52 protein-coding genes, 2 pseudogenes and 1 riboswitch (1 of these 55 cut by a window edge) are annotated in these 55845 nt (G+C 73.7%); of the genes and pseudogenes, 26 read left to right on the top strand and 28 right to left on the bottom strand.

Features of this window, described 5'->3' with window-relative positions; genetic code table 11:
* The 5 genes and pseudogenes from ACH5HR_RS01015 to ACH5HR_RS01035 all read right to left on the bottom strand — a co-directional run.
* Positions 1 to 1272, bottom strand: a pseudogene (locus tag ACH5HR_RS01015) (multicopper oxidase domain-containing protein); the annotation flags it as partial.
* Positions 1269 to 2390: a DUF8744 domain-containing protein gene (locus ACH5HR_RS01020; protein ID WP_416475754.1), complete on the bottom strand. Its 1122-nt coding sequence runs from the start codon at positions 2388 to 2390 to the stop codon at positions 1269 to 1271. The pseudogene ACH5HR_RS01015 and the gene ACH5HR_RS01020, both read right to left, overlap by 4 nt.
* 111 nt (positions 2391 to 2501) lie before the next feature.
* Complete coding sequence (surE, locus tag ACH5HR_RS01025; RefSeq protein ID WP_402371929.1) at positions 2502 to 3260, bottom strand: 5'/3'-nucleotidase SurE; 759 nt, start codon at positions 3258 to 3260, stop codon at positions 2502 to 2504.
* Between the two features lie 11 nt (positions 3261 to 3271).
* Positions 3272 to 4213 carry a PfkB family carbohydrate kinase gene (locus ACH5HR_RS01030; protein WP_416475755.1) on the bottom strand — a complete coding sequence of 314 codons (942 nt, stop codon included), beginning with the start codon at positions 4211 to 4213 and terminating at the stop codon, positions 3272 to 3274.
* A 185-nt stretch (positions 4214 to 4398) separates the two neighbouring features.
* Positions 4399 to 5715 carry an APC family permease gene (locus ACH5HR_RS01035; RefSeq protein WP_416475757.1) on the bottom strand — a complete coding sequence of 439 codons (1317 nt, stop codon included), beginning with the start codon at positions 5713 to 5715 and terminating at the stop codon, positions 4399 to 4401.
* A gap of 116 nt (positions 5716 to 5831) precedes the next feature.
* Between ACH5HR_RS01035 and ACH5HR_RS01040 the strand changes: the two genes are divergently transcribed.
* On the top strand, positions 5832 to 6194 hold the full coding sequence (locus ACH5HR_RS01040; protein ID WP_416475758.1) for a DUF2200 domain-containing protein: 363 nt from the start codon (positions 5832 to 5834) through the stop codon (positions 6192 to 6194).
* Positions 6195 to 6210: 16 nt separating this feature from the next.
* Here ACH5HR_RS01040 and ACH5HR_RS01045 read toward each other — a convergent pair whose 3' ends face one another.
* The 6 genes and pseudogenes from ACH5HR_RS01045 to ACH5HR_RS01070 form a co-directional block, all read right to left on the bottom strand.
* A complete protein-coding gene (locus ACH5HR_RS01045; protein WP_402371925.1) occupies positions 6211 to 6630 on the bottom strand; it encodes a ScoMcrA-related endonuclease in 420 nt (139 codons plus the stop codon).
* A 58-nt stretch (positions 6631 to 6688) separates the two neighbouring features.
* The gene (locus tag ACH5HR_RS01050; RefSeq protein WP_416475759.1) at positions 6689 to 7213 is read right to left on the bottom strand and encodes an NAD(P)-dependent oxidoreductase; all 525 of its coding nucleotides are present in this window, start codon (positions 7211 to 7213) and stop codon (positions 6689 to 6691) included.
* Between the two features lie 20 nt (positions 7214 to 7233).
* Positions 7234 to 7965: pseudogene (locus ACH5HR_RS01055) on the bottom strand (alcohol dehydrogenase catalytic domain-containing protein); the annotation flags it as partial.
* A 126-nt stretch (positions 7966 to 8091) separates the two neighbouring features.
* Positions 8092 to 8592: an ANTAR domain-containing protein gene (locus ACH5HR_RS01060; RefSeq protein WP_416475761.1), complete on the bottom strand. Its 501-nt coding sequence runs from the start codon at positions 8590 to 8592 to the stop codon at positions 8092 to 8094.
* Positions 8589 to 9206, bottom strand: a complete 618-nt coding sequence (locus ACH5HR_RS01065) for a GAF and ANTAR domain-containing protein (RefSeq protein WP_416475762.1) — start codon at positions 9204 to 9206, stop codon at positions 8589 to 8591. The genes ACH5HR_RS01060 and ACH5HR_RS01065 overlap by 4 nt, the downstream gene beginning before the upstream one ends.
* A 194-nt stretch (positions 9207 to 9400) precedes the next feature.
* Positions 9401 to 10078: an ANTAR domain-containing protein gene (locus ACH5HR_RS01070; protein ID WP_416475764.1), complete on the bottom strand. Its 678-nt coding sequence runs from the start codon at positions 10076 to 10078 to the stop codon at positions 9401 to 9403.
* A 139-nt stretch (positions 10079 to 10217) separates the two neighbouring features.
* Between ACH5HR_RS01070 and ACH5HR_RS01075 the strand changes: the two genes are divergently transcribed.
* On the top strand, positions 10218 to 12005 hold the full coding sequence (locus ACH5HR_RS01075; RefSeq protein ID WP_416475766.1) for an ABC transporter ATP-binding protein: 1788 nt from the start codon (positions 10218 to 10220) through the stop codon (positions 12003 to 12005).
* Between the two features lie 34 nt (positions 12006 to 12039).
* On the opposite strand, the gene ACH5HR_RS01080 is transcribed toward ACH5HR_RS01075, so the two are convergent.
* Positions 12040 to 12309 carry an acylphosphatase gene (locus tag ACH5HR_RS01080; protein ID WP_402371905.1) on the bottom strand — a complete coding sequence of 90 codons (270 nt, stop codon included), beginning with the start codon at positions 12307 to 12309 and terminating at the stop codon, positions 12040 to 12042.
* Positions 12310 to 12375: 66 nt separating this feature from the next.
* Here ACH5HR_RS01080 and ACH5HR_RS01085 point away from each other — a divergent pair, with 66 nt between their 5' ends.
* From ACH5HR_RS01085 to ACH5HR_RS01095, 3 genes are all read left to right on the top strand, one after another.
* Positions 12376 to 14805 carry a beta-glucosidase gene (locus ACH5HR_RS01085; RefSeq protein WP_402372089.1) on the top strand — a complete coding sequence of 810 codons (2430 nt, stop codon included), beginning with the start codon at positions 12376 to 12378 and terminating at the stop codon, positions 14803 to 14805.
* A gap of 124 nt (positions 14806 to 14929) precedes the next feature.
* Complete coding sequence (locus ACH5HR_RS01090; RefSeq protein WP_416475768.1) at positions 14930 to 16309, top strand: hemolysin family protein; 1380 nt, start codon at positions 14930 to 14932, stop codon at positions 16307 to 16309.
* Entirely contained in the window at positions 16309 to 17337 is a 1029-nt protein-coding gene (locus ACH5HR_RS01095; protein WP_416475769.1) for a CNNM domain-containing protein, read from the top strand. Before ACH5HR_RS01090 ends, ACH5HR_RS01095 begins: the two co-directional genes overlap by 1 nt.
* On the opposite strand, the gene ACH5HR_RS01100 is transcribed toward ACH5HR_RS01095, so the two are convergent.
* The 3 genes from ACH5HR_RS01100 to ACH5HR_RS01110 form a co-directional block, all read right to left on the bottom strand.
* Positions 17328 to 18113, bottom strand: coding sequence for a PucR family transcriptional regulator (locus tag ACH5HR_RS01100; protein WP_416475771.1), 786 nt, complete (start codon positions 18111 to 18113; stop codon positions 17328 to 17330). The two genes, ACH5HR_RS01095 and ACH5HR_RS01100, sit on opposite strands and share 10 nt — an antisense overlap.
* Positions 18114 to 18183: 70 nt before the next feature.
* Positions 18184 to 19626 carry a LuxR C-terminal-related transcriptional regulator gene (locus tag ACH5HR_RS01105; RefSeq protein WP_416475773.1) on the bottom strand — a complete coding sequence of 481 codons (1443 nt, stop codon included), beginning with the start codon at positions 19624 to 19626 and terminating at the stop codon, positions 18184 to 18186.
* A gap of 167 nt (positions 19627 to 19793) precedes the next feature.
* Positions 19794 to 20690, bottom strand: coding sequence for an alpha/beta hydrolase family protein (locus ACH5HR_RS01110; protein ID WP_416475775.1), 897 nt, complete (start codon positions 20688 to 20690; stop codon positions 19794 to 19796).
* A gap of 159 nt (positions 20691 to 20849) precedes the next feature.
* Positions 20850 to 20944: riboswitch (TPP riboswitch) on the top strand.
* On the opposite strand from ACH5HR_RS01110, the gene thiD reads away from it, so the two are divergent.
* Positions 20936 to 21811, top strand: a complete 876-nt coding sequence (gene thiD, locus ACH5HR_RS01115; RefSeq protein WP_416475777.1) for a bifunctional hydroxymethylpyrimidine kinase/phosphomethylpyrimidine kinase — start codon at positions 20936 to 20938, stop codon at positions 21809 to 21811. It overlaps the preceding riboswitch by 9 nt.
* Positions 21812 to 21886: 75 nt before the next feature.
* Here the strand turns inward: thiD and ACH5HR_RS01120 are convergent, their stop codons facing one another.
* Positions 21887 to 23272: a hypothetical protein gene (locus ACH5HR_RS01120; RefSeq protein ID WP_416475779.1), complete on the bottom strand. Its 1386-nt coding sequence runs from the start codon at positions 23270 to 23272 to the stop codon at positions 21887 to 21889.
* A 54-nt stretch (positions 23273 to 23326) separates the two neighbouring features.
* The gene (locus tag ACH5HR_RS01125; RefSeq protein ID WP_416475781.1) at positions 23327 to 23941 is read right to left on the bottom strand and encodes a class I SAM-dependent methyltransferase; all 615 of its coding nucleotides are present in this window, start codon (positions 23939 to 23941) and stop codon (positions 23327 to 23329) included.
* A gap of 54 nt (positions 23942 to 23995) precedes the next feature.
* On the opposite strand from ACH5HR_RS01125, the gene ACH5HR_RS01130 reads away from it, so the two are divergent.
* From ACH5HR_RS01130 to ACH5HR_RS01140, 3 genes are all read left to right on the top strand, one after another.
* A complete protein-coding gene (locus ACH5HR_RS01130; RefSeq protein WP_416475783.1) occupies positions 23996 to 25840 on the top strand; it encodes an ABC transporter ATP-binding protein in 1845 nt (614 codons plus the stop codon).
* On the top strand, positions 25837 to 27675 hold the full coding sequence (locus ACH5HR_RS01135; RefSeq protein ID WP_416475785.1) for an ABC transporter ATP-binding protein: 1839 nt from the start codon (positions 25837 to 25839) through the stop codon (positions 27673 to 27675). Before ACH5HR_RS01130 ends, ACH5HR_RS01135 begins: the two co-directional genes overlap by 4 nt.
* A gap of 64 nt (positions 27676 to 27739) precedes the next feature.
* Complete coding sequence (locus ACH5HR_RS01140) at positions 27740 to 28342, top strand: QsdR family transcriptional regulator (protein ID WP_416475787.1); 603 nt, start codon at positions 27740 to 27742, stop codon at positions 28340 to 28342.
* A gap of 36 nt (positions 28343 to 28378) precedes the next feature.
* Here the strand turns inward: ACH5HR_RS01140 and ACH5HR_RS01145 are convergent, their stop codons facing one another.
* Positions 28379 to 29317 (bottom strand): LysR family transcriptional regulator, encoded by a 939-nt coding sequence (locus ACH5HR_RS01145; protein ID WP_416475789.1) that lies wholly within the window; start codon positions 29315 to 29317, stop codon positions 28379 to 28381.
* Positions 29318 to 29412: 95 nt separating this feature from the next.
* Here ACH5HR_RS01145 and ACH5HR_RS01150 point away from each other — a divergent pair, with 95 nt between their 5' ends.
* From ACH5HR_RS01150 to ACH5HR_RS01160, 3 genes are all read left to right on the top strand, one after another.
* On the top strand, positions 29413 to 30396 hold the full coding sequence (locus ACH5HR_RS01150; protein WP_416475791.1) for a threonine ammonia-lyase: 984 nt from the start codon (positions 29413 to 29415) through the stop codon (positions 30394 to 30396).
* A 37-nt stretch (positions 30397 to 30433) separates the two neighbouring features.
* Positions 30434 to 31054: an L-threonylcarbamoyladenylate synthase gene (locus ACH5HR_RS01155; protein ID WP_402371884.1), complete on the top strand. Its 621-nt coding sequence runs from the start codon at positions 30434 to 30436 to the stop codon at positions 31052 to 31054.
* A gap of 72 nt (positions 31055 to 31126) precedes the next feature.
* On the top strand, positions 31127 to 32533 hold the full coding sequence (locus ACH5HR_RS01160; RefSeq protein WP_416475792.1) for a UTP--glucose-1-phosphate uridylyltransferase: 1407 nt from the start codon (positions 31127 to 31129) through the stop codon (positions 32531 to 32533).
* A gap of 3 nt (positions 32534 to 32536) precedes the next feature.
* Here the strand turns inward: ACH5HR_RS01160 and ACH5HR_RS01165 are convergent, their stop codons facing one another.
* The gene (locus ACH5HR_RS01165; protein WP_416475794.1) at positions 32537 to 33190 is read right to left on the bottom strand and encodes an IMPACT family protein; all 654 of its coding nucleotides are present in this window, start codon (positions 33188 to 33190) and stop codon (positions 32537 to 32539) included.
* A 74-nt stretch (positions 33191 to 33264) separates the two neighbouring features.
* On the opposite strand from ACH5HR_RS01165, the gene ACH5HR_RS01170 reads away from it, so the two are divergent.
* Complete coding sequence (locus tag ACH5HR_RS01170; protein WP_416475796.1) at positions 33265 to 33939, top strand: site-specific integrase; 675 nt, start codon at positions 33265 to 33267, stop codon at positions 33937 to 33939.
* 69 nt (positions 33940 to 34008) lie between these two features.
* Here ACH5HR_RS01170 and ACH5HR_RS01175 read toward each other — a convergent pair whose 3' ends face one another.
* The 7 genes from ACH5HR_RS01175 to ACH5HR_RS01205 all read right to left on the bottom strand — a co-directional run bounded on the left by ACH5HR_RS01175 (position 34009) and on the right by ACH5HR_RS01205 (position 40086).
* Positions 34009 to 34677 carry a GNAT family N-acetyltransferase gene (locus ACH5HR_RS01175; protein ID WP_416475798.1) on the bottom strand — a complete coding sequence of 223 codons (669 nt, stop codon included), beginning with the start codon at positions 34675 to 34677 and terminating at the stop codon, positions 34009 to 34011.
* Positions 34678 to 34681: 4 nt separating this feature from the next.
* Positions 34682 to 35239 carry a hypothetical protein gene (locus ACH5HR_RS01180; RefSeq protein ID WP_416475800.1) on the bottom strand — a complete coding sequence of 186 codons (558 nt, stop codon included), beginning with the start codon at positions 35237 to 35239 and terminating at the stop codon, positions 34682 to 34684.
* A gap of 108 nt (positions 35240 to 35347) precedes the next feature.
* Entirely contained in the window at positions 35348 to 36727 is a 1380-nt protein-coding gene (locus tag ACH5HR_RS01185) for a DUF58 domain-containing protein (protein WP_416475802.1), read from the bottom strand.
* A complete protein-coding gene (locus ACH5HR_RS01190; protein WP_402371876.1) occupies positions 36724 to 37707 on the bottom strand; it encodes an AAA family ATPase in 984 nt (327 codons plus the stop codon). The genes ACH5HR_RS01185 and ACH5HR_RS01190 overlap by 4 nt, the downstream gene beginning before the upstream one ends.
* Positions 37704 to 38183: a hypothetical protein gene (locus ACH5HR_RS01195; protein WP_402371874.1), complete on the bottom strand. Its 480-nt coding sequence runs from the start codon at positions 38181 to 38183 to the stop codon at positions 37704 to 37706. The genes ACH5HR_RS01190 and ACH5HR_RS01195 overlap by 4 nt, the downstream gene beginning before the upstream one ends.
* Positions 38180 to 38893: a DUF4129 domain-containing protein gene (locus ACH5HR_RS01200; protein WP_416475804.1), complete on the bottom strand. Its 714-nt coding sequence runs from the start codon at positions 38891 to 38893 to the stop codon at positions 38180 to 38182. The genes ACH5HR_RS01195 and ACH5HR_RS01200 overlap by 4 nt, the downstream gene beginning before the upstream one ends.
* Positions 38890 to 40086: a DUF3866 family protein gene (locus ACH5HR_RS01205; RefSeq protein ID WP_416475806.1), complete on the bottom strand. Its 1197-nt coding sequence runs from the start codon at positions 40084 to 40086 to the stop codon at positions 38890 to 38892. The genes ACH5HR_RS01200 and ACH5HR_RS01205 overlap by 4 nt, the downstream gene beginning before the upstream one ends.
* Before the next feature lie 35 nt (positions 40087 to 40121).
* On the opposite strand from ACH5HR_RS01205, the gene ACH5HR_RS01210 reads away from it, so the two are divergent.
* The 10 genes from ACH5HR_RS01210 to ACH5HR_RS01255 all read left to right on the top strand — a co-directional run bounded on the left by ACH5HR_RS01210 (position 40122) and on the right by ACH5HR_RS01255 (position 51856).
* On the top strand, positions 40122 to 41177 hold the full coding sequence (locus ACH5HR_RS01210; RefSeq protein ID WP_416475808.1) for a helix-turn-helix transcriptional regulator: 1056 nt from the start codon (positions 40122 to 40124) through the stop codon (positions 41175 to 41177).
* On the top strand, positions 41170 to 42156 hold the full coding sequence (locus ACH5HR_RS01215; protein ID WP_416475810.1) for a helix-turn-helix transcriptional regulator: 987 nt from the start codon (positions 41170 to 41172) through the stop codon (positions 42154 to 42156). Before ACH5HR_RS01210 ends, ACH5HR_RS01215 begins: the two co-directional genes overlap by 8 nt.
* A gap of 4 nt (positions 42157 to 42160) precedes the next feature.
* Positions 42161 to 42535, top strand: a complete 375-nt coding sequence (locus ACH5HR_RS01220; RefSeq protein ID WP_402371867.1) for a hypothetical protein — start codon at positions 42161 to 42163, stop codon at positions 42533 to 42535.
* Between the two features lie 46 nt (positions 42536 to 42581).
* Positions 42582 to 42875 (top strand): twin-arginine translocase TatA/TatE family subunit, encoded by a 294-nt coding sequence (locus tag ACH5HR_RS01225; RefSeq protein ID WP_416475812.1) that lies wholly within the window; start codon positions 42582 to 42584, stop codon positions 42873 to 42875.
* A gap of 10 nt (positions 42876 to 42885) precedes the next feature.
* Positions 42886 to 43659 (top strand): twin-arginine translocase subunit TatC, encoded by a 774-nt coding sequence (tatC, locus tag ACH5HR_RS01230; protein WP_416475814.1) that lies wholly within the window; start codon positions 42886 to 42888, stop codon positions 43657 to 43659.
* Entirely contained in the window at positions 43656 to 44684 is a 1029-nt protein-coding gene (locus tag ACH5HR_RS01235; protein WP_416475816.1) for a diacylglycerol/lipid kinase family protein, read from the top strand. The genes tatC and ACH5HR_RS01235 overlap by 4 nt, the downstream gene beginning before the upstream one ends.
* A 73-nt stretch (positions 44685 to 44757) precedes the next feature.
* Entirely contained in the window at positions 44758 to 47619 is a 2862-nt protein-coding gene (locus tag ACH5HR_RS01240) for a DEAD/DEAH box helicase (RefSeq protein WP_416475818.1), read from the top strand.
* A gap of 64 nt (positions 47620 to 47683) precedes the next feature.
* Entirely contained in the window at positions 47684 to 49351 is a 1668-nt protein-coding gene (locus tag ACH5HR_RS01245) for an amidohydrolase (protein ID WP_416475819.1), read from the top strand.
* Positions 49352 to 49358: 7 nt separating this feature from the next.
* Positions 49359 to 51113, top strand: a complete 1755-nt coding sequence (lnt, locus tag ACH5HR_RS01250) for an apolipoprotein N-acyltransferase (protein WP_416475821.1) — start codon at positions 49359 to 49361, stop codon at positions 51111 to 51113.
* Positions 51113 to 51856, top strand: coding sequence for a polyprenol monophosphomannose synthase (locus ACH5HR_RS01255; RefSeq protein WP_402371856.1), 744 nt, complete (start codon positions 51113 to 51115; stop codon positions 51854 to 51856). The genes lnt and ACH5HR_RS01255 overlap by 1 nt, the downstream gene beginning before the upstream one ends.
* Positions 51857 to 51951: 95 nt before the next feature.
* Here ACH5HR_RS01255 and ACH5HR_RS01260 read toward each other — a convergent pair whose 3' ends face one another.
* Positions 51952 to 52296 (bottom strand): RNA polymerase-binding protein RbpA, encoded by a 345-nt coding sequence (locus tag ACH5HR_RS01260; protein ID WP_402371854.1) that lies wholly within the window; start codon positions 52294 to 52296, stop codon positions 51952 to 51954.
* A gap of 314 nt (positions 52297 to 52610) precedes the next feature.
* Between ACH5HR_RS01260 and ACH5HR_RS01265 the strand changes: the two genes are divergently transcribed.
* The 3 genes from ACH5HR_RS01265 (at position 52611) to ACH5HR_RS01275 (ending at position 55439) form a co-directional block, all read left to right on the top strand.
* Positions 52611 to 53807 (top strand): LLM class flavin-dependent oxidoreductase, encoded by a 1197-nt coding sequence (locus tag ACH5HR_RS01265; protein ID WP_416475823.1) that lies wholly within the window; start codon positions 52611 to 52613, stop codon positions 53805 to 53807.
* Positions 53804 to 54436 (top strand): FMN reductase, encoded by a 633-nt coding sequence (locus ACH5HR_RS01270; RefSeq protein ID WP_416475825.1) that lies wholly within the window; start codon positions 53804 to 53806, stop codon positions 54434 to 54436. Before ACH5HR_RS01265 ends, ACH5HR_RS01270 begins: the two co-directional genes overlap by 4 nt.
* A 157-nt stretch (positions 54437 to 54593) precedes the next feature.
* A complete protein-coding gene (locus ACH5HR_RS01275; protein WP_416475827.1) occupies positions 54594 to 55439 on the top strand; it encodes an RCC1 domain-containing protein in 846 nt (281 codons plus the stop codon).
* 150 nt (positions 55440 to 55589) lie between these two features.
* Here ACH5HR_RS01275 and ACH5HR_RS01280 read toward each other — a convergent pair whose 3' ends face one another.
* A protein-coding gene (locus ACH5HR_RS01280; protein WP_416475829.1) for an ATP-grasp domain-containing protein crosses the window boundary here: on the bottom strand, positions 55590 to 55845 show its final stretch. 998 nt of this gene lie beyond the right edge of the window; the window shows 256 of its 1254 coding nt (coding positions 999-1254); its start codon lies beyond the right edge, outside the window; its stop codon occupies positions 55590 to 55592.

Consider the following 55845-nt stretch of genomic DNA (forward strand, 5'->3'; position numbering starts at 1 on the left):
GGGGGGGGGGGCGGCGGGGGGGGGGGGGGGCGGGGCGGGCGGGGGGGGGGGGGGGGGGGGGGGGGGGGGGGGGGGGGGGGCGCCCCCCCCCCCCGCCAGGAGTGCCCGGGTGACGAGCCACAGGAACGACACGAAGACGGTGAAGACGACGAGCGACACGAGGACCCGCACGAGGCTCGGCACGGGGAGCACGTAGAGCACACCACCCGCGTTGACGACCGTGACCCGGAAGACGGCGGCGCGGTCGAGCTCGGCGATGGTGTGTCGGCTCGTCCGGGGTCCACCGCCGATGACCACGGGCAGCAGGTAGCTGAGCGCGCCGACGACGATCTGTGCGGCGAACCCTCCGGCGAACGGGGCGACCAGCCCTGAGAGGGCGACCGCGGCGTCCGCCGCCGTGTCGGCGGTCGAGAGGATGACGCCGAAGGCGACCGTGCATCCGGCGAACCACGCGACGGCGGCCGCGATGCTGAGGGCGGCAAAGCTCGTGGGCCGGGCCTGGCGCGCCTGCTTGGCGCCTTCGACGACGACGAGCACGAGTCCGGCGAGGTAGACGAGCACTCCGAGCGCGACGAGCGGTCCGGTGTCCGCCACGCACGCCGCCGCGACGACGAGCAAGCCCACGACGAGCAACCACAGCGAGCGCCGCGCCGTACGCTCGGCGGTGTCGGTGATGCGCGTGCGAAGGACGGTGGGCCACAGGAGCACGATGGTGCCGACGACCGTGAACCCGATCCAGCCGAGAAGGTTGAACGCGAGATGTGCGGGGTAGATGCGGTCGTACCAGCCCGGGGGCAGGTCGACGCGCGCCAGGAGCACTCCCGCACCGACGCCGATGACGAGCGCCAGCGCGGCAGCGATGTAGTAGTGCACGAGGCGTGCGAAGCGGGCAGGCAGCGCGCGGCGTGCCTGGAGCGTGACGAGCGCGACGTGGGCGAGGGCGACGACGGCGAGAACGACGCCGCCGAAGAGCACGAGGGTCCAGGTGTCGGCGACGATGCCGGTGACGACGAGCGCGGCACCGAGCGTGTGTCCGACGAGCCGGGCGCCGTGCGACACCCTCCCGCCCGGTGCCGGCCGGCGCAGGATGGCGTCGGCGAAGTGCTGGCTCCACACGAGGATCGCGGCGCTCACCGTACCGAGGAGGACGAGGTGCACCATGAGCCATCCGCCGGCGGGGAAGAAGCGGTGCACCGAGATGACGAGGACCGCGGCGACGGCCCACAGCCCCACGAAGCTGTTCATGAGGAGGTACCACGCGCGGCGGGTCATGTCGGGAGTCCCGGTCGCGCGTCGGCTTCCTCCGGGCGTCTCGCAGGTGGCCCGAGCACGGCGGTCGCGACGGCGAGAACCACGAAGAGGAGAAGAGCGACGAGGTTGCCGAGGCCACCCCACCGCACGAGGTCGAGCATCTCGCGTGCGTCACCGGCGACACGCACCGCGAGGGCGACGTGCAGCAGCACGACAGGGAGGTAGAGGAATGGGCGGTACGGCAGGGTGATGCGCAGCACGGCGGGCAGGATGTGGGGCGCGTGCGCCATGATCATCGACATCACGAAGCCGAGGAACACGGCGTGGACGACGGCGTCGTACATCCATCCCTGCGGTTCGCCGACCGCGAGCCAGATCGCACCCGCGACGACGAGCCACACGTAGCCCGCGAGGAGGCACCACGCCATGTAGCGGGGCTGAGCAGCCGCTCGCACGAGTCGGGTGGCGACGTCGAAGCGGACGGCCCACGCGACGAGTAGGAGCAGTGCGGCTCCGAGCACCGGGTAGCCGACGACCGGCAACGTCGGGGCGGCGACGACGCAGGCGGTGAGCGTGATCGCGAGCGCGGTTCCGGCGGCTTCGACGCGCTTCGTGACGGTCGGGGAGATGCGGCCGAGCTCGAGGCGCTCACCGGAGATGGTGAGGATGAGGAAGACGCTCATGCCCGGGAGGATCTCGGGTACACCGAGCCCTCCGAGCCACAGGATGGCGGCGGCGAGCCCTGAGACGGCCCCGAGGGTCTGGACGGCGGTGGCGGTGGCGGGCTGTCGCTGCCAGATGACGGTGTAGAGGGCGACGAGGAGAGCGAAGCCGACGGCGACGGTCGACCGGCCCACGGCATCCGGGACGGGGAGCAGGAGACTCAGGGAGCCGAGCCCGAGCGCGCTGGGCGCGCCGTATCCCCACCAGCGGCGTGCGGCGACGGCGCGTTCGAGGGCGATGAGGGTACCGACGAACCCGAAGACGAGCAGCGGCGCGTGGAGCTCGCCGAGTCGATCGACGCGGAGAGGGCTGTCGAGGCCGAGGAGCTCGAGCGCCGCGGCGAGCCCGAGGAGCAGGGCGGCACCGCCGGGAACGAGGAAGAGCAGCCGCGGGCTCACGCGGCCCGGGCGGCTCACGTGGCCCGGGCGGCCGGACGGCGTGTCACGTGCGAGGTCGGCGCCTGGCGTTCGGCGGGGTGCTGCGGGGCTGCCATGCTCCCAGCGTACTCAGGCGGGTCGCGGCCGTCGTCAGTCGCCCGCCGCCCCGGCGAGGCCGGGGACCCGGACGGACTCGTCCGAGTACGGGGCGAGCAGCAGCGACGCCGTCGCCCACCCCTGGGCGAGCAGGCCGGCGTCGGACTCCGGCTCGGTCGAGCGTTCGGTGCCCTCGTAGCGCACCACCAGTGCTGCGTCGTCGTCGTGCTGCGCCACCCGGGCGTGGACGGCGCCGAACGTGGCGAGAGGTGCCTGGCGCAGCCCGCGCAGCTCGGCGCGCGGCAGGTCGGGCACGTTGACGTTGAGCGTGCGCCGGGACGGGGGACCGGTGAGCAGCCAGTCGAGGGCGTGCGCCGCCACCCACTCCGCGGTCTCCCAGTGCTGCGGGTCGCCGGCGTCCAGCGACACGGCCAGCGACCGCATGCCGAACGTCGCCCCGGACAGCGCGGCGCCCACCGTGCCGGAGTGCAGGACGGCGTTGCCGACGTTCGGGCCCCGGTTCACGCCCGAGAGCAGGACGTCGGGGACGGCCCCGAACGCGCCGTAGGCCGAGACGAAGGCGATGAGTGCAGGATCGGCGGCGACGGCGAGGGATCGCACACCGTCCGGCACGCCCGGCGCGCGGTGGTCCTCGACCATCAGACGGCCGTCCTCCTCGGCGCCGTGCAGCGCCGCCGAGGCGCCCGACGACTCCTCGTGCGGCGCGGCGACCAGCACGTCGAGGCCGGCTGCCTGCGCGCACCGCGCCAGCACCCCGAGGCCGGGGGACGCGATCCCGTCGTCGTTCGTCACCAGTGCCAGCATCATGACCTCCCGAGCTCGTCGACGGACACCTGGGCGGCGAAGGCCTCGATCTCGCCACGGCGACCCGTGCCGAGGCCGTGCCGTGCCACGTTGAGGGCGCCGGCAGCAGCGCCGAGCCGCGCCGCCTCCACCAGCGGCAGTTCGCGGGCGAGGCCCACAGCGATGCCGGCCGTCATGGAGTCGCCCGCACCGCGGTGGTCGACGGTGGACACCGACGGTGTCGTGAGCGTCCATCCGCCGTCCGCCGTCACGACGATCGTCGGCTCCTCCGCCCGGGAGACGACGATGGCGGCCAGGCCCTCGGCCACCCACGCCTCGGCCGCCTGTCGCAGCCCCGCCACGGAGTCGTCGTCGGCCGCGCCGGACTCGACCATCTCCTGGTCGCTCATCTTCAGCACCGCGATCGCCTCGTGCCCGACGGCGATGGCGAGCTCGCCGCTCAGGTCGGCGACGACGGGGGTGCCCGACGACGCGACGTCGCGCGCGAGCCGCGCCAGATGGTCCGGCGGGATCCCGACGTCGTGCTGGTTGCCCGTCAGCACGCAGACGTCGGACTCCAGCGCGCCGACGAGGGCGATGCCGTAGAAGTCGTCGATCGCGTGCCGGTCGAGGGGGATGGGAGGCATCGTGAGGAGCCGGGGGTCTCCGCCGCCGCGCCGGTCGCGCAGGAGCGTCCCACCGCCGCCCTGCGCGGGTGAGCGCACCTCGAGGCCGCGCGACCGCGCCAGGTGGGCGCTGATCTCGCCAGTCTCGCCCCCGAACGGGCCGCAGACGACGACCTCCGCGTCAAGCGAGCGGGCCATGGTCGCCACCCACAGTCCTTGTCCGCCCGGGTGCAGATGGATCTCGGGGACGTCGCGGGCGCGGTCCGTCTCGATCTCGATCGTCAGCAGCGGCTCCGGCGCCACGACGCAGACGGTGGTGGGACGATCGGCAGCCATGTCAGGGACCCTAGACAGGATCGCGTCATCCCGCCGGGTGGCACGGTGGCGGCCGCGGTTGCGAGGCGACGCGAGCCTGACACGGTGGCTGTGACGCCCACGCGGGCAAGGAGGACATCGCCGCCCGGCGTCCGGACGCGGATCGGTGCGCCCCGGCCGTTGCCGTGACGGCGCGCCGGTCACGCCTACGAGCGCTGGTCGGCCCGCGACAGCCGCCGGACGAGGGCGTGCACGCCCGCGCCGATCACGAGCAGGATCCCGGCGAGCACCCAGTGCCGAAGCTCCTGCTGGGTGAGCAGGAGCAGGCAGGAGGCGATCGCGAGGACAGGCATCACCGTGGGCGAGCGGAAGTGGTCGTGCTCGACGGGGTCGCGGCGCAGCACCAGCACGGCGACGTTGGTCGAGAGGAACACGAAGAGCAGGAGCAGGACGACGGTGGCGGCCAGGTCGACGAGCTCGTTGGTGGCGGCGAGCGCGATGGCGAGGGCCGTGGTCACGAGGATCGCGACGCCCGGGGTGCGGCGGCGCGGGAGCACCCGGGCGAGCGGTGACGGCAGCAGCCCCTGCCGTGCCATGCCGTACGTCAGGCGGCTCGCCATGATCATGGTCAGCAGGGCTCCGTTGGCGATCGCGACGAGGGCGATCACGGCGAAGAGCACCGGTGGCACCGCACCGGCGACCCGGACGACCTCGAGCAGGGGGCCGGAGGACGCCGCGAGCTCCGACGGCTCGACGACCGCCGGAGCGACGAAGCCCAGCAGCACGTAGACGGCGCCCGCCGTCGCGAGCGAGCCGAACAGTGCGCGCGGGTAGACGCGGGAGACGTCACGGATCTCCTCGGCGAGGTTCGCGGAGGTCTCGAACCCGACGAAGGAGTAGAACGCCACCAGGGCGCTGCCCAGGACGGCGAGCCAGACGGAGGAGTCCTCCGGCGGGCTGAAGGCGCCGCCGAGGTCGGCGTCGCCGCGCCCGATGACCCAGGCGCCCAGGATCGTGACCAGCACCAACCCGGCCGACTCGATGACGGTCATCACGACGTTCGCCTGCAGGGACTCCTTGATGCCCCACGCGTTGACGAGCGCCACCACCAGCAGGAAGACCACCGCGGCGGGCACCTGGGGGACGTCGAGGAACGCGGTGAGGTACTCGCCGGTGAAGGCCAGGGAGAGCCCGGCGGCGCTGACCACCCCGGCGGCGAGCATGCAGTACCCGACGAGGAACGCGACCAACGGGCTGCGGTACGCCTTCTCGGCGTAGACGGCCGAGCCGCCCGCGCGCGGGTACTTGGTGACGAGCTCGGCGTACGAGAAGGCCGTCAGCAGGGCGAGGCAGAGCGCGACCCCAAACGACAACCACACGAGGCCGCCCGCGTCGCCGGCCATCTCGCCGATGAGGGCGTAGACGCCGGCGCCGAGCACGTCGCCGAGGATGAACAGGAAGAGCAGGGGGCCGGTCACCGCACGGCGGAGGCCGGTCGGGCTGGAGGTTCCGGTGCCAGGCATGTGGCGATTGGGCGGGGAAAGGCCGCTTGACGCGCGACGTGATCGCGACCGGGTGCGCCGGCGTGCCACGATGGCGCCGTCCGACCGGTTGGTGAGCGCCCACGAGGAGACAGACCATGGCGGGACACCGCATCTTCAGCATGAGCTTTGCGAGCATCTACCCGCTCTACGTCGCCAAGGCGGAGCGCAAGGGTCGCACCCGGGCCGAGGTGGACCACGTCGTGCGCTGGCTCACCGGCTACGACGAGGAAGGCCTGCGGCGCGCCCTCGACGACGAGGTCGACATGGAAGAGTTCTTCGCGCGGGCACCACAGATGAACCCGAACGCCTCCCTCATCACCGGAGTCATCTGCGGGCACCGGGTGGAGGAGATCACCGACCCCCTGATGCAGAAGATCCGCTACCTGGACAAGCTGGTCGACGAGGTGGCGCGCGGCAAGAAGATGTCCTCGATCCTGCGGGGTTCCCCGGCGACCTGATGGGCCGGCCGGGCGGTCACCCGCAGCTGTCGCAGACGCCCGTGCCCGGCAGGGTCATGAAGCACGTCGGGCACACCGGCGCGGGCTTCTCGGGCTCCTGCGCCTTGGCCCGCGTGGTCCGCGTGGTGCGTCGGGGGGCGCGGGACGTCGGCGCTCCGCCGCTGCCGTCGACCTCGAAGCCGTGCTTGCGCAGGAGGGTACCGACCGCGACCTTTCCACCCTCCATCTCCTCGGGCAGCGCGGCCCGTCCGGTCGCGTACCGGTGCGCGACGGCGAGGATCGCCATCGCGTCGTAGGTCGTGCCACCGAACTGGAGGGTGGTGCCCGGCGTCGGGCTGAACCCGTAGAGCTTGAGGAACGCCACGGGCCCGCGGTCGTCGTGCTCGGCGATGGCCGAGAGGACGTGCGGACGCGTGACGGAGGAGAAGGTGGCCATACCTCGAGGGTAGGTCACCGACCGGGGCGCTCCGTCCGCCCGCGGCCCGGTACCCGGGTCAGTATCCCGCCACGGGGTCGACGACGCCGGTCAGGTCGTCCCCGGCGACGAACCGTCGCAGGTTCTCGGTGACACGTCGCCGCAGGAGCGGGTCGACCATCTCCGGGGTGTCCGGGGTGTGCGGGGTGACGAGAGCGGTCGGCAGGTCCCACAGCGGGTGCCCGTCCGGCAGCGGCTCCGGGTCGGTGACGTCGAGCGCCGCCGCGCCGAGGTGCCCCGAGGCGAGGGCGGCCACCAGGGCATCGGTGTCCACCAGCGCGCCGCGGGCGATGTTGACCAGCACGGCGCCGCGCTTCGTCGCGGCCAGCTCCGTGGCACCGATCAGCGCCCGGGTGCTGCCCGTCAGCGCGGCCGCCAGCACGACGACGTCGGCCCGCGCCAGCTCTGCGCGCAGGTGCTCGGCCGTCACGACCCGTCCGGCGCCCGGCACCGGGGCGGGACGGCGGCGCACGACGACCGTCCGTGCGCGGAACGGTGCGAGCAGCTCGAGGAACGTCCGCGCGATGCCGCCGGCGCCCACCACGAGGACCTGCGCCTCGTACAGGTGAGGTCGCGGACGGCGGACGCGAGCGCGCCGCCGGTTCCCGGGTCGAGCGTGGTGACGCCGTGCCGCTCGGCCATGGCCCGGCGCTCGGGGACCGGTTCGATGCCGATGACGGTGCCCGCTCCCTGGTGGAGCGCCACCCGGGCCGCCATCTGGCCGACCGGCCCCAGCCCGACGACCACGACGCTGCCGCCCTCCGGCACGTCCGCGTACCGCACGGCCTGCCAGGCGGTGGGCAGCACGTCCGACAGGTAGAGGTAGCGCTCGTCCGGGGTGCCGTCGTCGGGCACCTTGACCGGGCCGTAGTGCGCCTGGGGGACCCGCAGGTACTGGGCCTGCCCGCCCGGCACCTGCCCGTACAGGCGGGTGTAGCCGAAGAGTGCGGCGCCCTTGTCCTGGGAGCGGACCTGCGTCGTCTCGCACTGGCTCTGCAGCCCGCGTGTGCACATCCAGCAGCGGCCGCACGAGATGGTGAACGGCACCACGACCCGGTCGCCGACTTGGAGGTCACCGGCGGCGGAGCCGACCTCCTCCACGACGCCCATGGCCTCGTGCCCCAGGACGTCGCCCGCGTCGATGAACATGCCCAGCACGCTGTAGAGGTGCAGGTCGGAGCCGCAGACGGCGATCGACGTGACGCGGACGACCGCGTCGGTGGGTTGTTCGATCCGGGGGTCGGGGACCTCCTCGACGGAGAGCGACTCCCGTCCTTGCCAGGTCAGTGCGCGCATCTGTCCACCTCGTGTTCTCCAGCAGCTCGTCTGTGCCGCGCTTCTCGAGCACACGACCCACCCTGGGGCCGGAGGCCGGACGTTGCCACCCGGACACCCGGCGGGCGCTGGCCGGTCGACGGGGCGTCAGGCCTCCTGCGCCTCGCGCAGCACGTCGAGCGCCGACCTCGTCAGGGCGGAGCCGTCCCGCAGAGCGCGTGCCAGCAGCGCGTCGTAGGCGTCGGCCATGTCGAGGTCGAGACGTTGGGCGAGCACACCCTTGGCCTGCTCGACGACGACCCGCCCTGCGAGCGCATGGTCGACACGACGACCGAGCTCGTCCTCGTCCGACGTGCCGGGCTGGGCCACCACGATCGTCAGCATGTCCGCGAACCCCTGGGCCGTCCGCAGGTCCTCGGGCGCGGCGTCCAGCTCGGCCCGCGCGAAGACGTTCAGCCCGCCCACCACGGTGCCGCGCCACGACAGCGGGAAGGCGTGCGCGCTGTGCAGCCCGGCGTCGACGATGGCCCGCCCGACGGTGGGCCAACGGTCGAGGATCTCCGAGCGGCCGACGGCGGTCACGACCGCCCCGCGGCGGCGAGGACCTCCAGGTCGCTCGACCCTGCGGACGGAATCCTGCAGCGTCATGGCTCCTCGCTTCCTTCGTCGTCGTCCGCAGACAGGTGGTCGCGGTCGTGAGAGAAGTTCATCCTCCGGGTCAGCACGTCCTCGGCGACGGTCTCCAGGTCCGTGGACCGGGCGAAGGCGTGGGCCCGGAGGACGGCCAGCGCGTCACCGGGCGGGATCTTGAGCTGCGCGGTCACCATGCCGGTGGCCTGGTGGATGCGCGCCTTGCGCGACCAGTCGAGGGAGTCGATGTCGTTCATCAGGGATGTGCCGACCGCGTCGGCGAGGAACTGGATGTCCTCCGCGCCGCGGGACAGCCGGCCGTCGGTGAGGTAGAGGCTGAGCACGCCGACGGTCTGCAGGCCTGCGTGCATCGGCACGGCGTAGACGGTCAGGGGGCCGCCGAACGCCTTGACGGCCTCCTGGGCGAACACCGGGAAGCGGTTGGGCGAGTCCTCCACCCGTGCCACGACCAGGCTGTCGTCGTGCATGGCCTGCTGCACCGGACCTTCGCCGAGCATCTCCTGCAGTGCGTCGATCTCGGCGTAAGTGCCTGACGTGCTGACCATCAGCCGGTCACCGGGCACGGACGCGAGGGTGAGCGTGCCGCCCTGCCCGTCGAGGATCTTGACCACGGCTCGGCACAGCCGAACGGCCAGCGGCTCCTCTGCGTCGGCCGATGCCAAAGTCTGTGCGAGCAGACCCAACAGCTCTGTAGGGCTCAACCGACCGTCACCTCGTTCCCTCGTCGGGTCCAGTGTTCCACCGAGGGCCCGGGCACACGCGACCGGGCTGGTGGGCGTGGTGACGACCGTCGCCGCACCGGTCGTCACAGGCCGGGGAGACGGTCGTCGACGATGTCCCCCGTCCCCACCGCGACCAACGATCGCAGCACCGTCGTGGCGACCTCGCGCTCGGTGACCTCGCGACGCCGGGCGGCGGACCGCAGGAGCTCTCGGGCGGCCGCCTCCGGGCAGCCGTTCGTCTCCATCACGGCACCGACGGCCTGGTCGACGATCGTGGCGTCCGACGTGTCGCGCAGGAGCGCCCCGGCGGCGTCGTCGACGTCGGCGAACTCGAGCTGCAGCCGCACCGCCGCGGCGATGAGCCGGGAGTAGGCCTCGGCGGCGCCGACCAGCCGGCTCTCCCACCGGCCCCCGGCACGGGAGTAGAGGTTGAGGGCGACGGAGACCCCGGGGGCGACCTCGGACGGGACGGCGAGCGCCCGGACGAAACCCTCCTCGAGGGTCTGGGCACGCCAGGCGTGCCACCGCACCTCGGCCCGGACGGACGCCACGTCCACCTTGGCTCCCGTCGCCATCGCGTCGACGCAGGGGCCTTCGTCGACCATCGCCTCGGCCTGGTCGCACCGCTCCGCCGCCCGGCTGCTGCTGCCGGCGTGGAGGGTGAGCCCGTGCTGTCGCAACGTCACGCTGGCGTCCAGGTCGTCACCGAGGACTCCGGCCGACCGGGAGGCGCACTCCTGCAGGTACCCCGAGAGGGTCATCGCTGCCTTCCTGTGACGGGCTGCGCCACTCAAGTCGGCGTCCGCGCGTGCCCGGCCGTCTGCTCCCACCGTACGCCTGCCGGCCCGGCGAGCAGGACGCCGACGGCGCTCGCGGGTTTGAATCGATACGATCGTCTGCATGCGCAGGAAAGCCCTTACCTACACCGGTGACCTCGACCGGGTCGACGGTGCCCGTCCGGTCCGGTCCGTCCTGCGCCTGCTCGGGACGCAGCCGCGCCGGCTCGTCGTCGCCCTGTCCGCGTTCACCGTCAAGGAGATCCCCCTGTGGTTCCTGCCAGTCATCACCGGCGCCTTGATCGACATCGTCGCCGAGGACGGCGCCGTCGGCACGGTCCTGCTGTGGTTCGCCCTCGCCACCGTGCTGCTCGCGCAGAACTACCCCCACCACATCGTCTACACGCGCAACTTCATGACCGTCGTGCGGGGGACCGGCGCCCGGCTGCGCAACGCGCTCGTCGAGCATCTGCAGGGTCTGTCGATCGGTTACTACGCCCGCTCGAGCGCCGCGCTGGTGCAGTCCAAGGTGGTGCGAGACGTCGAGAACGTCGAGCTGATGCTCCAGCAGGTCACCCACCCGCTGCTCTCCGCGGTCATGGTGCTCGCCGGGGCTGTGACGATGACCGCGATCAAGGTGCCGGAGTTTCTGCCGGTCTACGCGCTCGCGATCCCGACGGCGCTCGTCATCCGCCGCACCATGGCCAAGCGCTCGAGGTTCCGCAACGAGCTGTTCCGTCGCGAGATGGAGACCTTCGCGACCCAGGTGGGCGAGATGGCCTCGCTCATCCCCGTCACCCGCGCCCACGGGCTCGAGCGCACAGCGACCTCGCGGGTCGCGTCCGGTGCCGACGAGGTGCGTCGCGCGGCCTTCTCGCTCGACATGCTCAACGGCCGGGTCGCCTCCGTCTCGTGGGTGGCGATGCAGTTCCTCGGCGTGTGCTGCCTGGTGCTCGCCGCCGTCGTGGCCCTGACGGGAATCATCGCGATCACCCCGGGCGAGGTGGTCCTGCTGTCCACGTACTTCGGCCTCCTGACGCAGGGACTCACCCAGGTGCTCAACCTGGTGCCGGTCACCGCGCGCGGCCTGGAGTCCATGCGGTCGATCGCCGAGGTCCTGGCCGAACCGGACCTCGAGGCCAACGAGGGCAAGCGGGTCGTGGGCGACGTCGAGGGTTACCTGCAGATCGAGCACGTCAGCCATCGCTACCCCGAGGCGGACGAGGACGCGCTGCGCGACGTCGACCTCGAGGTGCGGGCGGGCGAGACCGTGGCCTTCGTCGGCTCCTCGGGATCGGGCAAGTCGACCCTGCTCAACCTCGTCCTCGGGTTCGTCCGTCCCAGCAGCGGGCGCATCCTGCTGGACGGGCAGGACATGGCCGAGCTGGACCTGCGCACCGTGCGGCGCTCGGTGTCCGTCGTGCCGCAGGAGTCGGTGCTCTTCGAGGGCACGATCCGCGACAACGTGGCGTACGGGCTCGACGTGGCGTCCGATCAGCGCGTCGTCGCCGCCCTGCGGGACGCGAACGCCTGGGAGTTCGTCAGCGCGCTGCCCGAGGGGTGGGACACCGTCGTCGGGCAGCGCGGCGCGCGGCTGTCCGGCGGCCAGCGCCAGCGTCTCGCCATCGCCCGTGCGCTCGTGCGGGACCCGCGCATGCTGTTCCTCGACGAGGCCACCAGCGCCCTCGACCCGGAGGCGGAGGCCACCGTCCGGGACGCGCTGAACCGGCTCATGCGGGGGCGGACCACCCTGGTCGTGGCCCACCGGTTGTCGACCATCCGTCAGGCGGACCGCATCGTCGTGCTCGACCGCGGCCGCGTCGTCGAGGTAGGCAGCCACGACGAGCTGCTCGCCCGCGGAGGCCGGTATGCGGCGCTGCACGCGGCGCAGGAGGATGGCGTGAGCACCTAGCCGCGGGCGGCGCGGCCCGGCGCGGCCGCGGGCCTCACCGGACGGTGAACGACCTTTCGTCCCGCAGCGGCACCTCCTGGACCTCCACGTCCGTCACGTGCGCGTCCGCGGGCCCGGTCCGCAGGGCCTCGAGGACCCGGTCGACGGCTGAGCGTTCACCCTCGAGCGCGGCCTCGAGCGTGCCGTCGGGACGGTTGCGGACGAACCCCGCGACCCCGGCCTCCTGCGCGGCGCGCTGCGTGACCCAACGGAAGCCGACGCCCTGGACCGTGCCGCGCACGAGGACGTGCACCCGGATGCTCATGGCTCCACGGTAGCGAGCGCACCGGACTGCGCCATCGGTCGTGCCGCCGCGTAGAGTACTGGCGTGATGCAACGAGACGCAGGGATCGGCGCGGCCGCGCACAGCACCGACGAGCTGGCTCAGGGACGGGTGCGGCTGCAGTCGCAGGACCGCTGGATCCCCGAGGGCATGGGGGAGACCTGTCGGCAGGCAGCGGCCGAGGGAATCGTGCTGCTGAAGAACGACGGGGGGCTTCTGCCTGTGGGTGGGAGCGCTACCATCGCCGTCTTCGGCCGGGTCCAGCACGACTACTTCACGGTCGGCTACGGCTCCGGAGGAGACGTGCGCCCGCCGTACCTGTGGAACCTCCTCGACGCGCTGCGCGCGAGCGACGACGTCGAGGTCGACGCCGAGCTCGCCGAGCGCTACGAGACGTGGTGCGCCGAGCACCCGGTGGACCCCGAGCCCGAGTGGGGCACGTGGCCGCGGTCGCACCCGGAGATGCCCCTGACGGCCGACGACGTCGCGGCGGTCGCCCGACGCACGCCGCTCGCTCTGGTGGTCGTCGGCCGGTCCGCCGGCGAGGCGCGCGAGCAGGCCCTCGAGCCGGGCAGCTTCCACCTCACCGACGACGAGCGCACCCTGCTGCACGACGTGTCGACCGCGTTCGAGCGCACGGTCGTCGTCGTCGACACCGGCAACGTGGTCGACCTGGGCTGGACCCGTGAGTACGACCTCGACGCCGTGCTGCTCGCGTGGCAGGGCGGCATGGAGTCCGGTCGCGCCGTCGTCGACGTGCTCACGGGCGCCGTCCCCGCCGGCGGCAAGCTCACCGCCACGATCGCGACCTCCTACGAGCACTACCCCTCCGCGGGGCACTTCGGGGCCGAGGACTTCAACGAGTACGTCGAGGACGTGTACGTCGGGTACCGCTACTTCGAGACCTTCGCGCCCGAGCACGTGCTGTACCCCTTCGGGTACGGGCTCGCCTACACCACCTTCGACGTGCGGAGCGCCGAGGTGACGCACGACGCTGGCAGCGTCGTCGTGCCGGTGACCGTCACCAACACGGGGGCTCACGACGGCACCGAGGTCGCCCAGGTCTACGTCCGTGCGCCGCACGGCCTGCTCGGCCGTCCCGCGCGGCACCTCGCCGCGTTCGCCAAGACGCGGGTCCTGGCGCCCGGCGAGTCCCAGACGATCGAGCTGCGGTTCGACCTGGACGACGTCGCCGCCTACGACGACTCGGGCGTGACCGGCCACCGCTCGTCCTACGTCCTGGAGGCAGGCCGCTACGAGGTGCTGCTGGGTACGGACGTCCGGTCCGCCGCCGTCTGCGGCGGCGTGGAGGTGCCCGCGCTGCGGGTCGTGCGCCGACTGAGCGAGGTCGCCGGCGTCGAGCCGCAGCACGCCTTCGAGCGGTTGGTGGCGCGCGCCGGGGACGACGGCGGCACGGTCGCCGCGTACGACAAGGTGCCGACGGCGACGGTCGCCCGTCGCGAGCGGGTGCTCGGGGACCTGCCCGCGCCGCTGGAGCGCACCGGCGACCGGGGCATCACCCTGGACGACGTCGCCGGGGGCCACGCGAACCTGGACACCTTCCTCGCCCAGCTCGACGACGACGAGCTGGAGGCGTTGAGCCGCGGCGACTACGTCATGGACTCCGCCCTCGGTGCGCCCGGCAACGCCGGCGCGCTGGGCGGGACGGTCGCGTCCCTGCGGGGCAAGGGCGTGCGGCCCCTGACGACCACCGACGGCCCCGCCGGCATCCGGCTGGCCACCTACACCTCGCTGCTGCCCAGCGGGACGGCGCTGGCCTCGACCTGGAACCCCGGCCTGGTCGAGCGGCTCAACGTGCTGCTGGCGCAGGAGATGGCGGTCAAGGGATCCGACATCCTGCTCGCGCCGGGCATGAACATCCAGCGCGACCCGCTGTGCGGACGCAACTTCGAGTACTTCTCCGAGGACCCGCTGCTGACAGGGATCATGGGTGCGGCGACCGTGCGGGGCATCCAGCACGCCGGGCTGGCAGCCTGCCCGAAGCACTTCGCCGCCAACAACCAGGAGACGAACCGCGAGCACAACGACTCGCGCGTCTCCGAGCGGGCGCTGCGCGAGATCTACCTGCGCGGATTCGAGATCTGCGTCACGACCGCCGCACCGCGGACCGTCATGACCTCCTACAACAAGATCAACGGCACGTGGGGCCACTACCACCACGACCTGGTGACCACGGTCCTGCGCGGCGAGTGGGGGTTCACCGGGGCGGTGATGACCGACTGGTGGCTGCGCGAGAGCACGGACCCGGACTTCCCGTCCCTGCGCAACGACGCCTACCGGGTGCGCGCCCAGGTCGACGTCAACATGCCCGGAGCGTGGGGTCGCGACGTCCAGACCGGGGACGGGTCGCTGCTGGAGTCGTTCGCAGCGCCGGACGGGATCACGCTCGGTGAGCTGCAGCGCACGGCGCGCAACGTGCTGCGCCTCGTGCTGTCAGCCGCACCGCGGGAGCGTTGAGCTAAGATCCTGCCCGGACAGCATCGCTGGGAGGCGTGGGACGACTCGTGAGAAAAGCTGCGGCATCCGCAGACAGTGACGATAGGCCGGGCACCGCCGGCAACCGGGCAGAAGGCGGTGCCCGGTGCTGATCACCGTGGCCACCCTGCTCCTGGGCTTCGTGGTCATCGCCGTGGTGATCGCGGCGAACGGCTACTTCGTGGCCCAGGAGTTCGCCTACATGTCGGTCGACCGTTCGCGGCTCGGCGCGCAGGCCGAGGCGGGCGACACCACCGCGGCCCGTGCCCTGGCGGTGACCCGCCGCACCTCGTTCATGCTCTCGGGCGCCCAGCTCGGCATCACCGTGACGGGCCTGATGGTCGGGTACGTCGCCGAGCCGCTGGTCGGCGAGAGCCTGGCCGAGATCCTCGGCGTGGTGGGCGTTCCCGCGGGCGTGAGCATCGCGGTCGGGACCGTGCTGGCGCTCGCCGCCTCGACGGTGCTGCAGATGATCTTCGGCGAGCTGTTCCCGAAGAACCTCGCCATCGCGGACCCCGAGCCCCTGGCGCGTCGCCTCGCACGGTCGACGCAGGTCTATCTCGCGGCGTTCGGGTGGCTGATCACCGTGTTCGACCACGCCGCCAACGCGCTGCTGCGCCTGATCCGCATCGAGCCGGTGGAGGACGTCGACTCCAGCGCGACGCCGAGCGACCTCGCTCACATCGTCGCCGACTCGCGCGAGAGCGGGGACCTGCCCGAGGACCTGTCGATGATGCTCGACCGCATCCTCGACTTCCCCCGGCGAGACGTCGAGCACGCGATGGTGCCGCGCTCGCGGGTGGACACCGTCGACGCCGACACCAGCGTGGGCCAGGTGCGCGCACTCATGGCGGCCGCCCACACGCGGTACCCGGTCACCTCCGCCGAGGACCAGCCGGTCGGCGTCGTCCACCTGCTGGACGTGCTGGCGGCCACCGCCGAGGACGTGCCGGTCTCGCAGATCATGCGCCCGGTGACGGTCGTCCCGACGCTGATGCTGCTGCCGGACGCACTGGCGCAGCTCTCCGCGGAGCACGACGAGCTGGCGTGCGTCATCGACGAGTACGGCGGGTTCGCGGGGATCCTCACGCTCGAGGACCTCGGCGAGGAGATCGTCGGCGAGCTCACCGACGAGCACGACGACGATGCGGACGAGGTCGTCGAGGCCGACGGTGTGGACGCCTGGCGCATGGACGGTGACGTCCACCTCGACGAGGTCGCGCGCGCCATCGGCCACGACCTGCCCCGCGGGGACTACGAGACGCTCGCCGGCCTGGTGATCGCCGGCTGCGGGACCCTCCCCGAGGTGGGCCAGTCGGTCGACGTGGAGCTGCCGGTCGACCCGGCGGACCTCGCGACGGACGAGCCCGTCCGGCGGCTGCTGCGTGCGGAGGTCCTCGAGGTGGAACGCCGGGTGCCCGCCGTGGTGCGGGTCTCGGTGGAGACGGTCGACGCCGACGTGCGCGACGACGAGGGGACGGACTGATGAACGACGCCTGGGTCGTCGTGGCCGCGACGACGGGACTCATCGCGCTCAGCGCGTTCTTCGTCGTCATCGAGTTCGGGCTCCTCGGCGCCCGCCGGCACCGCCTGGAGGAGGCCGCGGTGTCGAGCCGCGGCGCCCGCTCCGCGCTGCGCGCCGCCAACGAGCTGACCGTGATGCTCGCGGGTGCCCAGCTGGGCATCACGGCCTGCACGTTCGCGCTCGGCGCCGTGACCAAGCCGGCGGTGGACCACTGGCTGGCACCGATCCTGTCGTCCTGGGGGCTGCCCAGCTGGCTGGCGGGCACGCTGTCCTTCGCGCTCTCGTTGCTCTTCGTCACCTTCCTGCACCTGGTGGTGGGGGAGATGGCGCCCAAGTCGTGGGCGATCGCGCACCCGGAGCGTTCGGCGATCCTCGTCTCGCCGCCGGCGCGGGCGTTCGTATGGGCCTTCCGGCCCCTGCTGCTGTGGATCAACGCCGTCGCGAACCGGCTGGTGGCCGCGACCGGCGTGCAGCCGGTGGACCGCGCCGCCGTCGGGGGGCATGACGCGGCGACCATCCGCCACCTCGTGGAGCACTCGGCGGAGGTCGGCACGATCGACGCGTCGATCCGTAGCCCCCTGGCCGGTGCCCTCGACCTGACGACCCGACAGGTGTCGTCGTTCGTGGGCACCGGTGCCCGGCCGACGGCGGTGGCCACGACGGCGACCGTGGCCGACGTGCAGGCGATGTCTCGCCGCTCGGGCCACCTGCGCATCCTCGTCGAGTCCGACGACGGCGCGCCAGGGGTCGTGCACGTGCGGGACACGCTCCTCGAGCCGCTCGACCGGCCGGCACGTGAGCTGGCCCGGCCGGCCTACGTGGCCCCGACGGACCAGCCCGTGCACGAGGCGCTGTCCGGGATGCGCCGGGCCAGCGAGCAGCTGGCCGTCGTGATGGACGGGTCGCGCTTCGTCGGCGTGGTCACCCTCGGTGACGCGCTGCGGCAGGTCACCCCCGGCTCCACGCCAGGAGCCGCGGGTCAGGTGTGACGGCCGCCGTGAGTCGTCGGGCTGCGGTGGGCGTGCAGCGCGAGCGTCAGGTCGACGAGGTCGCGGGGCCGGTCCACGCGGCGTCCGGTGAGACGCTCCAGCCGGCGCAGCCGGTTGGTCACGGTGTTGCGGTGGCAGCCGAGCCGCCTCGCGGTCTCCCTGGCCGACCCGTCGGTGGCCAACCACGTCGCGAACGTCTCCAGCAGCATCTCCTGGTCGGGCTGCACCGCGTCGAGGAGCACGCCCAGGACCTGGTCGCGGATCTGGCGCGCCAGGGTGGGGTCGGCGCCCAGCAGCGCGGCGGGAAGATGCTCGGCCAGCCGTGCTGCACCGCCGTCGGGCGGGCACAGGTCCAGCGCGGTCTCGGCCTGCCGGCGGCTGTCGGCGAGCGCGGCCAGCCCGTCCACGGGCAGCCCGATCCCGAGGCGGACGCCGGCCGGCAGGCGGTCGTGCGCCGTCGGGACGGTCGTCGCGTCGTCGAGCCGCACGATCCCGAGCTCGACGGGACGCGAGCTGTGCCAGTGCACCTGGGCGGCACGACGACCGACGACCGCGCGTCCCGTCGCGAGCCCGGCCTGCCCGGGCGCCTCGAGGGCGACCACCTGGTAGCGGCCCGTGACCGGCATCGCAAGGGCCATCGCCGCCGGCCGCAGGTTGGCCAGCAGGCAGGAACCGTCCAGCAGCGAGGCGACGGCCCGGTGCCGCGACCAGGTGGTGCCGCCGTGCGTGCCCGTTCGCGGAGCAGGGGCCGCGGTCAGGGTGGTGACGTCGGGCATGAATCCTCCTCGCGGACGACGCCGGTGTCGTCCCGCCAGGTCACAGCATGACATACCGCCTGGTCGGTCTCTACTGCGCCGCGGCGCCGGTGCTCGGCGGCACCTGCAGCGCGAGCTCGACGCGCGAGCGGATGCCGAGCAGCACGAAGATGTTGCGCAGGTGGCAGTCCACCGTGCGCACGCTCACCGAGAGACGTTCGGCGATCTCCCGGTTGGTCTCCCCGGCGGCGACACGGCGGGCGATCCGAAGCTGGTGCGGGGTGAGGCCGGTGAGCACGTCGGGAACCGAGGTCGCCCCGGCGGCCTCGGCAGCCCGCAGCTCGGTGCGGGTGCGGTCCGCCCACGGGTCGGCGCCACCGCGTTCGAAGAGCAGCAGCGCGTCGCGCAGGCGCTCGCGGGCGTCGCTCGGTCGCCCGTGGCGGCCGAGCCGTCGGCCGTGCAGCAGGAAGGTCACCGCGCTCTCGAAGCGGCCGCCGGCCTCGAGGTGAGCGGCATGGGCCTCGCGGAACAGGGCGTCCGCCTCCGCCTCGGTGGAGCAGAGCAGAGCGCGGCAGCGCAGGAGCAGGGCCGGGCCCTGCGGGTCGGACGCCGTGCGGCTCCACCTGGCGAGCTCCGGCAGTGCGGCGCGACCCGTGGCATGGTCGCCGGCTCCGACGGCCGCCTCGACGAGCGTCGGCAGCACCAGGCCGCGCAGCGCGAAGTGTGCGCCTTCGGCCGACGCCAGCAGCGAGACCAGCCGGCTCGCCGCGTCGGCGGGCCGGCCCTCGACGAGCTCGGTCCGGGCGAGCGCCCACTCGGCCAGCGTGACCGGCTGGGTGAGCCCGTGGCGGCCGGCGGTCGCCAGGGCCGTCGTGGCATGGTCGACGACGTCCCCCGAAGGTCCCTGCACGGCCGCCGTCAGGGCCAGCACCGCGTGGTGGTGCGCCGCCGTGTTGGCGCGACGTGACTGCTCCGCGGCGCGCAGCCCCGTCAGCGCGTGTTCGCGCGCCTGCGCGTGGCGTCCCGCTCGCAGCTCGGCGTAGGCCACGTACTCGGTGGCGCGGGCGACGAGCGCGGGGTCGTCGGCCGCACGAGCGGCGGCCAGCGCACGGGCCCCCGCGCGGCACCCGTCCTGGACGTCTCCGGTGAGCAGTGCGGCGGCCGCGCCACGCAGGAGCGCCTCGGGATCGTGCCCGGCGAGCGCGCCGCGCACCACCCGACGCAGTGGTCCGGCAGCCTCCGACGTCCGGCCGTGCAGCAGTGCGAGCATCCCGGTCAGGTAGTCCCGGGGAGCGCCGTCGAGAGCGGCCTGACCCAGGGCCGTGGTCAGCGCCTCCACGCACGCGACATGGTCGCCCGCGCTCCACGCGGCGTTGACGGCGGCCAGCGTGGCGATCAGCGCGGCCCCGGGCTGCTCGCCGAGCTCGGACCGGGCGAGGCTGAGGCTGGCGTAGGCGTCGTGCACGGGACCGTCGGCATGGAGCCGGAGCCCGCGGGCGAGCTCGGTGTGCCCTCGCATCGCGGTGGTCTGCATGCCGAGAGGCTAGGTCGACCGCACGGTCGCGCCACTCGTCCTTGTGCCGGGACACGGGTGCCCGGTCCCCGCGGTGTGCCACCGCACACGACGGCGGGCGGACGCATCGGGTGCGCCCGCCCGCCGTCGAGGTCCGCCGTCCCGGTCGGGACGAGGTCAGGCCCGGGTCAGAACGGGCACGAGCTCTCGTACTTCTCCACGTCCGAGAACCACCCGGTCGAGGGTCCCGGGCAGAGGAACTGCGTGTACCGCGTGTCGTCGTCGACGAACCGCTTGAGCCAGGAGATCGAGTACTTCGCGATCGTCGTGTTGGAGCTGTTGGGAGCGAAGTGGCTGGCCCCGTCCAGCTCCAGGTAGGCCTTCTGAAGGTCTCGGTCGAAGGACTCGTAGAACGGCTCGGCGTGCGTCTCGTGCCGGGCGACGGAGTCGTACTCGGCGCCGAAGATCAGCGTGGGGGTGCTGACCGACGACCAGTTCTTCTTCACGTGCCACGGGGTCATGGGGATGGCGGCCTTGATGTCCGGGTTGTCGTCCACCGCGCGCAGCGTGCCGCCGCCGCCCATCGAGTGGCCCATGAGCGCGAGCCGGTCGGCGTCGATCCGGTCGGCGACCGGGCTCGAGTCGGTGAGGTAGTCGAGGGCCGCCTGGAGCTGGCGGGCTCGGGAGTCGGGCTGGTCGTAGATCGAGTTCGTGGCCATCGTCAGGACGACGAAGCCCTGGGACGCGAGCCGCGGACCCAGCCACGAGATGGTCCGCTCGGTGCCGGTGTAGCCGGGCGAGATGACGACGGCGCCGAAGTCGCCGTCGCGCGTCGTGGTCGGGTAGTAGATCGTGCCGCCACCGAAGCCCGAGACGAGGCTGGAGACGTTCCGCTCGGAGATCGAGTAGCTGCCGCGCGACGCCTCGATGCTCGACTCGGTCGGGTTCGGGCCACGCTCGTGGGGGTTGTCCGCGCCCTGGGCGGCGGGGCCGGCGGCGATGCCGACGCCCACGGCGACGGCGAGCGAGGCCAGGATGCCGGTCACCCGCTGGCGGGTCCGGGAGGTGCTCGGTGAGTGCTGCATCGTACGTCCTCTCTGACGGGGCCCCCGGCGGGAGCCGTTGCTGCCCAAATAGCGTGCGGTGCCGGCCCGCCGGGTGGCATCGGCAAGATCGCCGGTCCGGTGCCGGCGGCGCGAGCCCGAGACACCGTCTCAGGCCCTGGTGGCGGCAGGCTACGGTGGTCCCACGACACGGGGTGCGCCCACCGGGAGCTGAGATCACACCCGTCGAACCTGATGCAGTCCGCACTGACGAAGGGATGTCGCCCATGCCGTCGACCCTGCCCACCCGCCACGGATCGCCGTGGCGCCCGCGCCCCGTCCCGCGGGTGCTGTCCGTCGCGGGCTCGGACCCGTCCGGGGGGGCCGGCATCCAGGCGGACCTGAAGGCGATCGCGGCAGCCGGTGGCTACGGCATGGCTGCGCTGACGGCGCTGACGGCGCAGAGCACCCGAGGGGTGAGCGCCGTGCACGTACCGCCCCCGTCGTTCCTCGCCGCGCAGCTCGACACGCTGCGTGCCGACGTCGCGCTCGACGGGATCAAGGTGGGGATGCTGGCGTCGTCGGCGGTCGCCGACGTCGTCACCCGGTGGTTGGACGACGGCGCGGGAGTCGACGGTCCCCCCGTCGTCGTCGACCCGGTCATGGTCGCGACCTCGGGGGACCGTCTGCTGGACCGCGCCGCCGAGGACGCGGTGCGCCGGCTGCTCGACCGGGCGGACGTCGTGACGCCCAACGTCCCCGAGCTGGCCGTCCTGCTGGGCACGCCCGTCGCGACGACCTGGACGGGCGTCCTCGGTCAGGCTGCCCGGCTGGCCGCCCGGCACGACGTGCTCGTGGTGGCCAAGGGCGGTCACCTGCCCGGCGACGAGGTGCCGGACGCGCTCGTCGGGCCGGGCGGCGTCGTCGCCGAGCTGCCGGGCCGGCGCGTCCCCACGACCAGCACGCACGGTACCGGGTGCTCGCTGTCCAGCGGGCTGGTCACGCGCTACGCCCGTCACGGCGAGTGGGAGCGAGCGCTGCGGGAGACCAAGGCCTGGCTGACGGACGCCGTCGTCGCGGGAACGGCGCTCGAGGTCGGCAGCGGCTGCGGCCCGGTCGACCACTTCTGGGCGCTGCGCGGGGTGCTCGTCGAGAGTCCTTAGCAACGCCGAACGTCGTGGTCCGGACCGTTCTCACCGGCCAAAGCGGGCGTGACCATGACGTTCGGCACGGGAGGGTCAGTCGAACAGGTCGCCGAGGTCGCCGATCTCGTCCAGGATGCCGCCGAGCACCATGCCACCCAGGACGGCGCCGAACGCTCCGGAGCCGGTGCGGCCGGACGCGGGCCGACGGTGTCCTTCCCACGGCTGCGGGCCAGGATGCGCGACGTCTCGGCGTGCCAGGTCGGCGGCCTCGGTGGCCAGGGCGGACGCGCGGCGCGCTCCGTCGACCGCTGCCTCGGCGTCGGTGACGTCCCGTGCCGCGGCGAGCTCGCGCTCGGCCGCGGCGAGCCGGGTGCGGGCGTCGGGGCCGACCGGCGCGCGGTAGTCGTCCACGACGGAGCGTGCCGCCGCGACCTGGCGCGCCGCGTCGTCGAGCGCGGGCCCGCGCTGCGCTGCTGCTCGCCGGGAGCGTTCGTCGCGCTCGATCCGGTCACGGACGGCGTCGTCCAAGGCGGTGTTGGCCTCACGGAGCCGGGTCAGGGTGGCGATCGGGTCGGTCGGCGCCCCGGGCGCGGGCAGGGTCCGCAACGTCTCGGACAGGGCGTCCGCCGCGAGGTCGACGGCGCCCTCGCGGCGGGTCGCCGGCATGGCGCGGGCCTGGGCGAGCTCGGTGCGGGACTCGGCGACCAGTGCGCCGAGGGCAGCCTCGGCACGCAGTGCCTCCGACTCGAAGTCATGGACGGCGGACAGCAGGCCCTCGGCGCGGTGGAGGGCGTCCTCGGCCGCGCGCGTCCCCGCTGCCGCTTCGGCGACCTGCTGGGAGGCGAGCCTGCGCCGGGCGGCGCCTGCGCTCCGGGCGGCGAAGTCCAGGAGGCGTCCGGCCTGGGCCGGGTTGTCGGCCACGGGCGCGAGCGCGTGCTCCGTGTAGTCGGCATGGAGTCGCTCGACGTCGTCACGTGCCGGGTCGATCGCGCCCCGCACGGTCTCGATGCGTTCCTCGACGCGGTCGACCGCTTGCGGGGTGGCCCGGGCGGAGCTGCGCCGCGCCGTCAGCGTGGCGTCGAGGTCGTCGAGCGCCGTGCCGGCGGCGCCGCACAGCTCCACGATGCGACCCGACCACGCCCGGCGTTCGGCGTCGGTGTCCGGCACGTGGTCGTGCAGGAGCTGGTTGAGATGGAACGCTTCGCGCAGGTGTTCTCTGGCCTGCCGCAAGGCTGGTCCGGCCTCCGCGGTGGCAGGCTCGCCGAGCTCGGCCACGGCGAAGGACAGCTCGTCCTCGGCCAGCCGCGCACGTTCGTCCGTGCGGACCAGCGCCGACCCGGCGGCCGTCGTCAGACGGGCGAGCTCGGTCTCGGCGGCCTCCCGTCGACGTCCTCGGCGGCCCCGGAGCGCGAGCGCGAAGCCTGCGACGACCACCAAGACCACGCCCGTCACCACACCGACCAGCTGCACGCCATCCATGCCGGGAATCGTACGGGCATCCGGGAGCGGCCGGGACGGTCGGCCACGGGTGGCTCAGGCCGGCCTGCGCGCGACGACCTCGAAGGTGTGCCAGTGCTTGGGGCCGCCGAACGAGGGACCGTCGTGCTCGCGCTCGTCGACCACCAGCACGTCCAGGCCGTCGATCAGCTCACCGACGTCCTCCTCGTGGTGGAAGGTCAGCGCGTCCGCCGTCGCAAGGTCGGTAGCCCACTCGTCGCGCTCGCCGAAGAGCGTGACGCCGACCCAGCCGCCCGGCGCGAGGGCGCCGCGGACGCCCTCCCAGACGCGCGCGAAGTCCGACGGCGGGACGAAGGGCAGCGCGTAGGAGGCGTGGACGAGGTGGGCGCTCGGCAGCGGGAGCGCCTCCTGGACGGTGGCCACGCGCACCTCGAGACCGGCGCGCAGCGCCGGAGGCACCAGGCGGGGCACCAGGTCGGCCGTGCCCGGGGCCGGGTCGACCGCGAGCACGTGCCAGCCCGCACGCACGAGAGCCGTGGCCTCGACCCCGCTTCCCGCACCGAGGTCGACGGCCTGGCGGCCCGCCCCCTCCCCGGCCCGGGTGAGCAGGTCACGGCAGAGCTGCCGCGGAGCGCGTCCCGTCTGGCGGGCGTTGTAGAGATCCCAGTGCGCGAGGTCGAAGCGGGTCACCCGCAGATCATGCCCCGGGCAAGCATGTCGATGCTCGGTGGGATGATGTGAGCGATGCCACCCGACTCTCCTGAACGCCCCGCGCCCGCCGGCTCCCAGCTCGGCACGGTCGCCTCGGTGCTGCGGCTGCTGCCCTACGTCCGTCCGGCGCTACCACGCCTCGTCGGCGGTCTGGTCGCCTCCCTCGGGGCGAGCCTCGCGGCACTGGCGATCCCGCGGGTCCTCCAGCGCCTCGTGGAAGGGCCGCTCGCGCAGGGCGTCGCCGACCACGACTACGCCGCGCTGCTGTGGCCGACGCTCGCCGTCCTCGGTCTCGGGATCACCGAGGCCGGCCTCATCCTCCTGCGCCGCAACCTCGTGATGTACCCGGGCACCCGGGTCGAGGCGGCGCTGCGCACAGAGCTCTTCCGTCACCTGCAGCAGCTCCCGGCGGCGTTCCACGACCGGTGGCCAGGGGGTCAGCTGCTGAGCCGCTCCATGACCGACCTGGGCCTCCTGCGGCGATGGCTCGTGTTCGGGCTGCTGCAGCTCGTGGTCAGCACCGTCACCATCGCCGTCGGTGTCGCCCTCCTCCTCACGACCGCCGGGTGGCTGGGACTGGTCTACCTCGCCGGTGCCGTCCCGGTGACGATCATCGCGTTCCGGTTCTCGCGCCGCTACCGCGTCATCGCCCGGCTCTCGCAGGACCAGTCCGGCGACCTGGCCAACACCGTCGAGGAGTCGGTGCACGGGATCCGGGTGCTCAAGGCCTTCGGCCGCGGGGACGACGCGCTGGAGTCGTTCTCCGGGCAGGCGGAGGAGCTGCGCCGCACGGAGATCCGCAAGGCCGGCAACCAGGCCACCGTGACCACCTCCCTGCAGCTCGTCCCGGAGCTCACGCTCGCGGTCTGCCTGATCCTCGGCATCTGGCTGGCAGCCGAGGGGCAGTTGAGCGTCGGCGCCCTCGTCGCGTTCTTCCTCACGGCAGCCGTCATCAACGGCCCGGTCGTCGACCTCGGCATGACGCTGTCGATGACCCTCAACGCCCGCACCGCCGTCGACCGCTTCTTCGAGGTGGTCGACACCCCGAACCCGCTGACCGACCCGGCCGACCCTGTCGACCTCGGCGAGGGTGAGGGCCGCGTCGTGCTGCGCGACGTCGGTTTCCGGTACGCCGACGCCCCGGCGCCCGTGCTCGACGGCGTCGACCTCGAGCTGCCGGCAGGCACGACGACGGCGCTGGTCGGATTGACCGGGTCCGGCAAGTCCACCCTCGCCCTGCTGGTCCCGCGGCTCGCCGACGTGACCACGGGCGCCGTCGAGATCGACGGCCACGACGTGCGCGACCTGTCCCGGCACGACGTGCGACGTGCCGTGGCCGTCGCCTTCGAGGACCCGACGCTGTTCTCGGCGTCGGTGCGCGACAACGTGCTCCTCGGCGTCGACGACGACCTGCCCGCCGAGGCCCGCGAGCAGCGGCTGCACGAGGCCGTCGAGGTCGCCCGGGCGGGCTTCGTCCACGACCTGCCGCGGGGCGTCGACACCCGCATCGGCGAAGAAGGGCTCTCCCTGTCCGGCGGCCAGCGACAACGCCTCGCCCTCGCCCGGGCGATCGCCGCCCGGCCCCGCGTGCTCGTCCTCGACGACCCGCTCTCCGCCCTCGACGTCACCACCGAGGAGGCCGTCACGGCTGGCCTGCGAGACGTGCTCCAGGGCACCACCAGCCTCGTCATCGCCCACCGGCCGTCGACGGTGGCGCTCGCGGACCGGGTCGCCGTCCTGTCCGCGGGGCGCATCACGGCGGTCGGGACGCATCGTGAGTTGCTCGCCTCCGACGACCACTACCGCTATGTCATCGCCTCGCTCGAAGCCGACTGGAAGAGCGGCGAGCACGACCACGCGACGGAGGCGACCCGATGACCGCGCCGCGCACCACGACGCCCGACAGCTGGGCGCCCCGCGACGTCCACACCGACGACGTGTCCCAGCTCGACCGGACGACATCGCGCGCGGTACGCAGCCGCTCGCTCCGGCTTCTCGGGGAGCTGCTGCGTCCCCGGTGGCGCCCGCTGGCCTGGGCGGGGCTCCTGATCGTGGTCGGGACGCTCGGCCAGGTGGCAGGGCCGCTCCTCGTCCAGGCGGGGATCGACACCGCGCTGCCCGCCCTGCGCGACGGCGACCCCGGTCGGCTCGTGACCATCGGCGGCGCGTACCTCGCGGCCGCCGTGCTGGGCGGCGTGTGCGCCGGCGCGTACGTCCGGGCCGCGGCCCGCGTCGCCCAGAGCGTGCTCCTGGAGCTGCGTCGCCGGGTCTTCCGGCACACGCAGCGGCTCTCGCTCGAGTTCCACGAGTCCTACACCTCGGGTCGCGTCATCAGCCGCCAGACCTCCGACCTGGAGGCGCTCCGCGAGCTCTTCGACGGCGGGCTGACGGGCGTGGTGTCCTCGCTGATGCTCATGGTGTTCACCGGAGCGGCGCTGTTCGTCGTCGACTGGCGGTCGGGGCTGGTGCTGACGGTCGCCCTCGTGCCCGCCTGGTTGCTGACCCGCTGGTTCCAGCGGCGCTCGCAGCTCCACTACCGCGAGCAGCGCGGCGCGTCGGCACGGCTCATCGTGAAGTTCGTCGAAACCATGACGGGCATGCGGGCGGTCCAGGCGTTCCGGCGCGAACCCACCACCCAGGCCGAGTACGCACGGCTCGGCGAGGAGTACCGCGACGCGAACCTGCGCATCTTCGGCGTCAACGGCCGCTACCAGCCAGGGCTCGTGCTGATCGGCAACGTCACCGTGGCGGCAGCGCTCGCCTACGGCGGGTGGCGGGTCTTCGAGGGGCAGCTCGAGCTCGGTGCGCTCGTCGCCGTGCTGCTGTACGTCAAGCGCTTCTTCCAGCCGATCCAGCAGCTCGGCATGTTCTACAACGCGCTGCAGTCAGCGGTGGCCGCGCTCGAGAAGGTGTCCGGGCTGCTCGCGGAGGAACCGACGGTGGTCGAGCCGCAGCGCCCGACGCCGTTGCGCAGGGCTCGTGGCGAGCTGCGGCTCAAGGACGTCACGTTCGGCTACGGCAAGGGCCCGGTGGTGCTCCCCGAGCTCGACCTGACGATCCCGGCCGGGCAGACGGTCGCGCTCGTCGGCTCGACCGGGGCGGGCAAGTCGACGCTGGCCAAGCTCGTCACCCGGTTCTACGACGCGAGCGAGGGGCGGGTGCTCCTCGACGGTGTGGACGTGCGCGACCTGTCCACCCGGGACCTGCGGCGTGCGGTGGTGATGGTGACGCAGGAGGCGTACCTCTTCAGCGGCACGGTGCGCGAGAACATCGCTCTGGGTCGCCCGGACGCCACCGACGAGCAGATCGAGGCGGCGGCTCGGGCGGTCGGGGTGCACGACTTCGTGACCGGTCTGCCCGACGGGTACGGCACCGAGGTGAACAAGCGGGGCGGTCGGGTCTCGTCGGGGCAGCGCCAGCTGCTCAGCTTTGCCCGCGCCTTCCTCGCCGACCCGGCGGTCCTGGTGCTGGACGAGGCGACGAGCTCGCTCGACGTCCCGGGGGAGCGGTTGGTGCAGGCCGGCCTCCAGACGCTGCTCGCCGACCGGACGGCGATCATCATCGCCCACCGGCTCTCGACGGTCGCGATCGCGGACCGCGTGCTCGTGATGGAGGGCGGTCGCGTCGTCGAGGACGGCACGCCGCAGGAGCTGGTGATGCAGCAGGGGCGGTTCGCGGCGCTGGATGCCGCGTGGCGGGACTCGGTCGTCTGACCTCCTTGCGGCCGACCGACCGGACGGTATGCTGGCGGTCCGGCGACAGGAGAGGTGCGACATCGTGGTCGACGTCCGAGAGCGAGACAGCGGTACCCGGGGCCGCGTCATCACCTACCCGGTCGCGCTGCGCGCCGCCCGCCGGCGGTTCGTGGCATCCGGCGGGCTGGCGATGGACCAGCTCACCGAGGACCTGTGGGTGAGCAGGGCGACGCTGTACCGGGTCGTCGGCAGTCGCGACCGCTTGCTGGGCGACGTGCTGTGGCAGCTCGCGGCACGGACCCTTGACCGGGCGCGCCACGACACCGACGACGCGGCGATGGGCGGCGTCGACCGCCTCCTGGCGGTCGCGCAGCGTTTCGACGACGAGGTCGGCCTCTACGAGCCGTTGCAGAAGTATCTGGCCGTCGATCCCGTGGACGCGACCCGGGTGCTGTTCGGCGCGACCGCCCGGGTCCACGTCCGCAACGTCGAGGCGTGGGCGGAGCTCATCCGCCGGGAGCAGGAGACCGGCGACCTGGGCCCGCTGCAGTTCTCGGTGGCCGAGACGGCGTTCGCCTTCGTCCGGATCGGGGAGTCGGTCCTCTTCGGCTCGATGCTCGCGGGGATCGAGCCGGACAGACGGCTCGGCGAGCACCTGCGCCGGACGGTCCTGCCGATGGCCTAGGGCCGGTCGCTGAGATCCCAGACCGTCCGGTACGGGTCAGGAGCGGCCGGTCGCGACCAGTCGCTCCACCAGTGCGGCCGCCGGGGGAGTGGGTGCGCCCACGGTGAGCGCGAGCACCGACCGCCCGGCGCCCGGCAGCGGAACGGTGACCACGTCAGGGTTGCGGTGCGCGCGCAGAGCGAGACCGGGCAGCAGGCTCACGCCTGCGCCGGCCGCGACGAGCGCCTGCACGGCGACGTAGTCGTCGGTCTCGAAGGCCAACCGGGGGGCGAACCCGGCCGCGGCACACCGTGCGACGAGGTCCGCACGACATCGTTCGCAGCCGGCGATCCAGGCGTCGTCCTCGTGGGCGCGCAGCAGTGCGCTTCCCGTGCGGCCGGAGCCCCCGGCCGGCCCTCGCCCGCCGTGCGCCGTGACGAGGTGCACCGTGTCGTCGAGCACCCGCGTGGTCTGGAAGCGGGAGAGGTCGTCGACGCTGCGGGTGTGGCGCACGTCGGAGTGCTCGAAGACGAGGGCGACGTCGACCTCACCGGCCTGGAGCGCCGCGACCGCCTCCGGCGGCTCCGCCTCGACGAGGCTGACACCGATCCCCGGGTGGTCCCGACGCAACCGGGTGACGGCCTCGGGCACGATCGTGGCGAGGGCCGACGGGAAGGCGGCGAGGCGCGCCCTGCCGGCGCGCAGGCCGGCGAGCGCGTCGAGCTCACGCTGCGCCCCCTCGACGCGGGCGATGATCTCACCGGCACGATCGGCGAGGAGGCGACCGGCCTCGGTGAGGCGCACGCCGCGCCCTGCGCGCTGCAGCAGGGGGATCCCCGCCTCGGTCTCGAGCCGCGCGAGGTGGTGGCTCACGGACGGCTGGGCGTAGTGCAGCTCGCGGGCCGCGGCCGTCACCGACCCGGTCCGGGCCACGGCGGCCAGCACGCGCAGCCGGGTCAGGTCGAGCTGGGCGGCGGGGGGCGGGACGTCCGTCATCGCACCAGGATACGAACCATCCATCGACGTCGGCGATGGTTCAGGTCACAAGATGGCATTGGACCGATGGATCATGCGCGACCGATGGTGGAGGCATGGATATCCCCCCGCCGACCGTCGCCGACGTCCTGGCCGCCCAGCGCCGTATCGAGGGTCTCGTCGAGCGCACGCCGGCATCGACCTACACCGAGCTCGACCGCCTGGCCGACGACGCCGGCGCGTCCGGAGCGCGCCTCGTCATCAAGCACGAGAACCTGCAGCGCACGGGCGCGTTCAAGGCGCGCGGGGCGCTCAACCTGCTCCTGCAGATGTCCGACGACGCCCGTCGGCGCGGCATCGTCGGCTACTCCACGGGCAACCATGCGCAGGCGCTCGCGTACGCCGCCCGGCACGTGGGTGCGCCGTGCACGATCGTCATGCCGATGGCGCCGAACCCTGTCAAGGAGCGGGCCGTCCGGTCGCTCGGCGCGGACGTCGTCCTGCACGGCGACCGGCTGGAGGACGCCTGCGCGCACGCCGAGCGGCTCGCAGCCGACCGCTCCGCGCGCCTGGTGAGCGCCGCCGACGAGCCGGACCTCGTCGCCGGGGTGGCCACCGCGACCCTCGAGCTGCTGCAGCAGCGGCCCGACCTGGACGTCCTGGTCGTGCCTGTCGGTGGCGGATCCGGCGCGGGTGCCGCCTGCCTCGTGGCAGCAGCGGTCGCTCCCCGCGTCCGCGTCGTCGGCGTGCAGGCGGCAGCGTCCCCGGCCGCGCACGACTCGTGGCGCGCCGGCGAGCTCCTCACGCGGCCCAACGCCACGCGCGCCGAGGGCCTCGCCGTCGGGCGCGGGTTCGCCCTCACCCAGAGGATCCTGCGTGCTCACCTGAGCGACTTCCTGCTGGTGGACGACGACGCGATCACCCGCGCTCAGCGCGCCTACCTCACGGCCGCCCGCACCGTGGCCGAGGGGGCGGGCGCCGCCGCCCTGGCGGCCGTGCTGACACATCCCGCACTGTTCGCCGGCGCGCGGACCGGCGTCGTCTGCTCCGGTGGCAACGCGAGCGAGGCCGAGCTGCGCCGCGCCCTGGCGAGCACCTGACCAGCGAGGGTGCCTCGTCCCGGCGTAGCCTGGCGAGATGGCTCGTCTCGTGGACATCCATCCCGTCGACCCGCAGCCACGCCTGGTGGGCCAGGTCGTGGCGGCCCTCCGGGACGGTGCGCTCGTCGCCTACCCGACGGACTCCGGCTACGCCCTCGGCTGCCGCATCGGGCTGCACGACGGCACCGAGCGGATCCGGCAGATCCGGCGTCTGGACGCCAAGCACCACTTCACGCTGGTGTGCTGCGACTTCGCCCAGCTCGGCCAGCTCGTGCGGCTGGACAACTCGGCCTTCCGGGCGATCAAGGCGGCCATACCCGGTCCGTACACGTTCATCCTGCCGGCCACCTCCGAGGTGCCGCGCCGGCTCGCCCACCCGAAGAAGAAGACCGTCGGCGTGCGCATCCCGGACTCGCGCGTGGTCCACGCCCTGCTGAGCGAGCTCGGCGAGCCGCTGCTCAGCTCGACGCTCATCATGCCCGGGGACGCCGAGCCTCTCACCGAGGCGTGGCAGGTCTCCGAGGCGCTGGACCGATCGGTCGACGTGATCGTCGACTCCGGGGACGTCTCGGCGGAGCCGACCACCGTGGTCGACTGGTCCGCCGGCTACCCGGAGGTCGTCCGGGCCGGGGCGGGGGATCCCGCGCCGTTCGAGTAGGGGGCCGATGCCGCACGCTCACGTCGCGGCCCGTTCACCGTTCGGCGACCTGATCGGGCTAGGGTGCTGGTCATGAGCGATCGTGGACTCGAGCTGGCCCGGGACAAGATGCACGGTGCGGGGGTGGCATCCGCCGCCGTCGACGTGTTCAGCCGATTCTACCGGCTGCTGGAAGGCGGCCAGAGCGGTTACGTGCGGGAGGACGACGTCGAGCCCTTGACGGGCCTGACCCGGCACGCCGACCTCGACGTCGACGCGGCCGATGCGTCTGCGGCCCTGGCGAGGACGGCCATCATCAAGCTCAACGGGGGCCTCGGCACCTCGATGGGGATGGACCGGGCGAAGTCGTTGCTCGAGGTACGCCGGTCGGCCGAGGGCGAGTCGCTGAGCTTCCTCGACGTGATCGTCGGCCAGGTGCGTGCGGCGCGCCAGGCTACGGGCGCGCGGCTGCCGCTGGTGCTGATGAACTCCTTCCGCACGCAGGACGACACGCTCGCCGCCCTGTCGGGGTACGGCGACCTCGCTGTGGAAGGGCTGCCGCTCGACTTCCTGCAGAACCGGGAGCCGAAGCTGCGGGCGGACACGCTGGAACCGGTCGAGTGGCCGGACGACCCATCGTTGGAGTGGTGCCCGCCGGGGCACGGTGACCTCTACCCGGCGTTGCACGCCAACGGCGTGGTGCGGGCACTCCTCGACGCCGGTTTCCGCTACGCCTGCGTCTCCAACTCGGACAACCTCGGTGCGGCGCCCGACGGCGAGATCGCGGCCTGGTTCGCCGGCACCGGTGCCCCCTACGCGGCCGAGATGTGCCTCAAGACGCCGGCCGACGTCAAGGGCGGCCAGCTCGTGGTCCGCCGGTCGGACGGTCGGATCATCCAGCGCGAGACGGCGCAGACGCACCCGGAGGACGTGGACGTCTCGCTCGACCCGGAGCGCCACCGCTACTTCCACACGAACAACCTGTGGTTCGACCTGGAGGTCCTGGCGGCCGAGCTGGACCGCACCGGCGGGGTCCTCGAGCTGCCGCTGATCCGCAACGCCAAGACCGTCGACCCGTCGGACCCGAGCTCACCCGAGGTGATCCAGATCGAGTCGGCGATGGGCGCCGCGGTGGCGGTCTTCGAGGGGGCGACGGCGATCGAGGTGGGTCGCGAGCGGTTCCTGCCGGTCAAGACCACCGACGACCTGCTGCTGCTGCGTTCGGACGTGTACGACCTCACCGACGACTACCGGCTGGTCGCGCAGGTCGAGGCGCCGCTCGTGCGGCTGTCGAAGACGTACAAGACCATCGGCGCGTTCGACGCCCGGTTCCCGGCCGGGCCGCCGTCGCTGCGGGCGGCGACCGGTCTCTCGGTCGCGGGGGACTGGACCTTCGGTCGTGGCGTGCGCGCCGAGGGGGCGGCCGAGCTGCCCGAGCCGGAGGAGGGGACGGGGACGGTCCCCGACGGAGCCACCATCACCCGCGACGGGATTGCCTGAGACTCACCGCGGCACGTCGACGACCCGCTCAGCGCCCACGGTGGGGCGGAGCCGGCCTGCGGTGGCTGCCGCGACGTCGTCGTGCAGCCGGGCCACCTCGTCCGGCGGGACCAGCAGGGTGAGCCGCGCGACCTCCGCGTAGACGGTCTCGCCGACGACGGCGTCCCGGTGCGCGGCCCACTCGCGCAGGAGGTGCTCGAGCCGGCCGGCCTCGGCGTGCGGGGCGTCGAGCGTCACCTCGACCAGGTGGCGGCGCCCGATCACCAGACCGCGGCGCTCCGCGTCGTCGAGCGCCGCGGTCACGGCTCCGGAGTAGGCCCGGACGAGCCCGCCCGCGCCGAGCAGCACCCCGCCGAAGTACCGCGTGACGACGGCGACGACATCGGTCGTACGACGGTGCCGCAGCACCTCGAGCATCGGGACGCCCGCCGTGCCGGACGGTTCACCGTCGTCGGAGGAGCGCTGGGTGTCCGCATGGACGCCGAGCACCACGGCGACGCAGTGGTGCCGCGCGTCCCAGTGCTGCTTGCGCAGACGGGCGACGACCTCGTCCGCCTCGGTGCCGTCGGCGACGGGAGCCACGTGGGCGAGGAAGCGGGACCGCTTGATCACGAGCTCGTGGTCGACGGGCGCCGAGAGGGTGCGGGGCAGGGGCATCCGTCGATCCTACGAGCGCCGACACGCCGACAGATCATCCGACGAAATAGTGTGCCAAGCGCCATCATCGACCCATGGCGAACTCGCACGAGACGACGGACGGACTACCGAGCACGGACGACAGTGCTGCCGTGGGAGAGGTCGGGCGCTACCCCCGACCCACGGTCTCGCTCGACGAGGCGGAGTGGGTCTGGCGCCAACTCTCGGTGGAGGCGCTGCGGCCCGACGGCAAGCCCGAGATCGTGCGCCTCGCGGTGATCGCCGGGCTGACCCGCGCGACCGGGGCGAGGTACGGCGACCTGCTGCGAGTGCGGGCGGAGGACCTCGACCTGGGGTCGGACGGGACCGGACGCGTCGGTGGTGCGCGGCCGACGGGGGAGGGGAGGGTCCTCGTGCGTCACGGCAAGCACCGGACCCTCCGCCGGCACCGCGTCCCGGGGGAGGTCGTGATCGTCCTGAGGCACTGGATGGTGGTCCGCACCGAGCTGGCGGCCGAGCTGGAGGGCTCCGTCCCCCGCGCCTTGCTCCTGACGGTGCACCACACGCACGACAACGGCACGACCGTCTCCAGCGGGCTGCCGATCACGCGGCAGGGGCTGGTGCTGTCCTGGCGGAGGTTCGTCCACCGCACGAACGCTCGTTACGGGGCGACCAGGCCGCCGCTGCCCACCCGGTTCGAGCAGGTGCGCCGCGCCTGGCGGGATGCAGGGCTGACCGATCCCGGTACAGAGGTGACCGAAGAGAAATAGTGTGCCAAGCACCTCTGAACATCAGAAGGCCAGGACGCACGGCCACAACCCGCCCAGAGGGCGGGGGCCTCAGCTCGTCGAGATGCCCAGCAGAGGCCTGGTGGGGGTGTGCGAAGCGAGCTCCTCGAAGCCCATCCGGTCGTAGAACGCCCGGGCTGACGTGTTGGCCGGGTCGTACCCGAGGTGCACGCCCGGGACACCACGGGCGGCGAGCGCGGCACGCAGCGTGTCCACGAGCCGGCGGCCCAGGCCTCGACCCTGCGCCTCGGGGATCAGGTCGATGTGCAGGTGCGCCGGGTGGGTCTCGAGCTCTCCGTGCTGCAGCCCGCGCACCATGCGCTGCGGGTCGCGGCCGTCGTACAGCAGGGCGTCCTCGGAGTAGCCAGGGTCGGCAGCCGTCGGCGGACCGGCTGCGGGGTGCCGGTCGACGAAGCCCGGCGTCCACTCCCGTTCCCACCACGCCGCGAACTCCGCCGTGTCGGCCACGGCGATGATGTAGCCGAGCAGTCGCCCGTCGTCGACCGACAGCGGCCCGCTGGGTCCGTCGTCGTGCCGGACCACGACGAACGCGAGGTCGGGAGCGTGATCGACGTACGGCAGGGCGTACACCTCGGGCATGAGGTCGTCGTCGGAGTAGACGCCGCGGGCGTCGCCGCCGCCCGCGGCGGTCCGGACGCACACCTCGGCGACGGCGGGACGGTCTGACGGGCGATACGGACGGATCGTGATCTCGCTCATCGGGTCATCGTGGCAGCAGCCACCACGCCAGGGCGAGGAGCGCCGCTCCGCCGAGCAGCACGAGGCCGGCGAGCGCAGCACCGGACACCGCCCAGGCGAGCGCTCCGACGGCGCTCGTCACGCCGGCGACGACGAGGTCCCGCGAGCCGCTGCGCCCCAGCACCGCCACCTCGACCCGCGTCCGCCACCCGACATGACCCGCCCACCAGCTCAGGCGCACCGCGAGGTAGGCCAACGGAGCGAGCCAGAGCACAGCGGGATCGAAGGGAGTGGAAGCCGAGCCCAGCAGGAGCAGGGCGGACAGGACGACGGCGACGTGCGCGGGAAGCTGCCCCGGGCGTGCCAGCGCCCAGAGTGCCGCACCGGCCACCGCCGTCAGCACGAGCCCGGCCATCAGCGTCGTGCGCGATGCCGCTGCCCACACCAGTGCGGCCACGGCGACGGCCGCGGCCGCCCGCAGCACGAGGCCCGGTACCGCCGGCCCGTGCTCGACCCGCACGACCGGCAGCGCTCGGGCGCGGCGTCGCCGCACCCAGTCGTGGAGCTCCGCGGTCAGGCTCATCCTGCGACGCCCCTCTGCCGACCGAGCAGGTGGGCCAGGGCGGGACGTCCGGTCCGGAGCAGCGGTGTCGGGTGCACGCCCCGAGGATCCCACGGCCGGGCGGCCGCGTCAGCCCGGGTGCCGGACCGACGGGGCGCGGTGCTGCTCCGCAGCCCGCACGAGCGCCTCGAACCGGGCGGGGGCCCCGGTCCGGGCGTCGCCGGCCCACGCCACCACCGGCACGCCCTCGCTGGTCAGCTGCCGCAGCCGGTCCTCGCGCTCCATGCGGGTGACGCGCCAGGCCAGCCGCAGATGAACCTCGTGGACGGGGTGCACGGCCGGCAGCGTGTCCACGACGACGACCTGGTGTCCCTGGTCGCGCCACGTGCGCACCATGTGGAGCGACTCGTCGTCCAGGGCCGTGGTGAACAGGTAGACGATCGCGTCGGCCGGGAGGCGAGGCGGTCGCAGCCGCCGCGCCGGGCTGCCCAGGGGGCTGCTCGTCGCGAGCCCGTGCAGCACCCGCCGCAGGTGCCGCCGGCCCGCGGCGGGCGGCAGGGGGCGTCGGCGCCGGCCCAGGTCCTCGAGACCCACCCGGTCGCCGGCCCCGACGACGGCCCGCGCCACCGAGGCGGCGGCGTGCCGGGCCAGGTCCAGCGAGGTCGGCTCGTCGACACGCAGGTCTCCGTTGCCGCGCCACGTCCGCAGGTCCGGCCCGACGTCGTCGCGTGAGTCGAGCACGAGGATCGTGGTGGCCTCCGCCGTGGCGTAGGTGCGCCGGACGTAGAGCTCGTCGAGGGCCGGCGAGCGGCGTGCCGTCGTCCGCCAGTCGATCCGGCGCAACCGATCGCCCGGCGTGAACAGGTGGACGTCGCGCAGCTCGCTGCCGTCCCCGAGCCGCGGGGAGGTGTGCGGACCGGTCAGCCCACGCAGACGTGACGGGAGCGGCACACGCCCCAGCGGCATCGCGGCGGGCAGGACGAGCCGGTCCGGTGCCGTCGAGCGCTCGACGTCCTCCGCCGTCGCGCCCCCTGCTCCATGACCTCGGACGTCGACGACGAACGTGGGCTGCGGTCCCGTGCGCACCGACGCGAGGCCGAGCTCGAGCTCGCGGCGACCCGGTGCGAGCAGGACGTCCAGCGTGCGGTGGCCCGGCGCCGCCACCCGGGAGTGCACGACCTCGACCCCAGCGGGAGGGTCGATCGCGAGCACCGCTGTCAGCTCGCCCGGAGCGGCCGTCTCGTCGGCCGTCGAGATGGCGTGCCGCGTGGGTCGCTCGGGCGTGCGACCCGTCAGCGCGCCAGGCGCACCGCTCCATGCCACCCCGAGCAGCAGAGGAACACCCACCAGCGCGACGTCCGCTCGACCCGTCACCAGACCGACCGCGAGCAGGACCACGGCGACGACGGTTCCCGCGACCCCGTGCGGCGTGCGCCGCCAGACCGGATCGTCGGGGCCCCGCAGGCCGCGCTCCCGTGCGCCGTCCCGCTCGCTCGACGTGAAGCTCACCGACCGGGCCCCACGGTCGCAGGCCCGGGCACCGACGCGAGGAGCTCGCCGACCACCTGCTCAGGGCGCACCGCGGCGGCCCACGCGGTCGGGTTCAGCGTCAGCCGGTGGGCCAGGACGGGGACGGCGACCCGCTTCACGTCCTCGGGCAGCAGGTGGTCGCGCCCGTCGAGCACGGCGACCGCACGTCCCAGCAGCAGCAGGTTCTGCGAGCCGCGGGGCGAGGCCCCGACCTCCAGCGCGGAGTGCGCGCGGGTGGCGGCGGCGAGGTCGACGCAGTAGGTCGCGACGTCGGGGTCGACCTCGACGGCCTCCACGCCCGCCTGCATGGCCAGCACCGTCTCCGCGTCGACGACCCGTCGCACCGGTGCCGCCTCCTGCCGCCGGGCGACACGACGCAGCAGCACGTCGCGCTCCTGGTCGCGGTCCGGGTAGCCGACGGCGAGCCGCACCATGAACCGGTCGAGCTGCGCCTCCGGGAGCGGGTAGGTGCCCTCGTACTCGACCGGGTTCGACGTCGCCACGACGTGGAACGGTCGCGGCAGCGGTCGGGTGACCCCCTCGGCCGACACCTGACGTTCCGCCATGGCCTCCAGGAGCGCGGACTGCGTCTTGGGCGCCGTCCGGTTGATCTCGTCGGCGAGGAACAGGCCCGTGAAGACGGGCCCGGGCCGGAACACGAACTCACGGGTGGCCGGGTCGAAGATGCTGGACCCGGTGACGTCGCTGGGCAGCAGGTCGGGCGTGCACTGCAACCGGGCGAAGTCGAGCCCGAGCGCCGTGGCCAGCGACCGGGCGGCCAGCGTCTTGCCGAGACCGGGCACGTCCTCGAACAGCACGTGCCCCCCGGCGAGCACGGCCGCGAGCGCCAGCTCGAGCGAGTCGCGCATGCCGACGACGGCGGTGCCGATCTCGTCGAGGACGGCGTGTCCGTGCTCGGCGACATCGGCGACGGGCATCGGGGTGGCGGGGTGGTTCATGCGGGTGGCCTTCCGGTTCGCCGGGCGTCGGTCGGGATGCGTTCGATGGCGTCGAGCCAGCGGTGCAGGCTGCGGGGTGTGGGGGGTCTGCGGGAGCGGATCTGGTCGAGGACGTCGGCGCCGAGGAGCGCGGCGGCGTCGTCGTGGTGGCGCGGGTCGGTCAGGTCGATGCCGTGGGGTGCGAGGCGGTGCTGGGCGAGTGCGGTGACCCGGCGGGTGATGCGGGCGGAGACGTGGCCGTCGCGGGTCAGGGCGGCCCAGCCGAGGTCGGTGACGTCGTGGCGCGCTCCGTGGCGCTGTTCGGTGGGTGGTGCGGGCCAGGCGGACTCGGCGCCGTCGTCGAGCGTGGTCCAGGCGTGCCAGACGGCGAGGGCGCCGGTGGGCAGGAGGAGGGCGTGGACGGGGTCGAGGGTCCCGGTCACGGCGAGCAGGAGGGCGGTCAGGAGGGCGACGGCCCAGGGCAGATGTCGGGTCATGGTGCGGTGGCGCCGGTGTCGAGGCTGCGGGCGATGCGGGTGAGAGCGGTGCGGGCGCTGGTGACGTCGTCGGTGCTGGTGGGGTGGGTGGTGAAGCGGGCGCGCTGGTACAGGGTGCGCAGGGTGGCGACGTCTGCCGGTGGGGCGGGGGTGGTGGCCAGGATGGTCTGGGTGAACTCGGTGGGGGTCTGGGCGGGGTCACGGGTGGTGCCGTGCTCGGCGGCGGCGTCCTCGAGGGCGACCCAGGCGGCGACGACGGCGTCGTCCGGGGTACCGACGTCGTCGAGGTGCTGCAGGGCTCGGGTGACGGCGTCGGCGAGCTCGGGCAGCGGGACGGTGGGGGCGTCGGCGGTGGCGAGGTCGCCGCCGGTGTCGAGGGTGTCGGGTTCGGGTGCGTCGCGGGGGACGTCCTGCAGGGCGGCGAGGATCTTGCGGCCGGCGGTCCACAGCAGGAGCACGATGATGACGGATCCCAGCACGACGAGGAGGGTCAGGAGGGTGTCGTCGGGGTCGTTGGTGGTGGTGTCGGTGGGGGGCGACGGGGCGGGTGGGGAGGGTTCGGCGGGCGGGGGATCCTGGCCGAGGCCCACCTCGAGGACGGCGGCGGGCACGGAGACCTGCCAGGGGGTGGCGGTGGCGGCGCCGAGGACGACGAGCCCGGTGAGGAGGAGCAGGGCCGCCGGGTGGGTGCGTCGCCCGGGCGGCGTCATGCGAGCAGGTCGTGGGCGTGCTGCCCGGCGACGGCGGCGGCGACGAACGCGGCGGGGTCGGTGTCCAGGCCGCGGCCCATGGTGGACAGCCGGACGGGGGCACGGTGGAGCGCCTCGAGAAGCTCGGTGGTGGCGGGGACGTCGACGAGGCGGTGCCGGGCGCCGAGCGTGGCGGCCTGGTCGTGGACGCGCCGGGTCAGTTCTGCTCCCCAGCCCGGGCGGTCCTGCAGGGCGGCCTCGGGGTGGGGCACGACGACGTCGGCGGGGGCGAGCGCCACCCGCCCGTAGGCGGTCAGGGAGTGGTGCGAGATGCCGAGGTGCCGGTCGCGCGCGTCGGCGCCGGAGACCCGCAGGGAGGCGACGGGCCGGCCGGCAAGGGTGGCGGCGGCGTTGACCGCCTCGCCGGCGGTGACGCCGGAGAAGCCCCAGCGGGTCCCGGTGCCGAGGTTGCCCGGGCCTTGCGCCACGACGACGAGGTCGGCACCGAGGACGTGGTGCGCGGCGAGCAGACCGGTGTGCACGGTGACGGCCTCGTGGTCGCCGCCGAACGCCTGGCCGACGGTGATGGTGGACTCGAGCCAGCCGTGCTCGCGCAGCGCGGCGACGGTGCGCGAGAACGCGGCGGGCAGCGCACCGCCGTCGGTCATGACGTAGGCGACCCGTGGCGCCGGGGTGCCGGCGAGCTCCGCGGCGTGCCGGGCTCCGGCGATGATCGCGGGGACGGCGGAGTGCAGGTCGGCGACGATGACGGGTGTGGCGGCCAGGTCGTCGGCGTCACGCAGCACGCCGTGATGCTCGGACTCCTGCTCGTCCACGCCGAGCACCATCGCCTGCAGCGGCGTGTAGCGGGCCTTGACGAGGTGGCCGGGTCCGGGGGACGGGTCGGCCGGGACGGCGCGGGGGTCCGCGGGAGCCACGACGAGGCCGTACCCGCCGGTGCCGAGGCCGCGGGCGAGCGCCGAGACGTTCAGCGCGAGCCGGTCGCCGACGTCGGGGTCTCCGACGAGGCCGGTGTAGGCCAGGGCGCGGATCTCGCTGGTCCCGGCGTGGCCGTCGGGGGCGGGCAGCGGTTCGCCGAGCCGGACGGTGAGCTCGCGCGCGCCGGGCCAGGTACGGCCGCGGGCGGTCACTGTGCCGGTGCGCCAGGTCACGTGGTCGGCGGCAGTTCGTCGGTGGGTCGGCCCTGTCGTCACCCGTGGAAGCGTACCTGGGACTACCGTGGTGGCCGATGGCAGGTGATGACGCGGCGGGCGACCCGCCGACCCGACCGGACGAGCGTCTGCTGAACCTCGTCATCGCCCTGGTGAACACCTCGGCGGCCATGACGAAGCAGCAGGTGCGCTCGGGCGTGCACGGATACGACGGCGCTCCCTCCACGGAGGCGTTCGAGCGGATGTTCGAGCGTGACAAGGACACGTTGCGTGCGCTCGGTGTGCCGATCGTCACGGTCGAGGGCTCCGGGCACAGCGAGGAGGTCGGCTACCGGATCGACAACGAGGCCTACGCGCTGCCCCCGGTCGACCTGACCCCGGCGGAGCTGGGCGTGGTCTCCCTGGCGGCACAGCTGTGGTCGGACAAGACCCTGCGCACGGACATGTCTCGCGCGATGACGAAGCTGGCGGCCGCCGGGGCGGCGGACGCCGCGGGCGACGCGGTCGCCGGGCTGACGCCACGGCTGCGGGCCGCGGGCGACGCCTACGGTCCGCTGCTCGAGGCGGTCTCGGAGCGCCGGGTGGCCACGTTCCGCTACCGCGCGGCGAACACCGGTCAGGTGCGCACGCGCACGGTCGAGCCGTGGCGGATCGCCGCCCGCGGTGGCGCCTGGTACGTCATCGGTCACGACCGGGACCGGGAGGCCACCAGGGTGTTCCGGCTGTCCCGCATCGACGGCCGGGTCCGCGTGGGCGCCGCGCCCGGTGCGTTCACCATCCCCGACCGCGTCGACGTCGACGCCGCGCTGGGCGCGCACGTCGGGGCGGAGCGCACGGCGCTGCTCGCCGTCGTGCCCGAGCGCGCCCCCGCGTTGCGAGCGCGCGCCGGCGAGTCGGCCGGAGCGGTGCCGCGAGCGCCGCAGGGCCGTGACGTCGTGGCGGTGCGGTTCCGGTCGATGACGGCTCTGGCGGACGAGGTCGCCGGTTACGGCGCGGCGGTGGTGGCCCTGGAGCCGGCCGAGCTGCGCGCGGAGGTGCGGCGCCGGTTGACGGCCGCGGCGGGCCTGGACGGTAGGGGTCTGGACGGGGCCGAGACCGGCTCCACGGACCGGGCGGGGGAGCGTCATGGCTGAGCGGGCGGACGACCGGCTGGTACGGCTGCTGGGCATCGTGGCCTACCTGGACGGGGCCGGTCCGGTGGGCGTGGACGAGCTCGCACGGCAGTTCGGCGTGACGTCGGAACGCATCCGTCAGGACATCGACGCGCTGTGGGTCTCGGGCACCCCGGGGTACATGCCGGACGACCTGATCGACTTCGACGCCTACTCCCTGGAGGAGGGCCTGGTCTCGCTGACCCAGGGCCGCGGTCTGACGCGGCCGCTGCGGCTGGGCACGCGCGAGGCGGTGGCGCTGGTGGCGGCGCTGCGGGCGATGCACACCACCCCGGCGGTGCAGGCGGACACGGAGCGTGCCGCGGTGGTGGCCTCGGCGCTGGACAAGCTGACGGCGGCCACGGGAGAGGCGGCCCAGGCGGTGGACGTGCGCCTGGGCGGCGTGGGGGACGCGCGGCTGCTGGGGGTCTTGGCGCAGGCGGTCGCGGCGGGCCGGCGGGTGCGGCTGCGGTACGTCGACGCGGCGGACACCGTCAGCGAGCGTGACGTCGACCCGGTACGCCTGGTGACGCAGGACGACGCGACCTACCTGGTGGGCTGGTGCTACCGGGCGGTGGGTCGGCGCACGTTCCGGGTCGATCGGGTGCTGGAGGCCGTGCCGACGGGCGAGGCGGTGCAGGTTCGCGACGTGGACGGCGACGTGGACGTGTTCGCCCACGTGGCGGCTGAGGCGGGGCAGTCGGCCCAGGTGGCGGTGCTGCGGCTGGCCTCGCCTGCCCGCTGGGTCGCCGAGGAGGTGCCGGTCGAGTCGGTCACCGATCTGCCCGACGGCTCGTTCGAGGTGCGGCTGCGGGTGACGAACCCGGCGTGGCTGCGCCGGCTGCTGCTGACGAACGCGCCGGACGTCCTGGCCGTGGAGCCGCGCGACGTCGCCGCGGACGTGGCCGGCGCGGCCCGTGAGGCCCTCGCCGCCTCCGACGACCTGCCGGAGCTAGGCTGAGCGCATGCCAGGTTGGGGATGGGTTCTGCTCGTGGTGTGCGCACTGGCGTTCCTGGGCTGGATCGCCTGGGGCGTGGTGCGATCAGGGCTGGCGCTGCTGCGCGAGGCGGCCGCCGCGGGCCGGACGTTCGGCGACGCCTCCGAGCGGGTCTCCGACGCCGTCGCGCGGGCCGAGGCGCAGCGGGCCGACACCTCCGCGACGATGTTCGACCCGCCCGCGAGCCTGCACGCACGCGTCGAGGGACGCCGTCGTGCCCGGGCCCGACGCCGCGGCGAGCGCCGCGCCCGCCAGAGCGCCACCTGGCAGGTCTGGCGTTCCGGCACCTGGCTGGAACGTCGCCGTGCGGTTCCACCGCCGCGCGAGGTGGGCATAGACTGATCGGGCGCCTGCATGGCCCGCACCGAACGCTTGGGAGTTGAAGTCCGTGGGTATCTTCCGAAACCCCGCCGTCATCATCACGCTCATCCTGCTCGTCGTGGTGCTCTTCGGTGCGCGACGTCTGCCGGACGTCGCCAGGAGCGTCGGTTCCTCCCTGAAGATCTTCAAGAAGGAGGTGCGTGAGCTGCGGGACGACGACGAGGACGAGCCGCCGCGCAGCACCCCCGAGCAGGGCGGGACGGGCACCGGCACGGACAGCACCACCACGGCGGCCTCGCGGGCCTCCACCACCAGCGCGAGCGACCCGGGTCCCGGCCCGGGCGAGCACCGGAACGCCTGAGGGGTCCACCGTGCCCCGCACCCCCCGGGACCCCGAGGGGCGCATGCCGCTGCGCGAGCACCTGGTCGAGGTCCGCAAGCGCGTCGTGCGCATCGCGCTGGGCCTGCTCGCCGGCGCCGTCCTCGGCTGGATCGTCTACGACCCGCTCCTGGCGGCGCTCGTCCAGCCGCTGCACGAGGCCGCCGAGCGCCGCGGCGCCCTCATCGGGCTCAACTTCGACGGCGTGGCGACCGCGATCGACATGCAGGTCAAGGTCTCACTGTTCCTCGGTGTCCTGGTCTCCAGCCCTTGGTGGCTCTACCAGGTCTTCGCCTTCATCAACCCCGGTCTGACCCGTACCGAGCGGCGGTACGTGTACGGCTTCCTGTTCGCCGCCGTGCCGATGTTCCTCGCCGGGGCAGCCCTGGCCTGGTACGTCCTGCCCATGGTCGTGACGGTGCTCAACGACTTCGTGCCGGAGGGCAGCTCCAACCTCGTCGGCGCGCAGCTGTACCTGAGCTTCGTCATGCGCCTCATCCTGGCCTGCGGCATCGCGTTCCTCGTGCCGGTGTTCATGGTGGTGCTGAACCTCATGGGCACCGTGCGCGCCCGCACCTGGCTCGCCGGCTGGCGGTGGGCGATCCTCGTGTCGTTCATCTTCTCGGCGATCGTCACCCCCACCATGGACGTGCTGAGCATGTTCGCGATCGCCGGCCCCATCTGCGCCCTGTACTTCATCGCGACCGGCATCTGCTTCCTGCACGACCGGCGCGTCGACCGGCGCCGCGTCGCACCGACCGGGTGACACCGGCCGGCAGCGACCGCGGACGACGGCTGGGCGTCGTGGTCAACCCGGTCGCCGGCGGCGGACGCGGCGACCGCGCCGGCCGGGAGATCCTCGGCCTCCTGCGAGCCGGCGGGCACACGGTGACCGACCTGTCCGGCAGGGACGTCGTCCAGGCCGCGGCGCACGCCCGCCGTGCGGTCGCCGCCGGGGACGTGGACGCGCTGGTCGTCGTCGGCGGCGACGGCATGGTCCACCTGGGCGCGCAGGCCGTCGCCGGCACGGGCACCCCGCTCGGGATCGTGGCGGTCGGCACCGGCAACGACTTCGCGACCTGCCTCGGTCTGCCCGTGCGCGACCACGCCACCGCCGGCGCCGGACTGCTGTCCGCGCTGGCCGCCGGGACCGAGCGCGCCGTCGACGCGATCCACGTCACGGTGCCGGGACGAGCCGACCGTTGGGTCGCGGGCGCCGTGTCCGCGGGCCTGGACGCCGCCGTGAACGCTCGCGCCAACGCCATGCGCCGTCCCCGCGGACCCTCGCGCTACACCCTGGCCGCGCTGGCCGAGCTCGCCGCCTTCCGCGCCTGGGCCTACACCCTGCACCTGGAGGGCGTGACCGACGACGACGGTCTGCCCCTGAGCGGGTCGGGCGACGGCGGGCCCGGAGCCACCTGGACCGGCCGTGCGGCGATGGTGACCGCCGCGAACACCGACCGGATCGGCGGTGGCATCCGTGTCGCGCCCCACGCCAGCACCGACGACGGCCTCCTCGACGTGCTCGTGGCGCCCGTGCTCACCCGCGCCGGCGCCGCGATCGCCTTTGCGCTGATGTTCTCCGGACGCCACGTGCGCCGCCGTGACGTGCACCTGCTGCGGGCCCGCGCCGTCACGATCGCCCCCGCGCCGCCGCCCGCACGAGACCTGCCGGCCGGGACCGGCGCGCTGCCCGAGGCCCACGGCGACGGTGAACGGCTCGGACCCTTGCCCGTGACCGCCCGGGCCGTGCGCGGAGCACTGCGGGTGCTGACCGACGGCCGCTCCTGAAACGTCGCTCGCGGCGCTCCGCGCAGAGCGCCGAGCAGCGGGAGGACGGCGGATGCGCCGTAGGGTGGCGAGCATGACGGCCGACCTCAGCCCCGCCGAGCGGTATGCCGCCGCTCGAGCCCGCTCCGCCCGCGACAAGGCCGACGCCGTCGGCGAGCTCGGCCGGTTCCGCACGGCGCTCGACTTCGAGCTCGACCCGTTCCAGGCCGACGCGTGCGCCGCCCTGGAGGCCGGCCGTGGCGTGCTGGTCGCGGCACCGACCGGCGCCGGCAAGACCGTCGTGGGCGAGTTCGCCGTGCACCTGGCGCTGGCGTCCGGCACCAAGGCCTTCTACACCACGCCCATCAAGGCGCTGAGCAACCAGAAGTTCAACGACCTGGCGCGGCGCCACGGCGCCCAGAACGTCGGCCTGCTCACCGGTGACACCTCCATCAACGCCGACGCCCCGGTGGTCGTGATGACCACCGAGGTGCTGCGCAACATGCTGTACGCAGGCTCGACGGCGCTCGAAGGGCTGTCCTACGTCGTCATGGACGAGGTGCACTACCTTGCCGACCGGTTCCGCGGCCCGGTGTGGGAAGAGGTGATCATCCACCTTCCCGACCACGTCCAGCTGGTCTCGCTGTCCGCGACCGTGTCCAACGCCGAGGAGTTCGGCGACTGGCTGGCCACCGTGCGCGGCGACACCGCCGTCGTGGTCAGCGAGCGCCGTCCGGTGCCCCTGTGGCAGCACGTCATCACCGCACCCACGGAGCCGCGTGGTGTGCCGCGCCTGTTCGACCTGTACGCCGGGCACGTCGACCCGACCGCCCCGGGCACGAACCCGCCGATCGACCCTGACCTGGCGCGGCTGTTCCGCACCCACGGACGGTCCGACGGCGGCTCCCCGCGCGGGCGTCGGGGTCGCGGCGACCGGGGCTACCGGGGTCGCGGCGGGGCGCGTCCGGCCGGGGGTGCGGCGCCGCAGCGTCGCACGCCGCGGCGCTTCGGCGTGGTCGAGGCGCTCGACTCCGACGCGCTGCTGCCGGCGATCTACTTCATCTTCTCCCGGGCGGGGTGCGAGGGGGCGGTCGAGCAGTGCCTCGGCGCGGGCCTGCGCCTGACGGACGCGGAGGAGGAGGCGGAGATCCGGCGCGTGATCGACGAGCGCACGGTGACGATCCCGCCGGAGGACCTGGAGGTGCTCGGGTTCTGGTCCTGGCAGCACGCGCTGTGCCGGGGGATCGCCGCGCACCACGCGGGCCTGCTGCCGGTGTTCAAGGAGACGGTCGAGGAGCTGTTCGCCCGCGGGCTGGTCAAGGTGGTCTTCGCCACCGAGACGCTGGCGCTGGGCATCAACATGCCCGCCCGCTCGGTCGTGCTCGAGAAGCTCGTCAAGTGGGACGGCACCGCCCACCAGCCGGTCACTCCGGGGGAGTACACCCAGCTGACCGGGCGTGCCGGGCGTCGCGGCATCGACGTCGAGGGACACGCCGTGGTGGTGGACCACCTGGGCCTGGACCCGGTGGCGCTGGCCGGGCTGGCGTCCCGGCGTCTGTACCCGCTGCGCTCGAGCTTTCGCCCCACCTACAACATGGCGGTCAACCTGGTCAGCCAGGTCGGCGCCGAGCGGGCGCGCGAGGTCCTCGAGACGAGCTTCGCGCAGTTCCAGGCCGACCGTGGCGTGGTGGGGCTGGCCAAGCAGGCCCAGGCGCACGCCGAGGCGTTGGAGGGGTACTCCGAGGCCATGACGTGCGAGCGCGGCGACTTCGCGCAGTACATGGCGATCCGCCGAGCCCTGAGCGACCGTGAGAAGGAGCTCTCGCGCGCCGAGCAGGGTGCCCGGCGTGCCGACGCGGTCGCCTCGCTGGAGAAGCTGCGCCGTGGCGACGTCGTCGAGGTGCCCACGGGGCGCCGTCGCGGGTACGTGGTGGTGCTGGACCCCGGCCGCGGCGAGGGCGGGTTCGACGGACCGCGCCCCACGGTGCTCACCCAGGAGAAGCAGGTCAAGAAGCTCACGCTGGCCGACGTGCCCGACGGGGTGCGTACCGTGACGAGGGTCAAGATCCCGTCGGGGTTCAACCCGCGCAAGCCGGACTCGCGGCGCGACCTGGCCTCCTCGATGCGCAACGCCCTGGGCGCGTTCTCCGACGACGGCGGCAGCGGGCGGGCACCCGGGCGCCCCGGACGGCGGGGCGACGCCGCCTCGGACGCGCGCGTGCAGCGGCTGCGCACCGAGCTGCGCGAGCATCCCTGCCACGGCTGCCCCGAGCGCGACGACCACGCCCGGTGGGCGCAGCGGGCCGAGAAGCTGCGCCGCGAGCACGCCACCCTCGTGCGACGCATCGAGGGCCGGACGGGTTCCATCGCGCGCACGTTCGACCGCACCTGCGCCCTGCTCAGCGAGCTCGGCTACCTGGGCCGCGACGAGTCCGGCGCCCTGACGGTGACCGACGAGGGACGCTGGCTGCGCCGGCTGTACGCGGAGGACGACCTGCTGCTGGCCGAGTGCCTGCGCCAGGGCACGTGGGACGGGCTGCATCCCGCCGAGCTCGCCGCGGCGGTCTCCGCGGTGGTCTACTCGGGCCGCCGCGACGAGGTGGGCGAGCCGTACCTGCCGGGCGGCCCTCAGGGCCGGCTCGCCACGGCGCTGGACGCCACGGCGCACGTCTGGGCGCAGATCACCGCGCTGGAGGCCACCCACCACCTGGAGGCCACCGGGCCGCTGGACCCCGGCCTGGCCGGGGCCGTGCACCGGTGGGCCTCGGGCAAGAGCCTGGACGCGGTGCTGCGCGGCACCGACGTCGCCGCCGGGGACTTCGTGCGGTGGTGCAAGCAGGTCGTCGACGTCCTCGACCAGCTCGCCGTCGCCGCGCCGCGGCCCGCGGTGCGGGCGTCTGCCCGCAAGGCGCAGGACGCCGTCCTGCGCGGGGTGGTGGCCTACTCGAGCCTGTGATCGTGACGGCATCGTGAACCGGCGCATGACGGTCGGGCCGACCGGGTGCTCTAGGCTTTCGGCCGTGACCTCCACCCTGTACCGCAACGGTGTCGTCCACTCGGCCGCGGACCCGTTCGCCGAGGCGATCCTCGTCGACGACGGGGTCGTGGCCTGGCTCGGCGCCGAGGACACCGCGGCGGGCCTGGCCGCCCGCGCCGACCACGTGGTCGACCTCGACGGGGCGCTGGTGACACCCGGGTTCGTCGACTCCCACCTGCACACCCTGGAGACGGGGCTCGCGCTGGAGTCGGTGGACCTGACACCCGGCGCGGTCGGAGACCTGCCCGACGCCCTCGACGCCCTGGCGGCCGGGGCCCGCCGCCTGGAGGCCCGCGACCCGGGCGGCACCCAGGTCCTGCTCGCCTTCGGCTGGGACGAGCACGCCTGGCCCGCCGGTCGCGCCCCCCACCTGAGCGAGCTCGACGCCGCCACCGGCGGGCGCCCGACGCTGGCAGTCCGCGTGGACGGCCACACGGCGCTCGTGTCCACCACGTTCGCGGCCGCCACCGGCCTCGACCACGACCTGTCGTGGGACGGTTCCGGCGTCGTCACGGGCGAGAGCTACGTCCGTGCCCGCGCCGCCGCCCACGACGTCGACCCGGCACGCCGCACCCGTGCCTACCGGCAGGCCCTGCGCCAGGCGGCCTCGCACGGCATCGTGTCCCTGCACGAGATGAGCGCGCCGCACGTGGACACCCGTGCCGGGCTGACCGAGCTGATGGCCCTCGCGGCCGACCCCGCCGAGCCGCTGCCGCACGTCGTCGCCTACCGCGGCGAGCTGTGCGAGTCGGCCGACGACGCCCGCAGCCTGCGGGCGCAGCTGCCGTTCCTGACCGGCGTCGGTGGGGACCTGGCGGTCGACGGCTCGATCGGCTCGCGCACCGCCGCCATGCGTTCGGCGTACGCAGACCTGCCGTACCCCACGGCGTCCGGCACCTCGACGAACGGTCGGCTCTTCCTCTCGGCGGAGCAGGTCGCCACCCACCTGGTCGCCTGCTCCGAGGCCGGGCTGCAGGGCGGGTTCCACGTCATCGGCGACCGCGCGATGGACGAGGTCGTGCGCGGCCTGGAGCTCGCCGCCGACCGCGCCGGCGCCGGGCCGGTGCGCAGCGGCCACCACCGCGTGGAGCACGCCATGCTGGTCGACGCCGGTGCCCTGGCCGCGCTGCTCCTGTACGGGGTGGCGCTGTCGATCCAGCCCGCGTTCGACGCCACGTGGGGCGGACCGCGCGGGATGTACGCCAGCCGGCTGGGCGGGCCGCGCGCGTCGAGCCTGTCGCCGTTCGCCGACCTGGCCGGTGCGGGGGTGCCCCTGGCGTTCGGCTCCGACTCGCCGGTGACGCGGGTGGACCCCTGGGCCGCGGTGCGCGGCGCCATCAGCCATGCCGACCCCGCGCAGCGGATCAGCGCACGCGCTGCGTTCCGCGCCCACTCGCGCGGCGGGTGGCGGCTCGCGGGCCTCGACCACACCGGCGCCGGAGAGCTGCGGGTGGGCGCGCCCGCCCACCTCGCGGTCTGGCGTGCCGACTCCCTGGCCGTGCAGTCCGCGCCCGGCCGGCTGTCCCAGTGGAACCCCGAGGCGCGTTCGGGTCAGCCGCTGCTGCCCGACCTGTCACCAGGCATGCCGACGCCGCAGTGCCTGCGTACCGTGCGCGACGGCGTCGTCCTGTTCGACGCGATCGACGCCTGAGCCCGTGGTGACCATCCTGACCCCCGACAGCGACCGCGCGGCCACCGCACCGCCGTCGACCGCGGCTCGAAGCGGCCTGTGGACCTCCCGACCGGCCACCCTGCTCCTCGCGGTGGCGGCCGGGTGCGCCTGGTGGGCCGCGTTCCCCGACGTCGGCGCCTGGCCGCTGGCGTTCGTCGGCGTCGGCCTGCTGTACGCCGCACTGCGCCGTGACGGCCGCCGCGCTGCCGGGTGGAACGCCCTGGTCGGGTTCGTCGCGATGCTGACGTTCTGGCTCCCGCACATCTGGTGGGCCAACTTCGCCACCGACACCGTCCCGTGGCTTGCCCTGTCGATGCTGCAGGCGAGCTTCGGGGCGCTGCTCGGCGCGCTGTGGACGTGGGCGCGCCGGCTGCCGGGGCTACGCCTGCGCGGCGAGGCCACCACCGTGCGCTCCTGGGGCCGGGCCGTCGCGCACGCGGGCGCGTTCGCGGTGGTCCTCGTGGCCGTCGAGCAGTGGCGGTCCGAGGCCCCGTTCGGAGGCTTTCCCTGGGGGCGCCTGGCCTGGACCATGGTGGACGCGCCCACGGGACGCGCCGCGTGGCTCGGAGGGACCACGCTGGTCTCCCTGCTCGTGGCCCTCGCCGGCGTCCTCGGGGCGCTGGCCGTGGGGAGTGCCGTCACCGCGTGGCGCACCCGGACCGGCCCGGCCTCGTCCCGACGAGCCCTCGCCGGGGCCGCCGGACTGCTCGCCGTCGGTGTGCTGTGCGTGGTGGCACCGGCCGCGCTGCCGTTGCCGGCCGGACCGGGCCCGGCACCCGTACGCACCGCGGACCTGGACTCCACGGTGGTCGACGCCGGCACCTCGACCCACGAGACCGACGGTCCCGTCCTGCTCGCCGGCGCGGTGCAGGGCAACGTGGCCGAGCCCGGCCTGGGTTCGTTCGCCAACCGGGCGGAGGTCCTGAACAACCACCTCGCGGGGACCTCCGTCCTGGCCGGGCGCGGCGAGGACCTCGACGTCGTGCTGTGGCCGGAGAACGGTTCCGACCTGGATCCGCAGGAGGCGCCCGAGGTCGCCGCGGCGCTCGACGACGCCGCCACCGCCGTGGACGCCCCGATCCTGGTGGGTGCCCAGGAGTATCCCGAGACCGGCGGGCGGTACAACGTCTCGCTGCTGTGGCAGGCGGGTCAGGGCGTCACCGACCGGTACGCCAAGCAGCACCCCGCGCCGTTCGGGGAGTACATCCCGTTGCGCAGCTTCGTGCGGATCTTCTCCGACCAGGTCGACCGGGTCACCAACGACATGCTCGCGGGGACCGAGCCCGCGGTGATCGACCTGCCGCGCGACGACGGCTCCACCGTGCCGATGGCGACCATCATCTGCTTCGAGGTCGCCTACGACGAGATCGTGCGCGACGCGGTGGTCCGCGGCGCCCAACTGCTCGTGGTGCCGACCAACAACGCCTCGTTCGGCTACACGGCCGAGTCCACCCAGCAGCTCGCCATGACGCGGATGCAGGCGATGACCACCGGCCGGGCCGCCGTGCAGATCTCCACCGTCGGGGTCTCCGGCGTCGTCGCCCCGGACGGCACGCTGATGGCCCGGACCGGTCTGTTCACCGCCGACCAGCTCGTCGCGGCGCTGCCCCTGCGCACCACCCTGACCCCTGCCGTGCAGGCCGGCTTCTGGCCGGGCTGGACGGTCGGCGGGCTCGCTGTCCTGCTCGTCGGCGGAGGTCTGGTCACCGCGGTCCGCGAGCGCCGCGCCCGGGGTCAGTGATGCGGACGCTGGTGGTCGTGCCGACCTATGACGAGCGCGAGTCGTTGCCGGTGCTGCTGGACGGGCTGCGGGCCGCGGCGCCGGAGGTCGACGTACTGGTGGTCGACGACGCGTCGCCGGACGGCACCGGCGAGCTGGCCGCGCGCCGGGCGAGCGAGGACGACCGGGTGCACGTGCTGCACCGCGCGGGCAAGGGCGGTCTGGGCGCGGCGTACGTGGCGGGGTTCGGCTGGGGGCTCGACCGCGGCTACGACGTGCTGTGCGAGATGGACGCGGACGGGTCGCACCGGCCCGAGGAGCTGGCGCGTCTGCTGGGCCGGCTCGCGGCGGACGACGCCCCCGCCCTGGTGATCGGGTCGCGGTGGGTGCCCGGCGGCCGGGTGGTCGACTGGCCGTGGCACCGGCTCCTGCTGTCGCGGGCGGGCAACACCTATGTGCGCCTCGCGCTGGGTATCGGGGTGCGCGACGCGACCGGCGGATTCCGCGCGTTCCGCGCGGCCACGTTGCGGGGCCTCGAGCTCGCGCAGGTGGAGTCGCACGGCTACTGCTTCCAGGTCGACATGACCTGGCGGGTGCTGCGCGGCGGGGGAGCGGTGGCGGAGGTGCCCATCACGTTCGTGGAGCGTGCGGCGGGCGTCTCGAAGATGTCGCGCTCGATCGTGGCCGAGGCGCTGCGCAAGGTCACGCTGTGGGGCCTGCGGCACCGGTGGGGCCAGGTGCGCGGGCTGTTCTCCTCGCGCTGACGCCGCTCGCCACCGGTCGGGGACGACGAAGTGCGGCCCTCGACGGAGGACCGCACTCGTCACCTCGGCGGCGGGCTGCCCGCCGCCGGCTCGTGTCAGGCCGAGCGGCGCAGCTTTCCGGTGCGCAGCAGCTCGAGGCGCTCGTCGAGCAGCTCTTCGAGCTCGGACACCGAGCGGCGCTCGAGCAGCATGTCCCAGTGGGTGCGCTGCGGCTTGGTCGGCTTGGCCTCGGGACGCTCCGCGTCGCGCAGCAGCGCCTCGGCGCCGCACTGGCACTCCCACAGCGGGGGAACCTCGGCCTCGGTGGAGAACGGAAGAATGATGGTGTGCCCGTTGGGGCAGTCGTAGTGCGCCTGGAACCGCGGGGCGAAGTCCACGCCCTCGTCGGACTCCATGCTCTTGCTGCCGATGCTCATGCCGCGCAGGGAGCGGTCAGCCATGTCGTCCTCCACAGGTCAAGGGGTTAAAGGGGCCTAGGTGTCCAACGCGCACCTGACGGCGGTTGTTCCGTCGCGGCGTGAAGAACCGGTGAAGCGTACCGGCTCGCCCCGGCGGGGCAGCGTGCAGGTCAAGGCTGGCCAGCGCGAGCCCGGCACGCAAGTCGAGACCGGGCGTAGGGTGCCCGTTGTGGGTGACGTCACGCCGTCGTCCCTCGGTGGCGCGGGCGGGGGCCGGGAACAATGGGGCCGGTGGACGGGTTGAGACCGTCGGTACATGCAAACGCATGAATCCGTGAGCGATCCTGGGAGTCATCGTGCAGTTCGGCATCTTCTCCGTCTCCGACGTCACGTCCGACCCGACCACCGGGCGGGCACCGGACGACACGGAGCGCGTGCGCAACATGCTCACCATCGCGCGGCACGCCGACGAGGCGGGGCTCGATGTCTTCGCCACGGGCGAGCACCACAACCCCCCGTTCGTGGCCTCCAGCCCCACCACCATGCTCGGCTACCTGGCCGGGGTGACGAAGAACATCACCCTGTCCACCGCCACCACGCTGATCACCACCAACGACCCGGTCCGCCTGGCCGAGGAGTACGCGATGCTCCAGGTGATCTCCGACGGGCGCATGGACCTGATGATGGGCCGCGGCAACACCGGCCCCGTCTACCCCTGGTTCGGTCAGGACATCCGCAACGGGATCCCGCTGGCCGTCGAGAACTATGCGCTGCTGCGCCGGCTGTGGACCGAGGACGTCGTGGACTGGGAGGGCAAGTTCCGTACCCCGCTGCAGGGCTTCACCTCGACGCCCCGTCCGCTGGACGGCGTGGCGCCGTTCGTGTGGCACGGCTCGATCCGCTCCCCGGAGATCGCCGAGCAGGCCGCCTACTACGGCGACGGGTTCCTGCACAACAACATCTTCTGGCCGATGCACCACACGCGCCAGATGGTGCGCTTCTACCGCCAGCGCTACGAGCACCACGGCCACGGGCGTGCCGACCAGGCGATCGTCGGCCTGGGCGGGCAGGCGTTCATGCGCAAGCGCTCCCAGGACGCGTGGAACGAGTTCCGGCCCTACTTCGACAACGCCCCCGTCTACGGGCACGGGCCGTCGATGGAGGACTTCACGCAGCAGACCCCGCTGACCGTGGGCTCGCCGCAGCAGGTCATCGACCGCTACGCGTCCTTCGTCGAGGACGTCGGCTACTACCAGCGCCAGCTGTTCCTCGTCGACCACGCCGGCCTGCCCCTGAAGACGGTGCTCGAACAGATCGACCTGCTGGCGGGCGAGGTCGTGCCCGAGCTGCGCAAGATCGTCGAGGCCAAGCGCCCCGCCGAGGACGTGCCGCTGAACCCGCCCACGCACGCCGAGCGCGTGGCGGCCGCGGCGGCGTCCGGCGAGGCCGGCGCCACGCACGTGGGCGATGCCACCGACCCCTACACGGGCACGGTCGCCGAGGGCGGCCGCACGAACGACCCGACGCACGTCACGCAGGAGGCCCGCGCATGACCACGTCCGAGCAGTCCCGCACGATCGCCATCGTCTCGGCCGGGCTGTCCCAGCCGTCGTCGACCCGGCTGCTGGCCGACCGCCTCGCCGACGCCGCGGTGCGCGAGCTCGAAGACCTCGGCCACCCGGTCCGTGTCGAGAACATCGAGCTGCGCGACCTCGCGCACCCCGTGGTCGACGCGATGCTCACCGGCTTCGCCACCGGCGACCTGGCCCGTGCCCAGGAGGCGGTGACCGGCGCTGACGGCGTCATCGCCGTCACCCCGGTGTTCACCTCGAGCTTCTCGGGGCTGTTCAAGTCGTTCTGGGACATCCTCGACCCCGACGCGCTGAGCGGCATGCCCGTGCTCCTCGGTGCGACCGGTGGCACGGCGCGGCACTCCCTGGCGCTGGAGTACGCGGTGCGGCCCCTGTTCACCTACCTGCACGCCGACACCGTGCCCACCAGCGTGTTCGCGGCCACCGACGACTGGGCCGCGAGCGCCGCGGACACGGGCGCCGGGCTGCCGCGCCGGATCGAGCGGGCGGGACGCGAGCTCGCCCGCCGCGCGGCACAGCGCCAGGACGACGGCCCCGCGGACCCGTTCGCGTCGACGCCGAGCTTCACCGAGCTGCTCGGCGGCAGCTGACGACCGAGCGACCATCGACGTGCAGCGCAGATTGCGTGGACACGCCTGCCTACATTGCGCGATCTCGGGCGTATCGAGCTGGTCGCGCAGAGTAGGTTGCACGCTCGCTGGAGGCCCCGAGTTGAAGGCGTCTGTCGGGGCTGCTGGGATGGTGCGTGTGATTCCGGTCCCCGAGGTTGTTCGTCATCCGATTGCCGCCGGTCGACGGCACACCGTCGGACTTCGGGCTGACGGCACCGTGGTCGCCGTCGGTGCGGACACCGCCGGGGAGTGCAGGACGTCGACGTGGCGCGATGTCGTCGCCGTGGACGCCGGCAGCGTGCACGTGGTCCGCAACACCGGCAAGTCCCACACGCTGGGCCTCGGAGCCGACGGAACCGTTCGGGCCTGCGGCTGGAACAACCACGGCCAATGCGAGGTGCAGAGCTGGCAGGACGTCGTGGCGGTCGCCGCGGGGTGGCGCTTCAGTGTGGGGCTACGCAGCGACGGGACCGCCATCGCCACCGAACGCATGGCGCATGCGGGACTCCACAACTGGCGCGAAGTGCGTGAGATCACGTGCGGGGACTGGCACGTCGTGGCACGTCGGTCCGACGGGACCGCCTGCGCCGCGGGGAGCGACACGTGGGGCCAGTGCGATGTCCGTGACTGGACCGGGCTCACCGGGCTCGCCGCCGGATACCTGCACACCCTCGGCCTCACGCGGAACGGCCGCGTCCACGCCACCGGCCACCCGGCGTTCTGGACGGGCTGCGAGCTGTGGACGGACATCGTGGCCGTGGCCGCAGGAAGCTACCACAGCGTCGGCCTGACCGCCGCGGGCACCGTCGTCACGGCGGGAAGTTCCGAGCTAGGGCAGTGCGCCGTTTCCAAATGGCAGGACATCGTGGCCGTAGCAGCCGGTGGCGCGCACACCGTGGGCCTGCGCGCGGACGGATCCGTCGTCGCCACCGGTGACGACAGCCACGGTCAACTGCAGACCGCAGCCTGGCGCCTCAGCTGACACAACACGAGAACCAGCGAATCTAGGCTGCACGTGTGTCGACATGCAGCGCAGATTGCGCGGACACGCGGCTGCACCTTGCTCGATCTCGGGCGTGGCGCGCTGGTCGCGCAAAGTAGGCGTTCGTCCGTGCGCCGTCCGAACCACAGATCACCGGGGATCGACGCGATCCTCTTGCGCGCACCACTCGGCGGTGGCCGCGATCTCGACATCGGCGGCCAAGGCCGAGGAATCGGTCGTCCACAACAGTGCCGAGACCCCGAGTGCGCCCTCTGTGTCCGTGTGGGTCTTCCGTGCCGCCTGCCTCACGTGCACAACCTGTTCAGAGCGCATCCGCGGGGTGTTGCGGTACCGCTCGCCTGGCATCACGGGGACCCATACCCAGGCGGCCAGCACACCTGTGAAC

The sequence above is a fragment of the Isoptericola maris genome, from assembly GCF_048065335.1.
GTDB classification, from domain to species: domain Bacteria; phylum Actinomycetota; class Actinomycetes; order Actinomycetales; family Cellulomonadaceae; genus Isoptericola; species Isoptericola rhizosphaerae.

Coding starts and splice junctions, on each gene's coding strand:
- ACH5HR_RS01075 (WP_416475766.1), top strand. CDS start 10,218: ATGCGCAGGAAAGCCCTTACCTACACCGGTGACCTCGACCGGGTCGAC.
- ACH5HR_RS01085 (WP_402372089.1), top strand. CDS start 12,376: ATGCAACGAGACGCAGGGATCGGCGCGGCCGCGCACAGCACCGACGAG.
- ACH5HR_RS01180 (WP_416475800.1), bottom strand. CDS start 35,239: ATGAGCCTGACCGCGGAGCTCCACGACTGGGTGCGGCGACGCCGCGCC.
- ACH5HR_RS01100 (WP_416475771.1), bottom strand. CDS start 18,113: ATGCCCGACGTCACCACCCTGACCGCGGCCCCTGCTCCGCGAACGGGC.
- ACH5HR_RS01080 (WP_402371905.1), bottom strand. CDS start 12,309: ATGAGCATCCGGGTGCACGTCCTCGTGCGCGGCACGGTCCAGGGCGTC.
- ACH5HR_RS01135 (WP_416475785.1), top strand. CDS start 25,837: ATGACCGCGCCGCGCACCACGACGCCCGACAGCTGGGCGCCCCGCGAC.
- ACH5HR_RS01255 (WP_402371856.1), top strand. CDS start 51,113: ATGCGGACGCTGGTGGTCGTGCCGACCTATGACGAGCGCGAGTCGTTG.
- ACH5HR_RS01240 (WP_416475818.1), top strand. CDS start 44,758: ATGACGGCCGACCTCAGCCCCGCCGAGCGGTATGCCGCCGCTCGAGCC.
- ACH5HR_RS01035 (WP_416475757.1), bottom strand. CDS start 5,715: ATGCCTGGCACCGGAACCTCCAGCCCGACCGGCCTCCGCCGTGCGGTG.
- ACH5HR_RS01210 (WP_416475808.1), top strand. CDS start 40,122: ATGGCAGGTGATGACGCGGCGGGCGACCCGCCGACCCGACCGGACGAG.
- ACH5HR_RS01190 (WP_402371876.1), bottom strand. CDS start 37,707: ATGAACCACCCCGCCACCCCGATGCCCGTCGCCGATGTCGCCGAGCAC.
- ACH5HR_RS01045 (WP_402371925.1), bottom strand. CDS start 6,630: ATGGCCACCTTCTCCTCCGTCACGCGTCCGCACGTCCTCTCGGCCATC.
- ACH5HR_RS01095 (WP_416475769.1), top strand. CDS start 16,309: ATGAACGACGCCTGGGTCGTCGTGGCCGCGACGACGGGACTCATCGCG.
- ACH5HR_RS01260 (WP_402371854.1), bottom strand. CDS start 52,296: ATGGCTGACCGCTCCCTGCGCGGCATGAGCATCGGCAGCAAGAGCATG.
- ACH5HR_RS01145 (WP_416475789.1), bottom strand. CDS start 29,317: ATGACGGACGTCCCGCCCCCCGCCGCCCAGCTCGACCTGACCCGGCTG.
- ACH5HR_RS01120 (WP_416475779.1), bottom strand. CDS start 23,272: ATGGATGGCGTGCAGCTGGTCGGTGTGGTGACGGGCGTGGTCTTGGTG.
- ACH5HR_RS01200 (WP_416475804.1), bottom strand. CDS start 38,893: ATGACGCCGCCCGGGCGACGCACCCACCCGGCGGCCCTGCTCCTCCTC.
- ACH5HR_RS01130 (WP_416475783.1), top strand. CDS start 23,996: ATGCCACCCGACTCTCCTGAACGCCCCGCGCCCGCCGGCTCCCAGCTC.
- thiD (WP_416475777.1), top strand. CDS start 20,936: ATGCCGTCGACCCTGCCCACCCGCCACGGATCGCCGTGGCGCCCGCGC.
- ACH5HR_RS01040 (WP_416475758.1), top strand. CDS start 5,832: ATGGCGGGACACCGCATCTTCAGCATGAGCTTTGCGAGCATCTACCCG.
- ACH5HR_RS01070 (WP_416475764.1), bottom strand. CDS start 10,078: ATGACCCTCTCGGGGTACCTGCAGGAGTGCGCCTCCCGGTCGGCCGGA.
- ACH5HR_RS01220 (WP_402371867.1), top strand. CDS start 42,161: ATGCCAGGTTGGGGATGGGTTCTGCTCGTGGTGTGCGCACTGGCGTTC.
- ACH5HR_RS01110 (WP_416475775.1), bottom strand. CDS start 20,690: ATGCAGCACTCACCGAGCACCTCCCGGACCCGCCAGCGGGTGACCGGC.
- ACH5HR_RS01030 (WP_416475755.1), bottom strand. CDS start 4,213: ATGGCTGCCGATCGTCCCACCACCGTCTGCGTCGTGGCGCCGGAGCCG.
- ACH5HR_RS01160 (WP_416475792.1), top strand. CDS start 31,127: ATGAGCGATCGTGGACTCGAGCTGGCCCGGGACAAGATGCACGGTGCG.
- ACH5HR_RS01165 (WP_416475794.1), bottom strand. CDS start 33,190: ATGCCCCTGCCCCGCACCCTCTCGGCGCCCGTCGACCACGAGCTCGTG.
- ACH5HR_RS01170 (WP_416475796.1), top strand. CDS start 33,265: ATGGCGAACTCGCACGAGACGACGGACGGACTACCGAGCACGGACGAC.
- ACH5HR_RS01195 (WP_402371874.1), bottom strand. CDS start 38,183: ATGACCCGACATCTGCCCTGGGCCGTCGCCCTCCTGACCGCCCTCCTG.
- ACH5HR_RS01150 (WP_416475791.1), top strand. CDS start 29,413: ATGGATATCCCCCCGCCGACCGTCGCCGACGTCCTGGCCGCCCAGCGC.
- ACH5HR_RS01105 (WP_416475773.1), bottom strand. CDS start 19,626: ATGCAGACCACCGCGATGCGAGGGCACACCGAGCTCGCCCGCGGGCTC.
- ACH5HR_RS01270 (WP_416475825.1), top strand. CDS start 53,804: ATGACCACGTCCGAGCAGTCCCGCACGATCGCCATCGTCTCGGCCGGG.
- ACH5HR_RS01175 (WP_416475798.1), bottom strand. CDS start 34,677: ATGAGCGAGATCACGATCCGTCCGTATCGCCCGTCAGACCGTCCCGCC.
- ACH5HR_RS01215 (WP_416475810.1), top strand. CDS start 41,170: ATGGCTGAGCGGGCGGACGACCGGCTGGTACGGCTGCTGGGCATCGTG.
- ACH5HR_RS01155 (WP_402371884.1), top strand. CDS start 30,434: ATGGCTCGTCTCGTGGACATCCATCCCGTCGACCCGCAGCCACGCCTG.
- ACH5HR_RS01060 (WP_416475761.1), bottom strand. CDS start 8,592: ATGACGCTGCAGGATTCCGTCCGCAGGGTCGAGCGACCTGGAGGTCCT.